47 protein-coding genes and 1 tRNA gene (1 of these 48 running past the window's edge) are annotated in these 57,671 nt (G+C 66.5%); 35 read left to right on the top strand and 13 right to left on the bottom strand.

Annotation, left to right across the window (positions count from 1 at the left end; all coding sequences use genetic code 11):
* From cysS to ychF, 6 genes are all read left to right on the top strand, one after another.
* On the top strand, nt 1–636 hold the 3' portion of the coding sequence (cysS, locus tag CK944_RS13250; RefSeq protein ID WP_103173542.1) for a cysteine--tRNA ligase. It extends 780 nt beyond the left edge of the window; 636 of the gene's 1,416 nt are visible here — the last part of the coding sequence; its start codon lies beyond the left edge, outside the window; the stop codon is at nt 634–636.
* A 24-nt stretch (nt 637–660) separates the two neighbouring features.
* The gene (locus CK944_RS13245; RefSeq protein ID WP_103173541.1) at nt 661–1,431 is read left to right on the top strand and encodes a squalene/phytoene synthase family protein; all 771 of its coding nucleotides are present in this window, start codon (nt 661–663) and stop codon (nt 1,429–1,431) included.
* An 88-nt stretch (nt 1,432–1,519) separates the two neighbouring features.
* Nucleotides 1,520–2,389 (top strand): ABC transporter permease, encoded by an 870-nt coding sequence (locus tag CK944_RS13240; RefSeq protein WP_103173540.1) that lies wholly within the window; start codon nt 1,520–1,522, stop codon nt 2,387–2,389.
* Nucleotides 2,386–3,198: an ABC transporter permease gene (locus CK944_RS13235; RefSeq protein ID WP_103173539.1), complete on the top strand. Its 813-nt coding sequence runs from the start codon at nt 2,386–2,388 to the stop codon at nt 3,196–3,198. Before CK944_RS13240 ends, CK944_RS13235 begins: the two co-directional genes overlap by 4 nt.
* Nucleotides 3,195–4,316 carry an ABC transporter ATP-binding protein gene (locus CK944_RS13230; protein WP_103173538.1) on the top strand — a complete coding sequence of 374 codons (1,122 nt, stop codon included), beginning with the start codon at nt 3,195–3,197 and terminating at the stop codon, nt 4,314–4,316. Before CK944_RS13235 ends, CK944_RS13230 begins: the two co-directional genes overlap by 4 nt.
* A 60-nt stretch (nt 4,317–4,376) precedes the next feature.
* The gene (gene ychF / locus CK944_RS13225) at nt 4,377–5,474 is read left to right on the top strand and encodes a redox-regulated ATPase YchF (protein WP_103173537.1); all 1,098 of its coding nucleotides are present in this window, start codon (nt 4,377–4,379) and stop codon (nt 5,472–5,474) included.
* Between the two features lie 5 nt (nt 5,475–5,479).
* Here the strand turns inward: ychF and CK944_RS13220 are convergent, their stop codons facing one another.
* A complete protein-coding gene (locus CK944_RS13220; RefSeq protein WP_239986066.1) occupies nt 5,480–6,232 on the bottom strand; it encodes a sigma factor in 753 nt (250 codons plus the stop codon).
* A 127-nt stretch (nt 6,233–6,359) separates the two neighbouring features.
* On the opposite strand from CK944_RS13220, the gene cobS reads away from it, so the two are divergent.
* Complete coding sequence (gene cobS / locus CK944_RS13215; protein ID WP_103173536.1) at nt 6,360–7,334, top strand: cobaltochelatase subunit CobS; 975 nt, start codon at nt 6,360–6,362, stop codon at nt 7,332–7,334.
* Between the two features lie 57 nt (nt 7,335–7,391).
* On the opposite strand, the gene CK944_RS13210 is transcribed toward cobS, so the two are convergent.
* Nucleotides 7,392–8,450, bottom strand: a complete 1,059-nt coding sequence (locus tag CK944_RS13210; RefSeq protein ID WP_103173535.1) for an alkene reductase — start codon at nt 8,448–8,450, stop codon at nt 7,392–7,394.
* A gap of 136 nt (nt 8,451–8,586) precedes the next feature.
* Here CK944_RS13210 and CK944_RS13205 point away from each other — a divergent pair, with 136 nt between their 5' ends.
* The 4 genes from CK944_RS13205 (at nt 8,587) to CK944_RS13190 (ending at nt 12,935) form a co-directional block, all read left to right on the top strand.
* A complete protein-coding gene (locus CK944_RS13205) occupies nt 8,587–10,869 on the top strand; it encodes a Tex family protein (RefSeq protein ID WP_103173534.1) in 2,283 nt (760 codons plus the stop codon).
* A gap of 70 nt (nt 10,870–10,939) precedes the next feature.
* Nucleotides 10,940–11,164 carry a hypothetical protein gene (locus tag CK944_RS13200; RefSeq protein WP_103173533.1) on the top strand — a complete coding sequence of 75 codons (225 nt, stop codon included), beginning with the start codon at nt 10,940–10,942 and terminating at the stop codon, nt 11,162–11,164.
* Nucleotides 11,165–11,313: 149 nt separating this feature from the next.
* Nucleotides 11,314–12,474: an isovaleryl-CoA dehydrogenase gene (locus CK944_RS13195; protein ID WP_103173532.1), complete on the top strand. Its 1,161-nt coding sequence runs from the start codon at nt 11,314–11,316 to the stop codon at nt 12,472–12,474.
* On the top strand, nt 12,474–12,935 hold the full coding sequence (locus CK944_RS13190; protein WP_103173531.1) for a lysozyme inhibitor LprI family protein: 462 nt from the start codon (nt 12,474–12,476) through the stop codon (nt 12,933–12,935). The genes CK944_RS13195 and CK944_RS13190 overlap by 1 nt, the downstream gene beginning before the upstream one ends.
* A 44-nt stretch (nt 12,936–12,979) precedes the next feature.
* Here CK944_RS13190 and CK944_RS13185 read toward each other — a convergent pair whose 3' ends face one another.
* Nucleotides 12,980–13,591, bottom strand: a complete 612-nt coding sequence (locus CK944_RS13185; RefSeq protein WP_103173554.1) for an OmpW family protein — start codon at nt 13,589–13,591, stop codon at nt 12,980–12,982.
* A gap of 134 nt (nt 13,592–13,725) precedes the next feature.
* Between CK944_RS13185 and CK944_RS13180 the strand changes: the two genes are divergently transcribed.
* From CK944_RS13180 to CK944_RS13145, 8 genes are all read left to right on the top strand, one after another.
* Nucleotides 13,726–15,330 (top strand): carboxyl transferase domain-containing protein, encoded by a 1,605-nt coding sequence (locus tag CK944_RS13180; RefSeq protein WP_103173530.1) that lies wholly within the window; start codon nt 13,726–13,728, stop codon nt 15,328–15,330.
* A 93-nt stretch (nt 15,331–15,423) separates the two neighbouring features.
* On the top strand, nt 15,424–17,352 hold the full coding sequence (locus CK944_RS13175; RefSeq protein ID WP_103173529.1) for an acetyl/propionyl/methylcrotonyl-CoA carboxylase subunit alpha: 1,929 nt from the start codon (nt 15,424–15,426) through the stop codon (nt 17,350–17,352).
* A complete protein-coding gene (locus CK944_RS13170) occupies nt 17,345–18,073 on the top strand; it encodes a glutathione S-transferase family protein (protein ID WP_103173528.1) in 729 nt (242 codons plus the stop codon). The genes CK944_RS13175 and CK944_RS13170 overlap by 8 nt, the downstream gene beginning before the upstream one ends.
* Nucleotides 18,066–18,929, top strand: coding sequence for a hydroxymethylglutaryl-CoA lyase (locus CK944_RS13165; protein ID WP_103173527.1), 864 nt, complete (start codon nt 18,066–18,068; stop codon nt 18,927–18,929). The genes CK944_RS13170 and CK944_RS13165 overlap by 8 nt, the downstream gene beginning before the upstream one ends.
* Nucleotides 18,922–19,704 carry a crotonase/enoyl-CoA hydratase family protein gene (locus tag CK944_RS13160; RefSeq protein WP_103173526.1) on the top strand — a complete coding sequence of 261 codons (783 nt, stop codon included), beginning with the start codon at nt 18,922–18,924 and terminating at the stop codon, nt 19,702–19,704. Before CK944_RS13165 ends, CK944_RS13160 begins: the two co-directional genes overlap by 8 nt.
* A 44-nt stretch (nt 19,705–19,748) precedes the next feature.
* A complete protein-coding gene (gene dut, locus CK944_RS13155; RefSeq protein WP_103173525.1) occupies nt 19,749–20,204 on the top strand; it encodes a dUTP diphosphatase in 456 nt (151 codons plus the stop codon).
* Nucleotides 20,205–20,275: 71 nt separating this feature from the next.
* On the top strand, nt 20,276–21,256 hold the full coding sequence (locus CK944_RS13150) for a HesA/MoeB/ThiF family protein (protein ID WP_103173553.1): 981 nt from the start codon (nt 20,276–20,278) through the stop codon (nt 21,254–21,256).
* A gap of 21 nt (nt 21,257–21,277) precedes the next feature.
* Nucleotides 21,278–23,302 (top strand): M3 family metallopeptidase, encoded by a 2,025-nt coding sequence (locus CK944_RS13145; protein ID WP_103173524.1) that lies wholly within the window; start codon nt 21,278–21,280, stop codon nt 23,300–23,302.
* A gap of 11 nt (nt 23,303–23,313) precedes the next feature.
* Here CK944_RS13145 and CK944_RS13140 read toward each other — a convergent pair whose 3' ends face one another.
* The gene (locus CK944_RS13140) at nt 23,314–23,874 is read right to left on the bottom strand and encodes an SH3 domain-containing protein (RefSeq protein WP_103173523.1); all 561 of its coding nucleotides are present in this window, start codon (nt 23,872–23,874) and stop codon (nt 23,314–23,316) included.
* Between the two features lie 173 nt (nt 23,875–24,047).
* Between CK944_RS13140 and CK944_RS13135 the strand changes: the two genes are divergently transcribed.
* Together CK944_RS13135 and CK944_RS13130 are read left to right on the top strand one after the other, a co-directional pair.
* Nucleotides 24,048–25,049 carry a D-glycerate dehydrogenase gene (locus CK944_RS13135; protein WP_103173522.1) on the top strand — a complete coding sequence of 334 codons (1,002 nt, stop codon included), beginning with the start codon at nt 24,048–24,050 and terminating at the stop codon, nt 25,047–25,049.
* A 67-nt stretch (nt 25,050–25,116) separates the two neighbouring features.
* Nucleotides 25,117–26,268 (top strand): MFS transporter, encoded by a 1,152-nt coding sequence (locus CK944_RS13130; protein ID WP_103173521.1) that lies wholly within the window; start codon nt 25,117–25,119, stop codon nt 26,266–26,268.
* 6 nt (nt 26,269–26,274) lie between these two features.
* Here the strand turns inward: CK944_RS13130 and CK944_RS13125 are convergent, their stop codons facing one another.
* The 3 genes from CK944_RS13125 to panC form a co-directional block, all read right to left on the bottom strand.
* On the bottom strand, nt 26,275–26,850 hold the full coding sequence (locus CK944_RS13125; protein WP_103173520.1) for a hypothetical protein: 576 nt from the start codon (nt 26,848–26,850) through the stop codon (nt 26,275–26,277).
* A 67-nt stretch (nt 26,851–26,917) separates the two neighbouring features.
* Nucleotides 26,918–27,727 (bottom strand): 3-methyl-2-oxobutanoate hydroxymethyltransferase, encoded by an 810-nt coding sequence (gene panB / locus CK944_RS13120; protein ID WP_103173519.1) that lies wholly within the window; start codon nt 27,725–27,727, stop codon nt 26,918–26,920.
* The gene (gene panC, locus CK944_RS13115) at nt 27,717–28,583 is read right to left on the bottom strand and encodes a pantoate--beta-alanine ligase (RefSeq protein WP_103173518.1); all 867 of its coding nucleotides are present in this window, start codon (nt 28,581–28,583) and stop codon (nt 27,717–27,719) included. Before panC ends, panB begins: the two co-directional genes overlap by 11 nt.
* A gap of 163 nt (nt 28,584–28,746) precedes the next feature.
* Here panC and CK944_RS13110 point away from each other — a divergent pair, with 163 nt between their 5' ends.
* Complete coding sequence (locus CK944_RS13110) at nt 28,747–31,239, top strand: FAD-dependent oxidoreductase (protein ID WP_103173517.1); 2,493 nt, start codon at nt 28,747–28,749, stop codon at nt 31,237–31,239.
* Nucleotides 31,240–31,260: 21 nt separating this feature from the next.
* Here CK944_RS13110 and CK944_RS13105 read toward each other — a convergent pair whose 3' ends face one another.
* Both CK944_RS13105 and CK944_RS13100 read right to left on the bottom strand, forming a co-directional pair.
* The gene (locus CK944_RS13105) at nt 31,261–31,818 is read right to left on the bottom strand and encodes a TetR/AcrR family transcriptional regulator (protein ID WP_158247997.1); all 558 of its coding nucleotides are present in this window, start codon (nt 31,816–31,818) and stop codon (nt 31,261–31,263) included.
* A gap of 299 nt (nt 31,819–32,117) precedes the next feature.
* A tRNA-Gly gene (locus CK944_RS13100) sits at nt 32,118–32,192 on the bottom strand.
* A gap of 169 nt (nt 32,193–32,361) precedes the next feature.
* On the opposite strand from CK944_RS13100, the gene CK944_RS13095 reads away from it, so the two are divergent.
* Entirely contained in the window at nt 32,362–32,979 is a 618-nt protein-coding gene (locus CK944_RS13095) for a DUF5671 domain-containing protein (protein ID WP_103173515.1), read from the top strand.
* On the top strand, nt 32,972–33,346 hold the full coding sequence (locus CK944_RS13090) for a hypothetical protein (RefSeq protein ID WP_103173514.1): 375 nt from the start codon (nt 32,972–32,974) through the stop codon (nt 33,344–33,346). The genes CK944_RS13095 and CK944_RS13090 overlap by 8 nt, the downstream gene beginning before the upstream one ends.
* A gap of 3 nt (nt 33,347–33,349) precedes the next feature.
* On the opposite strand, the gene uvrA is transcribed toward CK944_RS13090, so the two are convergent.
* The gene (gene uvrA, locus CK944_RS13085; RefSeq protein WP_103173513.1) at nt 33,350–36,205 is read right to left on the bottom strand and encodes an excinuclease ABC subunit UvrA; all 2,856 of its coding nucleotides are present in this window, start codon (nt 36,203–36,205) and stop codon (nt 33,350–33,352) included.
* A 180-nt stretch (nt 36,206–36,385) separates the two neighbouring features.
* On the opposite strand from uvrA, the gene CK944_RS13080 reads away from it, so the two are divergent.
* Complete coding sequence (locus CK944_RS13080) at nt 36,386–39,817, top strand: pyruvate carboxylase (RefSeq protein WP_103173512.1); 3,432 nt, start codon at nt 36,386–36,388, stop codon at nt 39,815–39,817.
* A 16-nt stretch (nt 39,818–39,833) separates the two neighbouring features.
* On the opposite strand, the gene CK944_RS13075 is transcribed toward CK944_RS13080, so the two are convergent.
* Nucleotides 39,834–41,231 (bottom strand): hypothetical protein, encoded by a 1,398-nt coding sequence (locus CK944_RS13075; RefSeq protein WP_103173511.1) that lies wholly within the window; start codon nt 41,229–41,231, stop codon nt 39,834–39,836.
* A 60-nt stretch (nt 41,232–41,291) separates the two neighbouring features.
* Nucleotides 41,292–42,806, bottom strand: coding sequence for a YifB family Mg chelatase-like AAA ATPase (locus CK944_RS13070; RefSeq protein WP_103173510.1), 1,515 nt, complete (start codon nt 42,804–42,806; stop codon nt 41,292–41,294).
* 129 nt (nt 42,807–42,935) lie between these two features.
* Here CK944_RS13070 and coaBC point away from each other — a divergent pair, with 129 nt between their 5' ends.
* The 10 genes from coaBC (at nt 42,936) to uvrB (ending at nt 54,865) form a co-directional block, all read left to right on the top strand.
* Nucleotides 42,936–44,168 (top strand): bifunctional phosphopantothenoylcysteine decarboxylase/phosphopantothenate--cysteine ligase CoaBC, encoded by a 1,233-nt coding sequence (gene coaBC, locus CK944_RS13065; protein ID WP_103173509.1) that lies wholly within the window; start codon nt 42,936–42,938, stop codon nt 44,166–44,168.
* A complete protein-coding gene (locus tag CK944_RS13060; RefSeq protein WP_103173508.1) occupies nt 44,165–45,202 on the top strand; it encodes a cysteine desulfurase family protein in 1,038 nt (345 codons plus the stop codon). Before coaBC ends, CK944_RS13060 begins: the two co-directional genes overlap by 4 nt.
* A 31-nt stretch (nt 45,203–45,233) precedes the next feature.
* The gene (sufB, locus tag CK944_RS13055) at nt 45,234–46,778 is read left to right on the top strand and encodes a Fe-S cluster assembly protein SufB (RefSeq protein WP_103173507.1); all 1,545 of its coding nucleotides are present in this window, start codon (nt 45,234–45,236) and stop codon (nt 46,776–46,778) included.
* Nucleotides 46,779–46,844: 66 nt separating this feature from the next.
* A complete protein-coding gene (gene sufC, locus CK944_RS13050; RefSeq protein ID WP_103173506.1) occupies nt 46,845–47,600 on the top strand; it encodes a Fe-S cluster assembly ATPase SufC in 756 nt (251 codons plus the stop codon).
* Nucleotides 47,600–48,928, top strand: a complete 1,329-nt coding sequence (locus CK944_RS13045; protein ID WP_103173505.1) for a SufD family Fe-S cluster assembly protein — start codon at nt 47,600–47,602, stop codon at nt 48,926–48,928. Before sufC ends, CK944_RS13045 begins: the two co-directional genes overlap by 1 nt.
* A gap of 5 nt (nt 48,929–48,933) precedes the next feature.
* On the top strand, nt 48,934–49,419 hold the full coding sequence (locus CK944_RS13040) for a hypothetical protein (RefSeq protein WP_103173504.1): 486 nt from the start codon (nt 48,934–48,936) through the stop codon (nt 49,417–49,419).
* Nucleotides 49,416–50,009, top strand: a complete 594-nt coding sequence (locus tag CK944_RS13035) for a Yip1 family protein (protein ID WP_103173503.1) — start codon at nt 49,416–49,418, stop codon at nt 50,007–50,009. Before CK944_RS13040 ends, CK944_RS13035 begins: the two co-directional genes overlap by 4 nt.
* Nucleotides 50,006–51,217 (top strand): cysteine desulfurase, encoded by a 1,212-nt coding sequence (locus tag CK944_RS13030; protein ID WP_103173502.1) that lies wholly within the window; start codon nt 50,006–50,008, stop codon nt 51,215–51,217. Before CK944_RS13035 ends, CK944_RS13030 begins: the two co-directional genes overlap by 4 nt.
* Nucleotides 51,218–51,308: 91 nt before the next feature.
* Complete coding sequence (locus tag CK944_RS13025) at nt 51,309–52,523, top strand: FAD-binding oxidoreductase (RefSeq protein WP_103173501.1); 1,215 nt, start codon at nt 51,309–51,311, stop codon at nt 52,521–52,523.
* A 155-nt stretch (nt 52,524–52,678) separates the two neighbouring features.
* On the top strand, nt 52,679–54,865 hold the full coding sequence (gene uvrB / locus CK944_RS13020; protein ID WP_103173500.1) for an excinuclease ABC subunit UvrB: 2,187 nt from the start codon (nt 52,679–52,681) through the stop codon (nt 54,863–54,865).
* A gap of 5 nt (nt 54,866–54,870) precedes the next feature.
* Here the strand turns inward: uvrB and CK944_RS13015 are convergent, their stop codons facing one another.
* Entirely contained in the window at nt 54,871–57,492 is a 2,622-nt protein-coding gene (locus tag CK944_RS13015; RefSeq protein ID WP_103173499.1) for an ATP-binding protein, read from the bottom strand.
* Nucleotides 57,493–57,671: the final 179 nt, after the last annotated feature.

Raw genomic sequence — 57,671 nt, 5'->3', positions numbered from 1 at the left:
AACGAGATGCTGCAGGTCGAGGGCAAGAAGATGTCCAAGTCGCTGGGCAACTTCTTCACGGTCCGCGATCTTCTGGACAAGGGCGTGCCGGGCGAGGTGATCCGGTTCGTGATGTTGAGGACGCACTATCGGAAGCCTATGGATTGGACGGAGGCAAAGGCAAACGAAGCTCAGACAATTTTGTCTAATTGGCATGAGATGGTGGTAGGTATCGAGCCAGCAACCAAACCTGCTAAAGAAGTGGTATCCGCACTAGCTGACGATCTAAATACCTCTGTTGCAATAGCGGCATTGCATGAACTGGCAAAAGCAGGCGATGCACCACGTTTGTTAACATCGGCCCGCCTTCTCGGGCTGTTGCTGCCGGGAGATTACGGGTGGGCAGCAAAACGTCCATCTGATGAGGAAATTCTAAGTCGTGTAAAGCGATTGGCTGAAGTGTGGTTTGGTTTACGTGCAGTGAAGGATTATCAGGCCGCTGATCGTTTGCGGGAGCAACTGCTGGACGCTTCGGTTCAGCTTTCGGCCGGAAGGGACGGTCCTGCTAGGTTTGACTTCCTCACCCCTACCTCTTCAGACTGGGCGAAGGAAATTGTTGTAAAGCTTGATGCTATTGAAAGCAGATGGCTGTTATAGTTTCTCTCAGTCAGGGAGAACCTGATGACCCTTGAAGCCTGCACCAACTTGGTCCGGTCCGAGGATCCCGACCGCTTCGGTGCGGTCTTGGTCGCCGATCCGCAGGATCGGCCTGGGCTTATAACGCTTTACGCGCTGAACCTGGAAATCGCGCGGGCACCTTTTCAGTCGGGCGAGCCGCTGTTGGCCGAGATGCGGCTGCAATGGTGGGTGGACCGGCTGGCCGAGATGGGCACGGGCAGACCGCCCCCCCTGCATGACGTGCTGACCCCTTTGTGGGAGGCCTGGGGCACCGAGGCCGGGCAGCTTGCCCCCCTGGCCGAGGCCCGCCGCCGCGACTGCTTTCGCGAACCTTTCGCAACCTCCGAGGAGGTGGCCGACTATGTCGCCCACACCAGCGGGCGGCTGATGACGCTGGCCGCTGGACGGCTGGGCGCGGATGCGCGAGGGCAGGCGGTCGCCGCCGATCAGGGGCTGGGCGCGGGGCTGGTGGCTTGGCTGCGCGCGCTGCCTCGACTGCAACCCATCGGCCTTGGACTGGCAAGCGCCGACACCGCCGATGCGGCCCGCCTGGCCCGACTGGCGCAAGAGGCGTTCGGCCGTGCCGCAGGGTCGCGCAGGCTGCTGCCGAAACGGGCGGCTGCGGCCCTGTATCCTGGCCCGGGGGTGGGGCCGCTGTTGACCGGCGTCCTCAGCGGCAAGGTGAACATCTTCAAGGAAGTGCCTGTTGTTGCACCGTTTCGACACCGGGCTTCGCTGGCGCGGCTGGCGCTGACCGGGCGATGGTGGCGCTAGCCCATGGTCTTGCCTCGGCCATAAACCCTCTTTTCATGCTTTGGCTGATATGAAAGGAATTGGGACACAGGGACGGCGGGACGGACGGATGGCCAAAGGACTGGATGCACAGGCGAGGCAGGGCTATGCCCTGATCGCGCCCCCGTTCCTTTATGCGCTGCTGATTCTGGCGGCGCCGCTGTTGACGATCCTGACCTACAGTTTCCTGACCGACGGCTATCTGACGGTCGTGCGCGACTTCACCTGGGCCAATTACGTCCAGGTCTGGACCGATCCCATCGTGCGCACGGTGATGCTGCGGTCGCTGACGGTATCGGCACTTGTCACGCTGGCGACGGTGCTGCTGGCCTTTCCGGTGGCCTATTACGTCAGCTTCATGGTGCGGCCGGAAAAGAAGGCGACCTGGCTGTTCCTGATCACCATTCCCTTCTGGACCAGCTATCTGATCCGGGTGTTCCTGTGGAAGGTGATCTTGGGCTATAATGGCGTCATCAATTCCAGCCTGACCGGGCTTGGCATCATCGACGAGCCCCTGACCTTCATCCTCTATAACGTGAACTCGATCGTGATCACGCTGGCCCATGCCTATGCGCCCTTCGCCATCCTGCCGATCTTCGTGGCGCTGGAAAAGATCGACCGGTCCCTGCTGGAAGCCGGGCGCGACCTGGGCGAAAGCCGGGCGATGACCTTCTGGCGCGTCACGCTGCCCCTGGCGATGCCCGGCGTGCTGGCGGCGGTGCTGATCGTCTTCATCCCGACCATCGGCGATTACGTCACCCCCGAACTGATCGGCGGCGGCAAGATCCCGATGATCGCGAACCTGATCCAGGTGCAGATGCTGGCGCTGGACAACCGCCCGCTGGGATCGGCCCTGGCCGTCACCGCAATGGCCATCGTCGCCCTTGTCAGCATCGTCTTCCTGCTGATCAACCGCCGCTTCCTGAAGGTGCGGTCGTGAAGGGGCAGGGGCGCGGCCTGCAGGCCTATGCGCTGCTGTATCTGCTGTTCCTTTACGCGCCGATCATCCTGCTGCCGCTGTTCGCCTTCAATTCCGGCACGATCATCGCCTTTCCGCTGCAGGGCTTCACGACCGACTGGTTTTCGCAGATGTGGGCCAATGCCACGCTGCGCACGGCCCTGACGAATTCGCTGATCATCGCCGTGTCCGCCGCGATCCTGGCGACCTGCCTGGGCATCTTTGCGGCCCGCGCATCCACGCGGTTCGAGTTTCCGGGCAAGGGCGGCATGATGGGCTTCATCCTGCTGCCGATGGTCCTGCCAGAAATCATCGTCGCCATGTCGCTGCTGGTCGTGCTGCTGGGCGCGGGGGTGCAACTGTCGATCCTGACCGTGATCGTCGGCCATGTGCTGATCTGCATGCCCTATGCCATCGCGATCCTGACCACCGCGTTCTCCAGCCTGGACAAGTCGCTGGAGGAAGCGGCCTATGACCTGGGCGAAACACGGTGGAGCGCGTTCCGACTGGTCACCCTGCCGCTGGTCATGCCGGGGATCATCAGTTCACTGCTGATTTCCTTCACCATCAGCCTGGACGAATTCATCATCGCCTTCTTCCTGGCGGGCAATCAGCCGACGCTGCCCACCTATATCTTCAGCCAGCTTCGCTTTCCCAAGCAGATCCCGATGATCATGGCGCTTGGCACCGTCCTTGTGGCGCTGTCCATCGTGCTGCTGGCGTTGGGCGAATACTTCCGCCGCCGCGGCAATGCCCGCATGGGCGGCAATCCGACCGGAGGGTTCCTGTGACCGACGACCGCAAGCCGATGATCGAATGTCGCGGCGTCCACAAGCATTACGGCGACTATCACGCGCTGCGGGGCATCGACCTGACCATCCGGGCGGGCGAGTTCTTTTCCCTGCTGGGGCCCTCGGGCTGCGGCAAGACCACGCTGCTGCGCACCATTGCCGGGTTCGAGGACATTTCCGAAGGCGCGATCCTGATCGACCAGAAGCATATGGAGGAGGTGCCCGCGAACAAGCGGCCCACCAACATGGTCTTCCAGTCCTATGCGATCTTTCCCCATCTGACGGTCGCGCAGAACGTGGCCTTCGGCCTGCGCCGCGATCCGCGCGGCAAGGCGGAAAAGGCGGCCCTGGTCGAGGAGGCCCTGGCTATGGTGGGCCTGCGCGGATATGGCAACCGCGCCGCGCACGCGCTGTCGGGCGGGCAGCGCCAGCGAGTCGCGCTTGCCCGCGCGCTGATCCTCAAGCCCAAGGTGCTGCTGCTGGACGAACCGCTGTCCGCGCTGGATCGCAAGATGCGCGAACAGATGCAGGTCGAACTGATCAAGCTGCAACGCCAGGTCGGCATCACCTTCGTCCTGGTGACCCATGACCAGGAGGAAGCCCTGGTCATGTCCGACCGCATCGCCGTCATGTTCGAGGGCGAGATCGCCCAGCTTGACGGACCCGAGGCGCTGTATGCCCGTCCGGCCAGCCGCCGGGTCGCGGATTTCATCGGCGTGATGAACTTCCTGCCTGCCCATATCCTGGGCGAAAGCGACGGCGTGGCCACGGTCGAGGCTCCGGGCCTGGGCGTGGTGGAACTGCCCGCCCGCCAGATCAGCCGCGCCAATCCCGACGATGAAGGGCCGACGATCGGCTTTCGCCCCGAAACCATGACTCTGGTCGGCCCGAACCAGGCCCACAGCCAGCCGCGCGAAACCAACGCCACCATCGACGAGGTCGTCTATTACGGCGACATGACCTATTACGACCTGCGGCTGGACGGCGCCGCCGCCATCGACGGCAAGGCGCACACGGTCCGCATTTCCATGCGCAACGTCTTCGGCCGCGACGTGCAGGAGGTGGGGACCCGCACCCGCCTTGCCTGGTCGCCGGGATCGCTGGTCCTGTTCCGCTGACGCTTGCAGAAGCCCGGCCGCTTGCCTAGAACGCGCCAGACTTAGCAAAAGGGGCGCGTCATGGGCTTTCGCATGGGAATTGTCGGCTTGCCGAACGTGGGCAAATCGACGCTGTTCAACGCGCTGACAAAGACCGCCGCCGCGCAGGCCGCGAATTTCCCCTTTTGCACCATCGAGCCCAATGTGGGCGACGTGGCCGTGCCCGACCCCCGGCTTGACACGCTGGCCCAGATCGCTGGCAGCAAGCAGATCATTCCGACGCGGATCACCTTTGTGGACATCGCGGGCCTTGTGAAGGGCGCCAGCAAGGGCGAGGGGCTGGGTAACCAGTTCCTGGCCAATATCCGCGAGGTGGACGCCATCGCCCATGTCCTGCGCTGCTTCGAGGATGGCGACGTCACCCATGTCGAAGGCCGCGTCGATCCCATCGCGGACGCGGAAACCATCGAGACCGAACTGATGATCGCCGACCTGGAATCGGTCGAGCGCCGCCTCGCGAATATCGCGCGCAAGCTGAAGGGCGGCGACAAGGAGGCCGTGGCCCAGGAAAAGCTGCTGAAGGCCGCGCAGGCCGCGCTGGAATCCGGCAAGCCCGCGCGCACCGTTCAGGTCGCTGACGAGGATCGGAAGGCCTGGAACATGCTGCAACTGCTGACCGCCAAGCCGGTCCTGTTCGTCTGCAATGTGGAGGAGGAGAAGGCCTCGACCGGCAATGCCCAGTCCGACCGCGTGGCGAAGATGGCGGCGGAACAGGGTGCGGGCCATGTGGTGATTTCCGCCCGGATCGAGGAGGAGATCAGCCAGCTTCCCACCGACGAAGCCGCCATGTTCTTGGAGGAGATGGGCCTGCACGAGGCGGGCCTGGATCGCCTGATCCGCGAAGGCTACAAGCTGCTGGGCCTGGACACCTATTTCACCGTCGGCCCCAAGGAGGCCCGCGCCTGGACCATCCACAAGGGCACCCTGGCCCCGCAGGCCGCCGGCGTGATCCACGGCGATTTCGAACGCGGCTTCATCCGCGCGGAAACCATCGCCTATGACGACTATGTCGCCTACAAGGGCGAGGCGGGCGCGCGAGAGGCGGGCAAGTTCCGGGTCGAGGGCAAGACCTATGCCGTCAAGGACGGCGACGTCCTGCACTTCCTGTTTAACGGCTGACGCGGTCAGCGCAGCCAGAGATACCAGGCAAGGGCCACCGCCACCAGGATCGCAATGATCCCGAACGGGCCGCGCCACCAGGGGGTCCGTTCCAGCGGATCGAAGGACAGCGGCGCCAAGCCATGCCCCAGGCTTTCGCGAATCCGCTGCCGCGCGCGGGCAGGGGCCATGACCGGTGTCAGGTCGCCCGCAAAGCGTGCAAGCCGTTCCTGCCAATCGGCAAACTGGGCCTTGTCCTGGGGTTCGCCCCCGCGCAGCGCAAGCGCCTGTTCGGCCGTGGCAAAGCTTTCGCCCTCATCGGCGGTATGTCCAGCCAGCCGTTCCAGCCCTTCGTGCAAGGCATGTCGGGCCTCGTCGGCGGACATTCCCAGGCGTTGCCCCAGTCCGGGATAATCCAACCCCTCCAGATAGGCGATGCGCACCAGTTCCAGCCCATCCCCGGCGAGCCTGTTTCCGGCACCGGCTTGCACCGGCGCGGGAAGTCCGCGCAGGCGATCCACCGCCCGGTCCCGTGCCTGCGTGACCAGCCAGGCCATCGGCGAAAGCCCGCTGTCCGCGAAGCGCGCGGCATCCTTCCAGATGCCGATATAGGCCTGTTCCAGCACCTCCTCGGCCTCTCTCCGGTCTTTCAGGATCGACAGGCACAATGCGTTCAGCCGCGCGGACGTGGCCTCGTAAAGCTCGTCAAAGGCGCGGCGGTCGGCCTTGGCGACACGTGCGATCAGATCGGCCAGCAGGGGCTGTCGGTCATGTTGCAAGGGGCAGGGATCCTCTTGTGGTTGCAGCCAACTTAGCAGCCGTCCCGCCTTCGTCAACGCAGCCCCGGCTTGCGCATGGCGGACTTATGCGCAATCAAGGCAGCCGATGCGATGAAAGGGCCTTGCGATGCTGGAGACGAACGCCAAACCGACTGAGGAGATCGACCTGCGCGAGGTGTTCGGTCTGGACAGCGACATGAAGGTCAAGGGCTTTTCGGAACGAACCGACCGCGTGCCCGAGATCGACAGCACCTACAAGTTCGACCCCGACACCACGATGGCGATTCTGGCAGGCTTTGCCTATAACCGCCGGGTGATGATCCAGGGCTATCACGGCACCGGGAAATCGACCCATATCGAACAGGTGGCGGCGCGGCTGAACTGGCCCTGCGTGCGGGTGAACCTGGACAGCCATGTCAGCCGGATCGACCTGATCGGCAAGGACGCGATCAAGCTGGTGGACGGCAAGCAGGTCACGGTCTTCCACGAGGGCATCCTACCCTGGGCCTTGCGCAACCCGACCGCCATCGTCTTCGACGAATACGACGCGGGCCGGGCCGACGTTATGTTCGTGATCCAGCGCGTGCTGGAAACCGACGGCAAGCTGACGCTGCTGGACCAGAACGAGGTGATCACCCCGCATCCCTGCTTCCGCCTGTTCGCGACCGCGAACACCGTGGGTCTGGGCGACACGACGGGGCTTTATCACGGCACCCAGCAGATCAACCAGGGCCAGATGGACCGCTGGTCGCTGGTCAGCACGCTGAACTATCTGTCCCACGACGCCGAAGCCGCGATCGTGCTGGCCAAGAACCCGACCTACAACACGGAAAAAGGCCGCAAGATCATCAGCCAGATGGTGACGTTGGCGGATCTGACGCGCACCGCCTTCATGCAGGGGGATCTGTCCACCGTCATGTCGCCGCGCACGGTGATCGCCTGGGCGCAGAACGCCCGCATCTTCGGCAACAACATCGGCTATGCCTTCCGGCTGACCTTCCTCAACAAGTGCGACGAGCTGGAACGCCAGACCGTTGCCGAATTCTATCAGCGCCTGTTCGACGAGGAACTGCCCGAAAGCGCGGCCGCGCGCGCCAAATAAGGGCGGCATCGGTGCAAAAAGGAAAGGCGGGCCCGCAAAGGCCCGCCTTTTTCGCGATCAGACTTCCTCGGCGACCGGGTAATCGACATAGCCTTTCGGCCCGCTGCCATAGAAGGTGGCGGGATCCTGCTGGTTCAGCGACAGATCCTCGGCAAAGCGGCGGGGCAGGTCGGGCGTGGCGATGAAGTCCTTGCCGAAGGCCGCAGCGTCGGCGCGGCCCGACCGCACCAGTTCGCTGGCGCTGTCGCGGGTCAGCTTTTCGTTGGCGATGAGCACGCCGCCGAAAGCCGCCTTGATGTCGTCCATCAGGCTGTCGGCCCCCAGGTATTCGCGCAGGCAGATGAAGGCCAGGCCGCGCTGCTTCATCTGGCGCGCCACATATGTGAACAGCGCCTTGGGATCGCTGTCGCCCATGTCGTGGTTGTCGCCGCGCGGGGCGAGGTGCAGGCCGACCCGGTCAGCGCCCCAGATGCCGATGGCGGCATCGACGATCTCGGTCAGGAAGCGGACGCGGTTCTCGATGGGGCCGCCATACTGGTCGGTGCGGCGGTTGGTGCTGTCCTGCAGGAACTGGTCGATCAAATAGCCGTTGGCCGCGTGGATCTCGACCCCGTCGAAACCCGCGCGCTTGGCGTTCTCGGCCCCCTTGCGATAGGCCTCGACGATGCCCGCGATTTCGGCGGTTTCCAGGGCGCGGGGGGTCTCGTATTCCTTTTTCGGCCGGACAAGGCTGACGGTGCCCGCGGGCTTGATCGCGCTTGGCGCGACGGGCAGTTCGCCATTCAGGAACATCGGGTCGGAAATGCGGCCCACATGCCACAATTGCAGAAAGATCAGCCCGCCCGCGTCATGGACGGCCTTGGTGACCTGCTTCCAGCCTTCGACCTGTTCGTCGTTCCAGATGCCCGGCGTGTCGGCATAGCCCACGCCCATCGGCGTCACGCTGGTGGCTTCCGACAGGATCAGCCCGGCCCCGGCGCGCTGCGCGTAATATTCGGCCATCATCGCGTTCGGCACCCGTTCGGCTCCGGCCCGCGCGCGGGTCAAGGGCGCCATGACGATGCGGTTGCGAAGGGTCAGGGGTCCAATCTGGAGAGGATCGAAAAGGGTCGGCATCTAAGGTCCTTTCAGTTCTTGCGTTCTGTGCAACTGTGTATCGCCAGGGTCCGTGTCAACATGATCCCGGCGCATGACAGCCTTGGCCTGGACGCCCTGGCCGGTTAGAACCACCTTCCGTTTCCCGGAGGATCCCATGGACACAGCCGCCCGCATCGCCCGCACCATCGCGACCGAGATCAATGCCACCCCCGCCCAGGTCACGGCTGCGGCCGATCTGCTGGATGGCGGCGCGACGGTGCCCTTTGTGGCGCGATACCGGAAAGAGGCGACGGGCGGCCTGGACGACACGCAGTTGCGCACGCTGTCGGACCGCCTGGCCTATCTGCGGGACATGGAGGCGAGGCGGGCGGCGATCCTCAATTCCATCAAGGACCAGGGCAAGCTGACCGACGACCTGGCCCGCGCCATCGCCGGGGCGGAAACGAAATCCGCGCTGGAGGACATTTACCTGCCCTTCAAGCCCAAGCGGCGCACCAAGGCGATGATCGCGCGGGAAAACGGGTTGGAGCCGCTGCTGCGCGCGATCCAGGACGACCGCGCGGCCGATCCGGCCGCGCTTGCCGCGGGCTATGTGATCGGGGCGGTGGCCGACGTGAAGGCCGCGTTGGACGGCGCGCGCGACATCCTGGTCGAGGAACTGTCGGAAAACGCCGCGCTGCTGGGCGCCTTGCGCGACTTCATGCGGGCCGAGGCCTTTATCGCCGCCAAGCTGATCGCGGGCAAGGAAACCGCAGGCGCGAAGTTCAGCGACTATTTCGACCATCGGGAAAAATGGTCGGCCATCCCCTCGCACCGGGCGCTGGCGATCCTGCGTGCGGCGAAGGAAGAAGTCGTCACCATCGACATCGCGCCCGACCCCGAAACCGGCGCTCAGCGGGCCGAGGGCATCGTGGCGCAGGCCATCGGCATCCGGGGCAGCGCGCCGGGCGATCAATGGCTGCGGCAGGTGGCGGGCTGGACCTGGCGCGTCCGGCTGTCCAACACGATGTATATCGACCTGATGACCGAATTGCGCAAACGCGCGCATGACGAGGCGATCCGCGTCTTCGGTCGCAACCTGCGCGACCTGCTGCTGGCCGCGCCTGCTGGCGCGCGGGTGACGCTGGGCATCGACCCCGGCATCCGCACCGGCTGCAAGATTGCGGTCGTGGACGCGACCGGCAAGCTGCTGGACACGGCGACCATCTATCCCTTCCAGCCGAAGAACGACCTGCGGGGGGCCGAGGCGACGCTTCTGGCGCTGATCGCGAAACATGGCGCGGATCTGGTCGCCATCGGCAACGGCACCGCCAGCCGAGAGACCGAGCGCCTTGTGGCCGAGGTGCTGAAGCGCCTGCCCAAGGGTGTGAAGGCGCCGACCAAGGTGATCGTGTCCGAGGCGGGCGCCTCGGTCTATTCCGCGTCGGAACTGGCCGCCAAGGAGTTCCCGCAGCTTGATGTGTCGCTGCGCGGCGCGGTGTCGATCGCCCGGCGACTGCAGGATCCGCTGGCCGAACTGGTCAAGGTGCCGCCCGAATCCATCGGCGTCGGCCAATACCAGCACGATGTGGACCAGCGGCAGCTTGCCAAGACGCTGGAAGCCGTGGTCGAGGATGCGGTGAACGCCGTCGGCGTGGACCTGAACACGGCATCCGCCCCGCTGCTGGCCCATGTCGCGGGACTGGGGCCGTCGCTGGCGCAGAACATCGTGGCCTGGCGCGACGAAAACGGCGCCTTCCCGTCGCGCGCGGCGCTGAAGAAGGTCGCGGGCCTTGGACCGCGCGCCTTCGAACAATGCGCAGGCTTTCTGCGCATCCGCGACGGCAAGGAGCCGCTGGACGCATCCGCCGTCCACCCCGAGGCTTACGGCGTCGCCCGCAGGATCGTGGCCGCCTGCGGGCGCGACATCCGCGCAATCATGGGCGACGGTGCCGCCCTGAAGGGCATCCGCGCCGAACAGTTCGTGGACGATCATTTCGGCCTGCCCACCATACGCGACATCCTGTCCGAACTGGAAAAGCCCGGCCGCGACCCGCGCCCCAGCTTCGTCACCGCCAGCTTCGCCGAGGGCGTGAACGAGATCACCGACCTGAAGCCCGGCATGACCCTGGAAGGAACGGTCACGAACGTCGCGGCCTTCGGGGCCTTCGTGGACATAGGCGTCCACCAGGACGGGCTGGTCCATGTCAGCCAGCTTGCCAACCGCTTCGTCAAGGATCCGAACGAGGTGGTGAAGGTCGGCGACGTGGTCCGCGTCCGCGTGACCGAGGTGGACGTGCCCCGCAAGCGCATCGGCCTGACGATGCGGACCGACGGCGAGGCCGCGAAACCCACGCAGAAGCCGCAAGGATCGGCAGGCCGCGCCACGGCTGCCCCCAAAACGGCCGGTCAGGGCGGATTCGGGGCTGCCCTGGCCGAAGCGATGCGGCGGAAATAGGGATCTTTTCGTCCCCACGGATCCAGCACGGCCCGGCCATCGTTCGGTGCCGTGGTGATCGGGGGGCGCGATGCAGATCAGGATCCAGGTCGAACTCGAATGCAGGTTCACGACCCCGGGACCGGCGTTCCTTGCGGTCGAGGCCGCCGGAGCCTTCAGGCAGGAGATCAGCAAGGCGTCGATCGACTTTGGCCGGGTCGAACATCTTGCCCGTGTCCCGGGCGAGGAAGGGATCGGCGAGAAGATCATCATCCGCACCGCCTCCCAGATCGTCAGCGTCACACCCGGAGGATGAGCGCGCAGGCAGGGCCATGGGGCCCATCCTGCCGCAAGCTCGGGCTGTTGACCGCAGGGTTGCCAGGGCGCAGGCTTCGCCTTGACGACGGCCATGTGAGCAGATTATAGAAATGAACGGTCGTTCAATAAAAGCGGAGGGGATGCGCGATGTTCACGCGGGGGATGGAATTCGACCTGGGCGAGGATGTGAACGCCTTGCGCGACATGGTGCATCGTTGGGCGCAGGACCGCGTCAAGCCCATCGCCGCCGAGGTTGACCGCACGAACGCTTTCCCCAACGAGTTGTGGACCGAGATGGGTGACCTGGGCCTTCTGGGCATCACCGTCCCCGAGGAATTCGGCGGCGCGGGCATGGGCTATCTGGCCCATGTGATCGCGACCGAGGAAATCGCCCGGGCATCCGCCAGCGTCAGCCTGTCCTATGGTGCGCATTCGAACCTTTGCGTGAACCAGATCAAGCTGAACGGCACCGACGAACAGCGCCGCAAGTATCTGCCCGACCTGTGCAGCGGCAAGGCTGTCGGCGCCCTTGCCATGTCCGAGGAGGACGCGGGCAGCGACGTGGTGTCGATGAAGCTGCGGGCGGAAAAGAAGAACGACCGCTATGTCCTGAACGGCAGCAAATACTGGATCACCAACGCCCCCGACGCCCATACCCTGGTCGTCTATGCCAAGACCGACCCGGATGCGGGCAGCAAGGGCATCACCGCCTTTATCGTCGAACGGGGGATGGCGGGGTTCAGCACCTCTCCGCATTTCGACAAGCTGGGGATGCGCGGGTCCAACACGGGCGAGCTGATCTTCGAGAATTGCGAGATCCCCTTCGAGAATGTCCTGGGCGAGGAAGGCCGCGGCGTGCGCGTGCTGATGTCGGGCCTGGATTACGAACGGCTGGTGTTGTCGGGCATCGGCACCGGCATCATGGCCGCCTGTCTGGACGAGGTGATGCCTTACGTCCGCGACCGCAAGCAGTTCGGCCAGCCGATCGGCTCGTTCCAGCTGATGCAGGGCAAGATCGCCGACATGTATGTCGCGCTGAACACCGCCCGCGCCTACGTCTATGAGGTCGCGCGCGCCTGCGACGCGGGCAAGGTGACCCGGCAGGACGCGGCGGGCGCCGTGCTTTACGCCAGCGAACAGGCGATGGTGCAGGCGCATCAGGCCGTGCAGGCGCTTGGCGGGGCCGGGTTCCTGAACGACAGCGTGGTCAGCCGCCTGTTCCGCGACGCCAAGCTGATGGAGATCGGCGCGGGCACCAGCGAAATCCGCCGGATGCTGATCGGCCGCGAATTGCTGGGCCTGGTCTGATGCGCGTCCTTCTGGCCTGGGCGCTGCTTGCTTCGCCGGTCTTGGCGCAGGATGCGGAAACGCTGGCGGTAGATGCCTCGATCGTCGAAGCTTGCGTGGCCGACACCCCGGCAGGAGAGTTGACGCCCGCCTGCATCGGCGCCGCCGCCAAGGAATGCCAGCAGGCACCGGGCGGCGATACCACCATCGGCATCGTGCAATGCGTCATGGCCGAACACGCCGCCTGGGACGAGGCGCTGAATCGCGAATACAGGGAAACCCGCGCGGCCTATGGCGAGGATGAAACCGCCGCCGCCAGCCTGCTTGCCGCGCAACGGGCCTGGATCGCCTGGCGCGATGCCGAATGTGCGTTCCAGTATGACCGCTATGGCGGCGGCTCGATGCGGTCCGTGGCCGCCGCCAACTGCAAGATGAGCATGACGGCCATGCGCACCCTGGAACTGAAGGCGCTGCGCGGATGATGGGAGGGCGCCGCAACCCGATCGGCAGGCGCCCCGCCGGGGCGTCAGAACTTCATCACATAGCTGACGCCCGCCACGACCGGGTTTACCTCGACCTGGCCGATGTCGCCGCCGTTCAGCGTCACGTCGGCGTCGATGTCGATCCAGCGCAGGTCGGCGCGCAGGGCCGAACGGTCGTTGATCCAGTAGTCAGTGCCCAGATGCGCGGCCAGGCCCCAGCTGTTCTTCACGCGCAGGTCGCTGCCCGCCAGCGGCCCCCTGGCTTCCGCGTCGAAGAAGCCGGTGAAGTTCACGCCGATGCCCACGAAGGGCTTCAACTGCGGCGTGGCGTCGAAATGATATTGCAGCGACACGACCGGCGGCAGGTGCTTGACGCTGCCGATCTCGGCCCCGTTCGAACGGATCGAATGCTTGAAGGGCAGGGCGGCCAGAAGCTCGACCCCGATATTGTCGCGGATGAAATATTCGACGGTGATCTGCGGACGGGTGTTGTCGCCGATGCTGACCGGAACCGTGCCGCCGACCAGGGCGCCATTGTCGGACTTGGGATTCACATTGGCCAGGCCCAGACCCAGGGTCAGGTCGCCCGCCTGCTGCGCAGCCGCCGGGGAAATGGCAGCCAGAACGGCCACGGCGGCAAGGCACGGAATTTTCATCATACGACTCCTTCAAAGGTTACCGATTGCTGCCTGGACGCGGCGTACGGCCGAAAACATGATCTGGATCAAACCGCTGTGAAGATAAGCTCGGCTGCGACACTGCGCCGCGCCTCCCTTGGGAAAGCCTGCCCATGAAGCTGACATCCTCTGCCCTGACGACATCGGACATTTTCCGCGCCAACCGCGAGGCGCATCTGGCGCTGATCGAGGTCGCCCGTCAGGCGGCCTTGGCCGCTGCCGCCGGAGGCGGCCCCAAGGCGATGGAACGCCATACAAGCCGCGGCAAGATGCCGCCGCGCGAACGGGTGGCGAACCTGCTGGACGCCGGCAGCCCGCTCCTGGAAATCGGCGCCACGGCGGCGCATGGCATGTATGACGGCGCGGCCCCCGGCGCGGGCGTGATCGCGGGCATAGGACGGGTGCATGGCCAGGATGTGATGGTCGTGGCCAATGACGCGACGGTGAAGGGCGGCACCTATTACCCCCTGTCGGTCAAGAAGCACCTGCGCGCCCAGGAAATCGCCGAACAATGCCATCTGCCCTGCGTTTATCTGGTCGATTCGGGCGGTGCCAACCTGCCCAACCAGGACGAGGTCTTTCCCGACCGCGACCATTTCGGCCGCATCTTCTTCAACCAGGCGCAGATGAGCGCGAAGGGCATCCCGCAGATCGCCGTGGTCATGGGCAGTTGCACGGCAGGCGGCGCCTATGTGCCAGCCATGTCGGACGTCACCATCATCGTGCGCAACCAGGGCACGATCTTCCTGGCCGGTCCGCCCCTTGTGCGCGCCGCCACCGGAGAGGTCGTCAGCGCCGAGGATCTGGGCGGCGGCGATGTCCATACCCGCCTGTCCGGCGTGGCCGACTATCTGGCCGAGGATGACGGCCATGCCCTCGCCATGGCCCGCCGCGCCATCGGCAGCCTGAACCGCCGGATGCCCGACAGCGTCGTCTGGCAGTCGCCCGAACCCCCGGCCTTCGATCCCGAGGAGATCCTGGGCGTCGTCCCCGCCGACCTGCGCACCCCCTACGACATCCGCGAGGTGATCGCCCGCGTGGTGGACGGCTCGCGTTTCGACGAATTCAAGGCCCGCTTCGGCGAGACGCTGGTCACGGGCTTTGCCCATGTCGAGGGCTGCCCGGTTGGCATCGTCGCCAACAATGGCGTGCTGTTCTCGGAAGCGGCGCAGAAGGGCGCGCATTTCATCGAACTGTGCAGCCAACGGTCCATTCCGCTGGTCTTCCTGCAGAACATCACCGGCTTCATGGTCGGGCGCAAATACGAGAACGAAGGCATCGCCCGCCACGGCGCCAAGATGGTCACGGCGGTCGCCACGACCAATGTCCCCAAGATCACCATGCTGGTCGGCGGCAGCTTCGGCGCGGGCAACTATGGCATGGCGGGCCGCGCCTATTCCCCGCGCTTCCTCTGGACCTGGCCTAATTCGCGCATCAGCGTGATGGGCGGCGAACAGGCCGCAGGCGTTCTGGCCACCGTCCGCCGCGAGGGGATCGAGCGCCAGGGCGGCACTTGGTCCCCCGAGGAGGAGGCCGAGTTCAAGCGCCCCACGATCGAGATGTTCGACCGCCAGTCCCACCCGCTCTACGCCTCGGCCCGGCTCTGGGACGACGGCATCATCGACCCGCGCAAGACCCGCGACGTTCTGGCCCTGTCGCTGCGCGCCAGCTTGAATGCCCCCATCGAACCGACGCGCTTCGGCGTCTTCAGGATGTAGGCCGATGCATCATCCATCTTCTGTGTCCAAATATCCCGCGGGGGTCCGGGGGCGCGAAGCCCCCGGCTTGGCCCGCCACACGCAGGTGCCGCCATGTTCCAGAAAATCCTGATCGCCAACCGGGGCGAGATCGCCTGCCGCGTCATCGACACCGCCCGCAGGCTGGGCATCCGCACGGTCGCGGTCTTTTCGGACGCCGACCGCGCCGCCCGCCATGTCGCGATGGCTGACGAGGCCGTCCATATCGGCGGTCCTGCGCCCAAGGACAGCTACCTGCGCGGCGATGCGATCATCCGGGCTGCGCTTGATACCGGGGCGCAGGCGATCCATCCGGGCTATGGCTTCCTGTCCGAGAACCCGGATTTCGTCGATGCGGTGACGGCCGCGGGCCTGGTCTTCATCGGCCCCTCGGCCGATGCGATCCGGGCGATGGGTCTGAAGGACGCGGCCAAGGCGCTGATGGCCCAGGCCGGCGTCCCGGTCGTGCCCGGCTATCACGGGGAAAACCAGGATCCCGCCTATCTTGAGGAACAGGCGGGCCAGGTCGGCTATCCGGTGCTGATCAAGGCCGTGGCGGGCGGCGGCGGCAAGGGGATGCGCCTTGTCGAGCGTCCGGCCGACTTCGCCGCCGCGCTGCAATCTGCACAGGGCGAGGCCGCGACGGCCTTCGGCAACCCTGCCGTCCTGATCGAGAAATACATCCAGCAGCCCCGCCATATCGAGGTGCAGGTCTTCGGCGACGGCACCAAGGCCGTCCACCTGTTCGAACGCGACTGCTCCCTGCAGCGCCGCCACCAGAAGGTGATCGAGGAAGCGCCCGCCCCCGGCATGACGCCGGAAATGCGTCAGGCCATGGGCGATGCGGCAGTGCGGGCCGCCGAGGCCATCGGCTATGCCGGTGCGGGCACCATCGAGTTCATCGTGGACGGCAGCCAGGGCCTGCGCCCCGATGGCTTCTGGTTCATGGAGATGAACACCCGCCTTCAGGTCGAACACCCGGTGACCGAGGCGATCACCGGCGTCGATCTGGTCGAATGGCAGCTGCGCGTCGCCAGCGGCGAACCCTTGCCCGCGCGGCAAGACGACCTGACCATCAACGGCCATGCCTTCGAGGCCCGCCTTTATGCCGAGGACGTGCCCGCGGGCTTCCTGCCCGCCACTGGCCGCCTGGCGCATCTGCGCTTTGCCGACGATGCCCGCAACGAAACCGGCGTGCGCCAGGGCGACACGATCAGCCCCTGGTATGATCCGATGATCGCCAAGGTCGTCACCTGGGGCAAGACCCGCGCCATCGCGCTGAGCAAGCTGGAAGCAGCCCTTGTCGATACCGAGGTCGCGGGCACCGTCACCAATATCGACTTCCTGATCGCCCTTGCGCGGCACGACGGCTTCCGCAAGGGCGAGGTCGATACCGGCCTGATCGCCCGCGACCTCGACGCGCTTGTCGCGGCGTCCGAACCCCAGCCCGCAGCCCGCGCCCTTGCCGTCATCGGGCTTGCGGGTCTTGCCGATCCCCAGGTCAAGGGCGGCATGACCCTGTGGCAGCCCCTGCGGCGCACGATCCACTGGCAGGGCGGGCAGGCCGTGCTGGAGGTCCTGGGCCCCGGCGCGGCCCGTGTGACGCTGGACGGCCAGCCGCATGAGGTCCGCTGGCAGGGCGACCGCTGGTGGGTGGACGGCAGCCTTTGCCGCCACCGCATCACCGCCCATGACAGCGGCGTCAGCGTCTTCGGCGCGGGCAGCCTGCATCTGGCGCCGCTGGACCCGCTGGATCGGCAGGCCGATGCCGGGGCAGGGGCGGCGCTGACGCTCTCGCCCATGCCGGGACTGGTGAAATCGGTCGAGGTCATCGCCGGGCAGGCTGTGAAGACAGGCGACCGGTTGTGCGTGCTGGAGGCGATGAAGATGGAACACAGCCTGACCGCCGCCCGCGACGGCGTGGTGGCCGAGGTGCTGGCGCAAGCGGGCGATCAGGTCGAAGCCGGCGCCCCCTTGATCCGGTTGGAGGAAGAGGATGCCTGACACGCCCCCCGAACCCACGCCGACCGACGCCCCGCCCCCTGCCCAAGGCGGGCCGGTGGGCGACAGCGGCGAGATCATCCTGTGGCATGTGCCCTTGTCGCGGTCCATGCGGATCCTGTGGCTGCTCAATGAACTGGAACTGCCCTTCGCGTTGCGGGTGATGGACCTGCGCAGCAAGGACATGCGCGGCGCGGAATACGAGGCGATCCACCCCGTCGGCCGCGCCCCCGCCCTGCAGATCGACGGCAGCGTGATCCACGAATCCGGCGCGATGGTCGAATACCTCTGCGAGACGCGCGGCCCGCATCTGTGGCGCGCGCCGGGGGCCGAGGGGCGGCTGGGCTGGCTCGACTGGCTGCATTTCGCGGAAACGCTGGGCCAGCATATCGCCAACCTGACGCAAAGCCACCTGATGCTGCGCGACCCCTCCACGCGTTCGCATACGGTGATGAAGCTGGAAACCGCGCGGCTGGGCCGGGCGCTGCGGATGGTGGAACAGACGGTCGATGGGCAGGACTGGCTGATGGCCGGCGGCTTTGCGGGCGTGGATTGCGCCGTCGGCTGGTCGGTCTGGACCGCCGGCCGCTTTGTGCGTCTAACGCCCGCGCTGCAGGCCTATGCCGACCGCTGCACCGCGCGCCCCGCCTTCCGCCGCGCGCTGCCGCAGGAAGGCGAGCCGCAGCTTTACACCCAGGATTTCTACGAGCTTCCCGATGCCTGACTTCGTCGAAATCTTCGAGATGGGCCCGCGCGACGGGCTGCAGAACGAAAAGCGGCTGATCCCCGCCGCCGACAAGATCGCGCTGGTGGACCTGCTGTCCCAGGCGGGTTTCCGGCGGATCGAGGTGACCAGCTTCGTCAGTCCGAAATGGGTTCCGCAGATGGGCGACGCGGCCGAGGTCATGGCGGGCATCGCCCGCGCGCCCGGGGTCAGCTACGCCGTCCTGACGCCCAACATGAAGGGCTACGAGGGTGCAAAGGCCGCCCGCGCCAGCGAGGTCGCGATCTTCGCCAGCGCGTCCGAAGGCTTCAGCCGCGCGAACCTGAACGCCACCATCGCCGAAAGCCTGGAACGGCTGGTCCCGGTCGCGCAGGCGGCGCAGGCCGACGGCATCCCGGTGCGCGGCTATGTCAGCGTGGTCACCGACTGCCCCTTCGACGGCCCCACACCCCCCGCCAATGTCGCCCGCGTCGCGGCGGCCCTGCGCGACATGGGCTGTTACGAGATCAGCTTGGGCGACACCATCGGCCAGGGACGCCCGGAAACCATCGACGCCATGCTGGCCGCCGTGCTGGAGGAGATGCCCGCCAACCGCCTGGCCGGCCATTACCACGACACGGCTGGCCGCGCTCTTGACAACATCGATGCCAGCCTTGCGCGCGGGCTGCGGGTCTTTGACGCCGCGGTCGGGGGGCTGGGCGGCTGCCCCTATGCCCCTGGTGCTGCGGGCAATGTCGCGACGGAAAAGGTCGCGGCGCATCTGGCCGCGCGGGGCCATGCCCATGGCCTCGACATGACCATCATCGAAAAGGCCGCGGCCTTCGCGCGCGGATTGCGGGGAATGACCCATGCCTGAGACGATCCGCATCGACACCGACGCCCGTGGCGTGGCGACCCTGTGGCTGGCGCGGCCCGACAAGCACAATGCCCTGTCCCAGCGGATGATGGAGGAACTGACCGAGGCCGCGGCCCTGCTTGGCGCCGATCCCGCCGTGCGGGTGGTGGTCTTGGCGGGCGAGGGCGCCAGTTTCTGCGCGGGCGGCGATCTGAGCTGGATGCGGGCGCAGATGGATGCAGATGCGGAAACGCGGCGGGCCGGCGCGCGGGTGCTGGCCGGGATGCTGTCGGCGCTGAACCTGCTACCGAAGCCTCTGATCGCCCGCGTCCATGGCAATGCCTTTGGCGGCGGCGTGGGCATGATGGCGGTGGCCGACATCGCCATTGCCGCCAGCACCGCGAAGTTCGGGCTGACTGAGGTGAAGCTGGGCCTGATCCCCGCCACCATCGGCCCCTATGTCCTGGCCCGGATGGGAGAGGACAAGGCCCGGCGCGTCTTCTTCTCGGCCCGCCTGTTCGGCGCGGACGAGGCGGTGACGCTGAACCTTGCCGCCCGCGTTGTCGCGCCGGACGATCTGGACGGCGCCGTCGAGGCCGAGGTCGCGCCCTTCCTGCTGGCCGCCCCTGCTGCGGTCGCTGCCGCCAAGGCGCAATGCCGCGCCCATGGTCCGCGCATCGACCATGCCGTGATCGAGGACAGCATCGACCGGCTGGTCGCCGTCTGGGAGGGCGACGAGGCCCCGGAGGGGATCGCCGCCTTCTTCGACAAGCGCAAGCCCCGCTGGCAGGTCTGATCCGCATCCGCTAAGGCTGGCGAAGGACAGCAAGAGCGGCAGGCATGGAAGTCAGGATACTGGATGCGCGGATCCACGAATGGGGTCTGCCGGATTACCAGACGGCGGGCTCGGCGGCGATCGACCTGTTCGCCTGCCTGGACGCGGCGACCGCCATTGCCCCGCAGGCGCCCGCTGTGCTGATCAGCGCGGGGATCGCGCTGTCCTTTGACGATTTCTCCTTCGCGGGGCTGGTCCTGCCCCGATCAGGACAAGGCCACAAGCGCGGGCTGGTCCTGGGCAATTCGACCGGGCTGATCGACCCCGACTACACGGGCGAAGTGATGATCAGCACCTGGAACCGCAATCCGCCGGGATCGGACCCCATCATCATCCAGCCGGGCGAACGTATCGCGCAGATGATCTTCGTGCCCGTGCTGCGGCCGCGCTTCACGGTCGTGGACGCCTTCAGCCGGACCACCGCGCGGGCCGCGGGCGGCTTCGGCTCGACCGGGGCCTGAGGCGCGTGACCGGGTTCTGGCTGCTGCTGGGCGTCGCGGTGGCGGGCTGGGTCTTCGGCCTGCCGCGCCGGATGCTGCTGGCGGCTGTCGCGGCGGTCTGGGCGCTTGTCGTGCTGGCGCATCTGCTGGCCCCGGCCCTGGGCGCGTTCTTCGGCGGATCGGCGCGCGGCTGGCTGGTCGCGGGAGGTCTGGCGGGCCTTGTTCTGGCCTATCGCGCCGTGCTTGCCTGGTTGCGCGCCCGCGCCGTGCCCGTAGAACAGCCCGCACCCGCCGCCGCCCCGGTCGGGGATGCCGAACTTGACCGCTATGCCCGCCACCTTGTGCTGCGAGAGATCGGCGGCCCCGGCCAGATGCGCCTGCGCGAGGCGGAGGTGCTGGTGGTCGGCGCGGGCGGGCTTGGCGCGCCGGTCTGCCTTTACCTGGCGGCGGCGGGGGTGGGGCGGATCACGCTTGCCGACGACGACACGGTCGGCCTGTCGAACCTGCAACGCCAGGTGATCTTTCGCAGCGACCAGCAGGGGCAGCCCAAGGCCCAGGCCGCCGCAGTCGCGATGCGCGCGCTGAACCCGCTGGTCCAGGTGACGCCCCTGCTGCGCCGCATCACCGAGGCCGATGCGGACCTGATCGCCCAACACGACCTGGTGCTGGATGGCACCGACAGCTTTGACGTGCGCGATGCCGTGAACCGCGCCTGTGTCGCGGCCAGCGTGCCGCTGATCGCGGGGTCGATCGCGCAATGGGAAGGGCAGGTCACGCTCTATGATCCCGCGCGCGGCGGGCCCTGCCTGTCCTGCCTGTTCCCCACGGCCCCCGCGCCTGGTCTTGCCCCGCCCTGCGCCGAGGCTGGGGTGGTCGGCCCCTTGCCGGGCGTGGTCGGCAGCATGATGGCGCTCGAGGCGATAAAGCATCTGACCGGCGCGGGGCAGGGCCTGCGCGGGCGGATGATGATCTTCGACGGGCTTTACGGCGAAAGCCGCATGATCGGCACAACGCGGCGGGCGGATTGTCCGGTCTGCGGATCGGGTCTGGAAGGTGGCGCGACCGCCCCTTAGGTTCATGGCAAAGGAGACGCCATGAACGCCGAACTGACCCGCTGGACCGGACCCGAGGGGCTTCCCCGCTTCGACCTGATCGCCGACACCGACATTGCCCCCGCCTTCGACCGCGAACTGGCCGCAGCCGAAGCCGCGATGGAGGCGATCGCCGCCAATCCCGAAGCCCCGACCTTCGCCAACACCGTCGCCGCCATGGAGGTCGCCGAGGAAGGGCTGAACCGCGTGTTGTCGATCTTCTACACGCTGGCCAATGTCGATTCGAACCCCGCGCGAGAGGCGCTGCAGCGCGATTTCGCCCCCCGGCTTGCGGCCTATAACAGCAAGACCGGCATGGACCCGCGCCTTTATGCCCGCGTCAAGGCGGTGGCCGAGACCGCCGACACCCTGCCGCCCGAGGATCGGCGCATCACCGAACTGGCGCTGCGCGGCCTGACCCGGTCCGGCGCGGGGCTGGAGGGCGGGGCGCGTGACCGCATGGCCGCGATCCGCGCCCGCATGGCGGTCCTGACCACGCAATTCTCGCAGAACGTGCTGGCCGACGAACGCGATTATGTCCTGCCAGTGCCGGATGACCGGCTGTCGGGGTTGCCCGACTGGTTGCTGCGGTCCATGCGCGCGGCGGCGAAGGCGCGGGGGATGGACGGGCAGGTCGTCACCCTGACGCGGTCGCTGATCGTGCCCTTCCTGGAACATGCCGGCGACCGCGCGCTGCGCGAGATGGCCTTCAAGGCCTGGGCCGCGCGCGGGTCGGGCCAGGGCGCGGGCGGCAAGGCCACCGACAACCTGCCCCTGGTGGCCGAAATCCTGGCCCTGCGCCACGAACGCGCCCGGCTGCTGGGCTATGCCGATTTCGCCGCCTACAAGCTGGAACCCGAGATGGCGGGCAGTGCCGACCGGGTGGCCGACCTGCTGGGCCGTGTCTGGGAACCCGCCCGCAAGCGTGCGGCCGAGGACGAGGCCAGGCTGACCGCCATGGCGCATCAGGACGGCGTGAACGGCGCGCTGGAAGCCTGGGACTGGCGGCTTTACGCGGAGCGGCTGCGGCGGCAGGACCATGATTTCGACGCCGATCAGGTCAAGCCTTACCTGACGCTGGACGCGATGCTGGGGGCGATGATGGATGTCGCGCATCGCCTGTTCCGGCTGGAGTTCCAGCCCTTCGACGCGCCGCTGTGGTCGCCCGATGCCCGCGCCTGGCGGATCACCCGCGACGGGCGGCTGATGGCGATCTTCGTGGGCGATTATTTCGCGCGGCCCTCGAAACGGTCGGGCGCCTGGTGTTCTTCGCTTCAGGTCCAGCATAAGATCGGCAAGGGCCAGCGGCCCATCGTGGTCAATGTCTGCAACTTCACCCCGCCCGAGGAACCGGGCGCGCCCGCATTCCTGTCCTGGGACGACGCCCGCACGCTGTTCCACGAATTCGGCCATGCGACGCATCACATCCTGTCGGACGTGACCTGGCCCTCGATCTCCGGGACATCGGTGGCGCAGGATTTCGTGGAACTGCCAAGCCAGCTTTACGAACATTGGCTGGAACAACCCACTGTTCTGGACGCCCATGCGCGCCATTACCGGACGGGCGAGCCTTTGCCCGCCGATCTGCGCGACCGCCTGCTGGCGGCGGGCAAGGCCGATGCGGGCTTTGCCACGACCGAATATCTGGAAAGCGCGCTGGTGGATCTGGCCTTTCACCGGGGCGAGCCGCCCGCCGATCCGATGGCCGCACAGGCGCGCGTTCTGGCCGACCTGGATGCGCCCGGCGCGATCCCCATGCGCCATGCCACGCCGCATTTCAGCCATGTCTTCAGCGGCGACAGCTATGCCAGCGGCTATTACAGCTATATGTGGTCCGAGGTGATGGACGCCGACGCCTTTGCGGCCTTCCAGGAAACGGGCGACATCTTCGACCCGGCGACGGCAAGGCGGCTGGAGGAGACGATCCTGTCCAAGGGCGGATCTGCCCCGGCGGACCAGTTGTGGCTGGCCTTCCGCCAGCGCATGCCGGGGGTGGATGCGCTGCTGCGGGGACGCGGACTGGCCTGAAGGCTTCCGGCCTAGTCCCGCACCTCGTCCGGGTCCACGCCCCAGATGGCGGTCTTGGGCACCCAGCCGCGCTGTCCGCCGCCGGAAATGCGGCACCAGCCGGGGTCGCATTCGCCCAGCCGGACGATGGCGCCCATTTCCGCGCGTGCCACGATGTCGGCGTCGGGATTGGGGCGGCTGCGCAATTCGACCATGTCCTGCGTGACAAGGGCGGTGCGCACGCCCGACAGCAGCGCGTAATGGACCCAGCCGCCCGCGCCGTCCTTGTCCTCGACCCGGCGCCAATGGCCGAATTCCGCGACCACGCGCAAGGGCATCCCGGCATGGCGGAACACCCAGTCGATGCGGTGCGACAGGCTGGGGCCGCGCCGGGCATTGCCCTCGGACCCTTTCAGGCTGACATAGCGGGGGACGGGCAGGTTGGTGACGGGTCCGCGGGTTTCCCCGCCATCCTGGACGCGCATGATCCGCGCATCGGCCGATTGCGGCACGCCCTGGGGCTGGGCCAGTGCCAAACCCGCTGTCGCGATCAGGATCGCCGCGCCGCCACTTATAAGCGTCCGTATTCTCATGTCCCGTCCGTTCCTGCCGACCGCCGTTCAGGCGGCCCTTTCTGCCCCTTGTCCGGGGCGCGCGCAGGCACCCCCATGGGGTCTTGTGCCTGCCCCATAACGCGGGCAGTTTGCCAAAGACGGCCTGTCTTTGGAAGGCCGCCACGACATGACATCGAGAAAGTGAGGCCATCATGCACAGCCCGCAACCCTCGCGCCAGAAACTGCGCGTCGTCGTGACGCGCCGCCTGCCCGAGGCGGTCGAGACGCGCATGAAGGAACTGTTCGACGTGGTGCTGCGCGACGACGACACGAAGATGTCGCGCGACGATCTGGCGGCGGCGATGCGCGGCGCGGATGTGCTGGTGCCGACGGTGACCGACCAGATAGACGCCAACATGCTGGCCCAGGCGGGCGAACGGCTGAAGCTGATCGCCAATTATGGCGCGGGGGTGGATCACATCGACGTCCATTCCGCCCGGCAGCGGGGCGTCCTGGTGACCAACACCCCCGGCGTCGTGACCGAGGATACCGCCGACATGGTCATGGCCCTGATCCTGGGCGTCACCCGGCGCATCCCCGAGGGCATGGCCGAAATGCAGGCGGGCCGCTGGTCCGGCTGGGCGCCGACATCGCATCTGGGCGGGCGCGTGGGCGGGCGAAGGCTGGGGATCCTGGGCATGGGCCGGATCGGCCAGGCGGTCGCGCGGCGTGCCAATGCCTTCGGGATGCAGGTCCATTACCACAACCGCCGCCGCCTGCGCCCCGAGATCGAGGAGGAATTGCAGGCGACCTATTGGGAAAGCCTGGACCAGATGCTGGCGCGCATGGACATCATCAGCGTGAACGCGCCGCATACGCCATCCACCTTCCACCTGCTGAACGCGCGGCGGCTGAAGCTGCTGAAGCCGACCGCCGTGGTCGTCAACACCTCGCGCGGCGAGGTGATCGACGAAAACGCCCTGACCCGGATGCTGCGCGCGGGGGAAATCGCAGGGGCGGGCCTCGACGTGTTCGAACACGGACACGAGATCAACCCCCGCCTTCGCGAATTGCCGAACGTGGTGCTGCTGCCGCATATGGGATCGGCCACGATCGAGGGGCGCGCCGAGATGGGCGAAAAGGTCATCATCAACATCAAGACCTTCGCCGACGGGCATCGTCCGCCGGATCTGGTCGTGCCGTCGATGCTGTAAGGGGGCGCTGCCCCCGTTCCCGTGCCGGGCCTTCCCCGGGATATTTCATGAAGAAGACAGGATCGGGATGACCGACAGAATCGGACTGGGGGCTCGCTGGGCCGTGTCGGCGCTGTTCTTCGCGAACGGCCTTGTGGTCGGAAGCTGGGCGCCGAAGCTGCCCGCGATGATGGCGCGGCTGGGGATCAGCGAAGCCGTGGCCGGCTTGCTGGTGCTGGCGCTTGGCATCGGATCGGTCTGCCTGATGCCGGTGTTCGGCGGTCTTGTCGCGCGGCGCGGATCGGCCCATGCGGCGAAACTGGCGGCCGTCCTGTTCACGCCCAGCCTGATCTGGATGTCCCTGGCGCCGAATGTCTGGACAGTCGCCCTGACCGTGCTGGTCTTCGGCGGGCTGATCGGGGGGATGGACGTCGCCATGAACGCCAATGCGGTGGCGGTGGAACGCGCAAGGCGCCGGGCCATCATGTCGTCCTGCCACGGGTTCTGGTCCCTCGGGGGGCTTGCCGGGGCAGGGGCAGGGGGCGCCGTCATCCAGGCGGTCGGGGAAACGGCGCACGCCGTCATCGTGTCGATGATCGTGGCAGTGATCCTGGCCCTCGCCTTTCCGCGCCTGTTGCGCGACAGCCCGGCGGGCGAACACAAGCACCAGCCGCTGCGTCTGCCGCGCACGCCGCTGCCTTATCTGATCGGCGTGATGGCGCTTGCCTGCATGATCCCGGAAGGGGCGATCCTCGACTGGGCAGCAGTGTATCTGCAACGGGAAATGGGCGCCTCTTTGGCCGTGGCGGGCTGGGGTTTTGGCGCCTGTGCCGGAACGATGGCCGTGATGCGCTTTCTGGGCGACGGGATACGGCGCCGTTATGGTGCGGTCAGGACGCTGCGCGTCAGCGCGGTGATCGCCATGGCAGGGCTGGCCTTCGCGGCACTGGCGCCGACGCCCCCGGTTGCGCTTGTGGGCTTCGGGCTGGCCGGGATCGGTATCGCGAACCTTGTGCCGATCGCCTTTTCGGCGGCGGGCAATGTGCCGGGACTAACGCAGGGCATCGGGCTGTCGGTCGTCACCACCATGGGCTATTCCGGGATCCTGCTGGCACCCGGCAGCATCGGATTTCTGGCGGAACAGACAAGCTTTGCCGTCATCTATGGAGGCTTGTCGCTGCTGTTGCTGGTGCCGCTTCTGATGTCGCGCCTGGCGCGGACGGCCGATTTCGGCGGCTGATCCGTTTCAGGGACGCAGCGCGCCCGCCACCAGCATCACCGACACCAGCCCCAACCAGACCGAGGCCGCGCGCTGGATCACCTGCATCCGACCCGCGCCGCCGTGCCCCATCCGGGCCACGCTGCCCGCGCCGCCCCAGATCAGCGCCACGGCAGCGGCCGTCACGCAGAACAGCGCCAGCCGGGATGCAAAGGCCGGGGCGGCGGGGGCGGGCAGCAGGACCAGGGCGATGATCAATGCCTTGGGATTCAGGACTGTGGTGACATAGACGCGGCGGGCCGTGATGTCGCCGCCTGCCTGCGCCAGCGACCCGCGCCCCCACAACTTGACCGCCAGAACCATCACCCAGGCTGCGGCCGCAAGCTTGATCCCCTGCGCCGCAAGGGGGAAGTTCCCCAGAAGGCTGTGCCCGACCAGGGCCAGGGGCATGATCGTCGTCAGATATCCCAGGATTTCGGCCGGGATCAGCCGGGCCGTGCGGCCCATCCCATCCGAGGCGCCGGCAAGGCCCATCAGGGTATTGGTCGGGCCGGGGGTCAGCAGCAGGCCCAGAACGGCGGTCAGAAAGGCGGCAAGGGTCATGGTCGTCCGTCGCGTTGTTTCCGCCTGCCTATCGTCAGGCGGTCGTGGCGACCTTGACCTGGATCAGTCACCGATAGACGTTTTCCTCGGCCGGAAATTTCCTGTCCCGCACCGCTGCGGCATATGCGGCGATGGCCTCGTCGGCGTTGCGGCCCAGGTCGGCGAACTTATGGACGAAGCGCGGCACCCGCGCCGAGAGGCCCAGCATGTCGTCCAGAACCAGGATCTGCCCGTCGCAGCGGGCGGAGGCACCGATGCCGATGGTGGGCACTGTGACCGCTTCGGTCATGCGCACGGCCAGCGGCTCCACCACCCCCTCGACCACGATCGAGAAGGCCCCGGCCTCGGCCACGTCCACCGCGTCCTGGATGTGGCGCGCCCAGCTGTCGGTGTCGCGCCCCTGGGTCTTGAAGCCGCCAAGGGTATGGGTCGCCTGCGGCAGCAGGCCCACATGGCCCATGACCGGGATGCCCCGTTCGGTCAAGAACCGGACGGTGGGCGCCATCCGGCTGCCGCCTTCCAGCTTGACCGCGCCGCAGCCGGTCTCGGCCATGATCCGCGCGGCGTTGCGGAAGGCCTGCCCGGGGCTTTCCTCATAGCTGCCGAAGGGCATGTCCACGACCACCATCGCACGCTGGCTGCCGCGCATCACCGCCTGGCCGTGCAGGATCATCATCTCGGTCGTGACGCCCACGGTCGAGGGCAGGCCGTGGATCACCATGCCCAGGCTGTCGCCGACCAGGATCAGGTCGGCATGGGCGTCCACCATCGCCGCCATCGGCGCGGTATAGGCGGTCAGCGCGACGATGGGCGTCGCGCCCTTGCGTTCGGCGATCTGCGGCGCGGTGACGCGCTTGATGCGGGTTTCAACGGACATCGGGAACGCCTTTCGGATGGGCGACCCGCTGATCGATCAGCAGCACCTCGCCCAGGCGAACGGCCAGCAGGATCACCACGGGGGCTTGGATGATTGCGATGCGCGACAGGTCGTCCGCATCGCGAATGTCGATGGAGCGGACCTGCGCCAGGGGTTCCGTGGCGATGACGCGGCGCAGTTCGGCGCGTATGGCGGACAGGCCCGCGCCTTCCGCCACCATCTGCGCCGCGCGGTCCAGGGCGCGGTTCAGCACCGGGGCGGCGGCCCGTTCGGCCGGCGACAGGCGGCGGTTGCGCGAGGACATGGCCAGCCCGTCCGCTTCGCGCATCGTGGGCACCGCCAGGATCTCGACCGATACGTCCAGGTCGGCCACCATCTGCCGGATCACGGCGAGCTGCTGATAATCCTTTTCGCCAAAGGCCGCCGCATCGGGCCGGACGATGTTGAACAGCTTGGTCACGACGGTCGCCACGCCGCGGAAATGGCCGGGCCGCAGCCGGCCCATCAGCATCCGCGACAGTCCCGTCACCTCGACCACGGTCTGCGCGCCGGGGCGATAGATGTCGGCCACGGCCGGCAGGAACACCGCGTCGCAGCCCGCCCGCCGCAGCAGGGCGATGTCGTTTTCCTCGTCGCGCGGATAGGTTGCCAGATCCTCGCTGGGGCCGAACTGCGTGGGGTTCACGAAGATCGAAGTGACGATCCGACCGCCGCCTTGCGCGTCCAGCCAGCGCCGAGCATGGGCCACCAGCGACAGGTGGCCGTCATGCAGCGCACCCATCGTCGGAACAAGGGCCACGCGGCCTTGGCCCCCTCGCCAGTCGCGCATCGCCTGCTTGTCGCGGCAAATCTGCATTCCGCCCCCCTTTGGTGGCGCAGACCCTAATGGAACGACACGGATTCGCACAAGTGCTGCGTTGCAGCATGTCGTTTTTGGCCATTATAGGTCGGGCCCATCTGACGGGCAGGATGCAGCCGTGGCAGTAACGGGCAACAACACCACCCAAGGAGTCGCGCGAATGAAGTCGCATGTGAAGGTTCTTGTCGTCGGAGGCGGCGCAGTCGGCTGCGGCATCGCGCTCCATCTGGCCCGCGCCGGGTGGGAGGTGATGCTGGTCGAGCGTGACGAGCTGACGGCAGGATCCACCTGGCACGCGGCCGGGCTGCTGCCGCTGTTCAACATGAACTATGCGACGACCCATATCCACGACTACTCGGTCAAGCTATACGCCGAGTTGGAGGCGCAGACCGGCCTGAACGCGGGCTTCACCCGCTGCGGCAACCTGCGCATGGCGCAGACGCAGGACCGGATGGACGAATACATGCTGTATTCCGCCACCGCCGAGACGGTCGGGATCGAGCATCACTTCCTGACCCCCCAGCAGATCAAGGACCGCTGGCCCCTGGTCCGCACCGAAGACCTGAAGGGCGCGCTGTTCCACCCGACCGACGGATACATCAACCCCGCCGACGTGACCCAGGCCATGGCCAAGGGCGCGCGCATGGCCGGCGCCACCATCGAGCGCAAGATCCAGGTGAACGGCTACAAGTGGACCGGATCGGAATGGATCGTCACCTGCGAAAAGCTGGTGGAGAAGGGCGGCAACCTGGTCGGCTCGGGCGAGGTCTTCGAGATCCGGGCCGAGCATGTCGTGACCGCCACCGGCAACCACGCGCAGCGCACCGCGCGGCTTCTGGGCATCAAGATCCCGGCGATCCCGGTCGAGCATCAGTATATCGTCACCGAGCCCGACCCGGCCCTTGCGAAATGGCGGGCCGAGGGCAACCCGGAACACCCGGTCCTGCGCGACGCCGACGCCAAGTGGTATGTGCGCGAGGAACGCGGCGGCTGGATCCTTGGCCCCTATGAGCGCAACGCCCCGGCGCGGTTCCTCTATGACGTGCCCGAATCCTTCCGCGCCGACCTGTTCCCGCTGGACCTGGAACGGATCGAGGAGGAATACATGTCGATGATCCACCGGATCCCGACATCCGAAACGGTGGGGCTGAAGGACGACTATAACGGCCCGATCTGCTATACGCCCGACGGCAACCCCCTTGTCGGCCCGGCGCCCGGCCTGCGCAACATGTGGCTGGCCGAGGGCTTCAGCTTCGGCATCACCGCGGCAGGCGGCGTCGGCCATTACCTGACGCAGATGATGGTCGAGGGCGAGGCCGAGATCGACATGGCATCGCTGGACCCGCGCCGCTATGGCGGCTGGATGACCACCGAATACGCCGCCCGCAAGAACGAGGAAGCGTATGAGCATGTCTTCATCCTGCACCACCCCGACGAGGAACGAGAAGCCTGCCGACCGCTGCGGACCTCGCCCGCCTATGACCGGCAGAAGGCGCGAGGGGCGCAGTTCGGGCAGGTGAACGGCTGGGAACGGCCGAACTACTATGGTCCCGAAGGCTTCGACGACCATGCCTCCCGCAGCTTCCGGCGCGGCGGATGGTGGCAATATGCGAAGGAGGAAGCCGAGGCGATCCGCAGCGCGGCGGGCCTGATCGACGCCATGGCCTTCGCCAAGCACATCGTCAAGGGGCCGGGCGCGACGGCTTTCCTGGACTGGCTGACCACCAACAGGTTGCCCAAGGTCGGCCGCATCAACCTGACCTATGCGCTGACCGACGCGGGCACCACGCGGACCGAATACACCATCGTCCGGCTGGCCGAGGACAGCTATTACCTGGTGTCCGCCGGGGCATGGGCCGCCTATGACGGCGATCATCTGGTGAAATCGGCCGAGGATTTCATGGCGGCGGGCGGCCATCATGTCGGCATCCAGGACGTGACGACCCAATGGGGCGTCTTTGCCCTGGCCGGTCCGGCGTCCCGCGACATCTTGGCGAAACTGATCCGCGACGCGCAGCCGGAAACCGCCCTGTCGAACAAGCGATTTCCCTGGCTGTCGGCCAAGCGGATCGAACTGGGCATGGTGCCGGTGAACGCCATACGCGTGGCCTATACCGGAGAGCTTGGCTGGGAGCTGCACCACCCGATCGAGATGCAGAACCATCTGTTCGACCGGCTGATGGAAGCGGGCGAGCCGCTGGGCATGAAGCTGGTCGGCGCACGGGCGCAGAACTGGCTGCGGCAGGAGAAATCCTATCGCGCCTTCGGCACCGAACTGGGCCGGGACGCGACTCCGCTGGAAGCCGGGCTGGACCGTTTCGTGGACCTGTCCAAGGACTTTCGCGGCAAGGCGGCGATGCAGGACAAGGGTATCCGGTCCCTGTGCGTCACGCTGCTGATCGATGGGCCGCAGGACGCCGATCCCTGGGGGCGCGAAGGGATCTTCCTCGACGGGACCAAGGTCGGGCGCCTGACCTCGGGCGGCTATTCGGTCGCTTTCGGCAAGCAGATCGGCATGGGCTATGTCCGCCCCGACCTGGCCGCGCCCGGAACGAAGCTGAAGGTCCGCATGTTCCGCGAATTGTGGGACGCCGAGGTGGCCGAGGACAGCCCCTATGACCCGCAGAACGCCCGCATCCGCGTGGACGGCTAGGCGGCCGCCCTGCGCCTCTGGTCAGCCGACCAGCAGGCGCAGGGCCTCTTCGTAAGACGGCATCTGCACCGGCGATCCGGGCGGATATGGCTGATCCAGGTTCAGCATCGCAAAGCCATGGGTCATGGCCCAGATCGCGGTCTCGAACGGCGCGCGCTTCCGATCCTGAACAAGAGGGGTGCAGCACTGGTGAAGCACGACATAGGTCGCCTGGGCGGTCATGCGCAGGTCGTCGTCCTGGGTCGGCCATTGTTCGAACATCAGCCTGAAAAGCGCAGGATGGCGGCGAGCAAAACGAATATAGGCCAGATTGACCGTCAACAGGCGCTGGAACGGATCGGCGTCACCGGGAAGCGAGTCCTGGGCAGCGACAAGATCCCCGTAGAATGCCTGGAAACCCTGCGTCGCAATGGCGTTCTTCAAGCCGGTCAGGCCACCGAAGTGATGCGCAGGCGCCGCATGGGACACACCCGCCCGCGCCGCGATTCGGCGCAGGGTCAGACCCTCGGCGCCTTCCTCCTCGAGGATGGTCAAACCGGCCTTTACCAGCAGCTGGGGCAGGTCGCTACGCATATTCATCGCCAATCCCATTACTCAACTTGACAGTGTAAAGGAAATCACCGATGTTGGCTTATCCCGGATGGTTAACGGCACGCTGAACAGCGAGACGGCCGTGTCTTTTTGTGTTGAGTACAGGGTTTCTGGGCCGCCTGATTAAAGCTCTGGCCTGTTATTATCTGTGTTTTGTTTATCAGTTGTAAGGTCAGAGCCTTTTTCATGGCATCATAGTCGCCATTGCAGATTATGCAACCATAAGGTGACCAGTTTTTGCACGAACAAAACAAAAAAGCCGAACCCGAAGGTCCGGCTTTTTTGTTTGGAGCGGGCGATGAGATTCGAACTCACGACCCTAACCTTGGCAAGGTTATGCTCTACCCCTGAGCTACGCCCGCATCCGTTCCGTCAGCGCTTCGTTTCCGTCTCGCCTTCGGTGAGGCGTGATTTATGGGACTGCGCCGGGGGGTGCAAGAGGGAAAATCGCCCGGCGGCGCAAAATTATTCAGGTCGTTGACATCCAAAGGCAAAGAGCGTGAATTTTCCCGGAAACCAGGGGCGGGCGGGATGGGATCGGCCGATCAGTTGTCAGACTTTGTCCGTGATGCCTTGGCGGCGGGACATGACGGTGCGCGCATTCGCGCGGCCCTGGCGCAGGCCGGGTGGACCGCGCCGGAAATCGAAGGCGCGGTGACGGCATGGTCCGCAGGTGGCGACCTGCCGCCCGTTCCGCGTCCGCGACCCTATGTCTCGGCGCGAGAGGCGATGCTTTACGCGCTGCTGATGATCGCGCTGGTGCTGGTCTGCTTTCACGTCCTGCGCCTTGGATTCCAGGTCATCGACCAGGCGATCCCCGACCTTTCGGAAAGCGGCGCATCGGACCGCTGGTCCATGCGTTTCTCCATCGCCGCGATCCTGGCCTTCCTGCCGCTGTTCGTGTTGCTGGACCTTCGCATGGCCCGGCACATGGGCGCAGGCGACCAGAGGCGGCGGTCGCAGGCGCGCCGGATCTTCGCCTCGGTCACGGTCTTTGCCGCCGCGCTGGTGCTGTTGGGCGATCTGGTGTCGGTCGTCTATGCCTTCCTGTCGGGCGACCTGACGCCGCGCCTGGCGGCGAAATGCGCCCTGGTTGCCGTCATGGGCTTGTTGGTGGCCGGTTGCTATCGCGAGGATCTGGATGGCTAGGCCCTGGCCCGTCTGGGCGCTTACAGCGCTGTCGCTGGCGGTTTTGGTGGCGGGCATCGTCGCCATCGGCGGACCCGCGCAGGGCAGGGCGGAAAAGCGCGACCGGTTGCGGGAAAGCGACCTGTCCCAGATCCAGTCGCTGCTGTTCTGCAAGGCGCAGCAGGCGGGACGGGTCGTGACCGATCCCACCCCGACCGAGGCCTGCCCGATGACCCCGCGCCTGGCCGATCCCTTCACCGCCGCGCCCTATCGCATCGAGCTGGTGTCGCCGGACAGCATCCGCCTCTGCGCCGGGTTCGAGCTGCCCGCCCCGTTTCCGACCCGGGACGAGGCTGGCTGCACCGTTCAGCGGATCGCGCTGGACTGACGGCTATTCCGCCGCCGTCCGCACCCGTGCGGGCTTCAGCATCGGGGCAAGATAGCGTCCGGTGTGGCTTTCATCGACCTTCGCCACATCCTCGGGCGTGCCGACCGCGACGATGCGCCCGCCGCCGTCGCCGCCTTCGGGACCGATGTCGATGATCCAGTCGGCGGTCTTGATGACATCCAGGTTGTGTTCGATCACGACGACCGTGTTGCCCTGGTCTACCAGCCGGTGCAGCACCTCCAGCAGCTTGCGCACATCCTCGAAATGCAGGCCGGTCGTGGGTTCGTCCAGGATATACAGCGTCTTGCCGGTGGATTGGCGCGACAGTTCCTTGGCAAGCTTGACCCGCTGCGCCTCGCCGCCCGACAGGGTGGTGGCCTGCTGGCCGACCTTGACATAGCCCAGGCCCACCTCCATCAGCGCGTCCATCTTGTTGCGGATCGCGGGCACGGCGGAAAAGAAGCCCTGCGCATCCTCGACCGTCATGTCCAGAACGTCGGCGATGGACTTGCCCTTGAACAGCACCTCCAGCGTTTCGCGGTTGTAGCGCTTGCCCTTGCAGGTTTCGCAGGTGACATAGACGTCGGGCAGGAAGTGCATCTCGATCTTGATGACGCCATCGCCCTGGCAGGCCTCGCAGCGGCCGCCCTTGACGTTGAAGCTGAAGCGGCCGGGCTTGTAGCCGCGCGCCTTGGATTCGGGCAGGCCCGCATACCAGTCGCGGATGGGCGTATAGGCGCCGGTATAGGTGGCCGGGTTCGACCGGGGCGTGCGACCGATGGGCCGCTGGTCGATGTCGATAACCTTGTCCAGATGTTCCAGCCCGGTGATCGTCTCGCAGGGGGCGGGGGTCTGGCGGGCGCCGTTCAGGCGCAGGCTGGCGGTCTTGAACAGGGTTTCAATCGTCAGGGTGGACTTGCCGCCGCCCGACACGCCGGTGACGCAGACGAACTTGCCCAGCGGGAATTCGGCGGTGACGTTCTTGAGGTTGTTGCCGGTGGCCTTGACCACCTTGACGGCCTTGCCGTTGCCCTTGCGCCGTTCGTCGGACACCGCAATCTCTCGCGCGCCCGACAGGTATTGCCCCGTCAGGCTGGCCGGGTCGGCGGCGATTTCCTCGGGCGTGCCCTGGCTGACGACCGTGCCGCCATGGACGCCCGCGCCGGGACCCATGTCGAAGACGTAATCCGCGTGGCGGATCGCATCCTCGTCATGTTCCACCACGATGACCGAATTGCCCTGGTCCCGCAGCCCCTTGAGAGTGTCCAGAAGGCGATCATTGTCGCGCTGATGCAACCCGATTGAGGGTTCATCCAGCACATAGAGCACGCCCGTCAGACCGGACCCGATCTGGCTGGCAAGGCGAATCCGCTGGCTTTCGCCGCCCGACAGCGTGCCCGCCGCGCGGGACAGCGTCAGGTAATCCAGTCCCACGTTGACCAGGAAACCCAGCCGTTCGCGGATTTCCTTGAGGATCGCGTGCGCGATCTCGTTCTTCTGTTTGCTCAGGTGCCGGGGCGCGGCCTCGGTCCAGACCAGGGCCTCCTTGATCGACAGTTCGACCACCTGGCCGATGTGATTGCCCGCGATCTTGACCGCCAGGGCCTCGTCCTTGAGGCGATAGCCGTGGCAGGCGCCGCAGGGGCGGTTGTTCTGGTAACGCTCGAATTCCTCTCGCACCCAGGCGCTGTCGGATTCGCGCATCCGGCGTTCCATGTTGGGGATCACGCCCTCGAACACGCGGGTGACGTTATAGACGCGGCCCGCGTCATCGAAGCGGAAGGCGATCTCCTCGGACCCGGATCCGTGCAGGAACATGCGCCGCACGTCTTCGGGCAGATCCTTCCACTTGGTCTTCTTGTCAAAGCCGTAATGCTTGGCAAGCGCGTTGATCGTCTGCGTCAGATAGGCCGACTTCGACTTGGCCCAGGGGGCGATGGCGCCCTTTTCCACCGACAGCGCGGCATCGGGCACGATCAGCCGTTCGTCGAAGAACAGTTCCGCCCCCAGGCCATCACAGACCGGGCAGGCGCCCATGGGCGCGTTGAAGGAAAACAGCCGCGGCTCGATATCCGGGATGGTGAAGCCGCTGACGGGGCAGGCGAAGTTTTCGCTGAAGGTGGTGCGTTCCGGTTCGTCCCCGGCCGTTTCCACGATGGCGATGCCGCCCGCCAGATCCAGCGCGGTGCGCAGCGAATCGGCCAGGCGGGTTTCCAGCCCCGCGCGCACGACGATGCGGTCCACCACCACGTCGATGTCATGGCGGAACTTCTTGTCCAGGGTGGGCGGCTCGTCCAGTTCGTGGAACTGGCCGTTCACCTTGACCCGCTGGAAGCCCTGCTTGCGAAGCTCCAGGAATTCCTTTTTGTATTCGCCCTTGCGGTCGCGCACGATGGGCGCCAGCAGATAGGCGCGCGTGCCCTCGGGCATCTCCATGATGCGGTCCACCATGTCCTGGACCTGCTGCGCCTCGATCGGCAGGCCGGTGGCGGGGCTGTAGGGCGTGCCCGCGCGGGCGAACAGCAGCCGCAGATAGTCATAGATTTCCGTGACCGTGCCCACGGTCGAACGCGGGTTCTTGCTGGTCGTCTTTTGTTCGATGCTGATGGCGGGCGACAGGCCGCTGATGTGGTCCACATCGGGCTTGCCCATCATGTCCAGGAACTGGCGCGCATAGGCCGAGAGGCTTTCCACATAACGGCGCTGCCCTTCGGCATAGATCGTGTCGAAGGCGAGGGAGGACTTGCCCGAACCCGACAGCCCGGTGATGACCACCAGCTTGTCGCGCGGGATGTCCATATCCACGCCCTTCAGGTTATGCTCGCGCGCACCGCGAACCTCGATGAACTTCTGTTCCATACTTTGTCCCTGGACGGCCAAGCGCATCACATAGGCGCGCGGTTCCAAAAAGCAACCGCAAACTGGGAACATAGGGCGAACACGACCCAGCGTAAACCTTTTGTTGCAGGCGCTTCATTGTGCTTCTTGCGCTGCGCTGCGGCATTGCTACTGTCCCACCCAACGTCGAGGGGGACCCGTATGTTTCAGAAAATCCTGATCGCCAACCGGGGCGAGATTGCGATCCGCGTGATGCGGGCGGCCAACGAACTGGGCAAGAAGACGGTGGCCGTCTATGCCGAGGAGGACAAGCTGGGCCTGCACCGCTTCAAGGCGGACGAGGCCTACCGGATCGGCGAGGGGCTGGGGCCGGTCGCGGCCTATCTGTCGATCCCCGAGATCATCCGGGTGGCCAAGGAAAGCGGCGCGGACGCGATCCATCCGGGCTATGGCCTTCTGTCGGAAAACCCCGACTTCGTGGACGCCTGCAAGGCTGCCGGGATCACCTTCATCGGCCCGCGCGCCGACACCATGCGCGCGCTTGGCGACAAGGCATCGGCGCGGCGCGTGGCGATCCAGGCGGGCGTGCCCGTCATCCCTGCGACCGAGGTTCTGGGCGACGATTTCGAGGCGATCAAGGCCGAGGCGGCCGCCATCGGCTATCCCCTGATGCTCAAGGCCTCCTGGGGCGGCGGCGGGCGCGGGATGCGCCCGATCAACGGCCCCGAGGAATTGGTGGACAAGGTCCGCGAGGGCCGGCGCGAGGCCGAGGCCGCCTTCGGCAATGGCGAGGGCTATCTGGAAAAGATGATCCTGCGCGCCCGCCACGTCGAGGTGCAGTTGCTGGGCGACACCCATGGCGGCTTGTATCACCTGTATGAACGCGACTGCACCGTGCAGCGCCGCAACCAGAAGGTCGTGGAACGCGCCCCCGCGCCCTATTTGACCCCCGAACAGCGGGCCGAGGTCTGCGAACTGGCGCTGAAGATCGGCCGGGCCGTCGGATACCAGAACGCCGGCACGGTCGAGTTCCTGATGGATATGGACACGAGCCGGTTCTACTTCATCGAGGTGAACCCGCGCGTCCAGGTCGAGCATACCGTGACCGAGGAAGTCACCGGCATCGACATCGTGCAGTCCCAGATCCGCATCGCTGAGGGCGCGACCCTGGCCGAGGCGACAGGCGTGCCGTCCCAGGATCAGGTCACGCTGTCGGGTCACGCGCTGCAATGCCGCGTGACGACCGAGGATCCGCTGAACAACTTCATCCCCGATTATGGCCGGATCACCGCCTATCGCAGCGCCACCGGCAACGGCATCCGGCTGGACGGCGGAACGGCCTATTCTGGCGGGGTCATCACGCGCTATTACGATTCGCTGCTGGTCAAGGTCACGGCCTGGGCGCAGACGCCCGAGGGGGCGATCCGCCGCATGGACCGCGCCCTGCGCGAGTTCCGGGTGCGCGGCGTCAGCACGAACATCGACTTCGTCATCAACCTGCTGAAGCACCCCACCTTCCTCGATGACACCTATACGACCAAATTCATCGACACGACGGCGGAACTGTTCCAGTTCGACAAGCGCCGGGACCGCGCCACGCGGATCCTGACCTATCTGGCCGATATCAGCGTGAACGGGCATCCCGAAACGGCGGGCCGTCCCACGCCGCCCGCGCAGGCCCGCCCGCCGGTCCCGCCCGCGCCCAAGGCTGAACCGGCGCCCGGCACCCGGCAGATGCTGGAACAGAAGGGCGCCCAGGCCGTGGCCGACTGGATGGCCGCGCAAACGCGCCTGCTGATGACCGACACCACCATGCGCGACGGGCACCAGTCGCTGCTGGCGACCCGGATGCGGTCGATCGACATGATCCGCGTGGCGCCGTCCTATGCCGCTAACCTGCCGGGGCTGTTCAGCGTCGAATGCTGGGGCGGGGCGACCTTCGACGTGGCCTATCGCTTCCTGCAGGAATGCCCCTGGCAGCGGCTGCGCGACATCCGCGAACGGATGCCCAACCTGATGACGCAGATGCTGCTTCGGGCCTCGAACGGGGTGGGCTATACCAACTATCCCGACAACGTGGTCCAGTCCTTCGTGCGCCAGGCGGCGGAAAGCGGCGTGGACGTGTTCCGCGTCTTCGACAGCCTGAACTGGGTCGAGAACATGCGCGTCGCCATGGACGCGGTGATCGAGACCGGCAAGATCTGCGAAGGCACGGTCTGCTATACCGGCGACATGCTGGACCCCGACCGGTCCAAGTATGATCTGGCCTATTACGTCAAGACCGCGCAGGATCTGAAGGCCGCCGGGGCCCATGTTCTGGGGCTGAAGGACATGGCGGGCCTGCTGAAGCCCGCCGCCGCGCGCATCCTCATCAAGGCGCTGAAGGAGGAGGTGGGCCTGCCCGTCCATTTCCACACCCACGACACTTCGGGGCTGGCCGGGGCCACCATCCTGGCCGCTGCGGACGCTGGCGTGGACGCGGTGGACGCGGCGATGGACGCCTTCTCGGGCGGCACCTCGCAGCCTTGCCTTGGCTCCATCGTCGAGGCGCTGGAAGGCACCGAACGCGACACCGGCCTGGACATCGCGGCGATCCGGCAGATCAGCAACTACTGGGAACGCGTGCGCGAGAACTATGCGGCCTTCGAATCCGGCCTGCAGTCGCCCGCGTCCGAGGTCTATCTGCACGAGATGCCGGGCGGGCAGTTCACCAACCTCAAGGCGCAGGCGCGGTCGATGGGGCTGGAAGATCGCTGGCACGAGGTGGCGCAGGCCTATGCCGATGTGAACCGCATGTTCGGCGACATCGTGAAGGTCACGCCGTCGTCCAAGGTGGTGGGCGACATGGCGCTGATGATGGTGGCACAGGGGCTGACGCCGCAGCAGGTCATGGATCCGAATGTCGAGGTCAGCTTCCCCGACAGCGTGGTGGACATGATGAAGGGCAACCTGGGCCAACCGCCCGGCGGCTGGCCCGAGGCGCTGCAGCGCAAGGTCCTGAAGGGCGAGGCGCCGATCACCGACCGCCCCGGCGCCCATCTGCCCCCCGTGGACATCGAGGCCACGCGGGCAAAGCTGTCCGAGGATCTGGGCATCGAGATCGACGACGAGGATCTGAACGGCTACCTGATGTATCCCAAGGTCTTCACCGACTATCGCGCGCGGCACGAGACCTATGGCCCGGTCCGCACGCTGCCCACGCGCAACTTCTTCTATGGCATGGAGCCCGGCGACGAGATCAGCGTCGAGATCGACCCCGGCAAGACGCTGGAGGTGCGCCTGCTGACCCTGGGCGAGACGGACGAGAAGGGCGAGGTCAAGGTCTTCTTCGAACTGAACGGCCAGCCGCGCCAGGTCCGCGTGCCGAACCGCAAGGCCACCGGCACCAAGGCCGCGCGTCCCAAGGCCGACCCGTCGAACGCGGGCCATGTCGGCGCGCCGATGCCGGGCGTCGTGGCCTCGGTCGCGGCGGCGGCAGGGGCCAAGGTCCGCCAGGGCGACCTGCTGCTGACCATCGAGGCGATGAAGATGGAAACCGGCCTTCACGCCGACCGCGACGGCACCATCAAGGCCGTCCATGTCCGCCCCGGCGAACAGATCGACGCCAAGGACCTGCTGGTCGAGGTCGAATGACCCCCGGCCGCGGCCCCTAGAGCAGGGTCGCGGCCAGCAGCACCCACAGGGTCAGCGCCGCGCCGGTGGACAGGGCATAAAGCCCGTTCCACTGCGTTCCCGCATGACGCGCCTCGACACCGCCCAGCTTGCCCACAAGCAGGACCGAGGCCGTGAAGGGCGAGGTGTTGCCGCTGATCGCCCAGCCGCCGGTGATGGCGACGACCATTGCCGTCGGATGCACGCCCAGATCGGCGGGCGAGGGCAGCAGCGGCACCAGCAGCGACACGGCCAGGATCGGGTTCATGCCGATCTGGCCGGTCAGCGGGATGGCCCAGACAAGCGCCGCCAGGATCAGCAGCGGCGGCAGCGCCGCCAGGTCCGGCCCATGCGCCTGCATGATCGGCACCAGAAGCCAGGCACCCAGGCTGCCGATGAAGCCCGCCATGAACAGCAGGATGATCTCTCCGCCATAGCCGGCAAGGTCGCGGGTCGCGAACTGCCCGATCCGCGCGGCCAGCGTCGCCGCCCGCCCGCCGGGCATGGGCGGCAGGATCAGCGTCCAGGCCGTCGCCACCAGCGGCACCACGGTCATCACCGCGCCGGTCACGGCGACCCCGGTCGTCAGGTGCAACAGGAAGACGCCGCCCACCACGATTGCCAGCAGGACCAGCAGCGGGCGCAGGCGGCGCAGCCAGCTTTCGGTCTCGGCCGCACGGGTGGGCGCGGGCGCGGAAAGCTGCGGCTTGAACAGCGCGTCCAGCCCCCAGCCGATGCCGATCATCAGCACCGAGCTGACTAGGCACAGCCCGACGGCCGCAGGCCAGGACGCGCCTTGCACGACCGACATCGTGACGGCCATCGACAGCGCCATGGGCGACCAGCACAGGGTCGAGGCGAAGCCCCGCTGGATCGCCACCAGCATCCGCCGCAGCCGGTGGCGGCGCAACTCCTGGTTCGCCTCGCGCGCCGTGCTTTCGGCCGCCAACCCGCCCAGCAGCGAGATCGAGCCGTAAAGCAGGATCAACCCGAACAGGTGCCCGCCGACCGTCAGCGCAAGGTAGCGCCGACCCGGCGGCTGGCGGGCCAGGAAGCGCCCGCAATCCAGGATGTCCTGCGACCCCACCGCCGCGCTGCGCAAGGCGGACAGCGCCGTGAACAGCGCGATGATGAAGCCCCCGCGCGTCAGGGCGGTCAGCACCGCCTGCGCCCAGTCGGGCCGGGTGGCCGCCGCCCAGGCGACCAGGGCCAGGCCCACGGCCACGAATGCCAGCCGCGACGCCCGCGCGGTCAGCGAGAACATGGCAAGCGCCCCCACCAGCAGAAGGTCGGCGGCCATCGCGAAGCCCGGCCCGGACCCGAACTGGTGCGGGATCGTCGCCAGCAGGGCGCAAGCGGTCAGGATGCCGCCGATCCGGGCGCTTCTTGGGGGCATGGCATGGTCCGTCGTTAGGGTCGGTCCGCCATAGCCCTGCCTTGCACGATGCGCAATTCTTCAGCCGCCTGCCACGAAGGGCAGGCGATAGCTGATCGCCTCGGCCAGGTGGGGCGCGCGCACAGTGGCGGAACCGGCCAGGTCCGCGATGGTGCGCGCGGTGCGCAGGATGCGGTGATAGCCCCGCGCGGTCAGGCCCAGCCGTTCCGATGCCTTCAGGATCAGCGCCCGGCCTTCCTGATCGGGCGCGGCGATCTGGTCCAGCAGCCCGCCCGAGGCCTCGGCATTCACGCGGACCTGCGGATGGTCGCGAAACCGCGCGGTCTGCACGTCGCGCGCGACTGCCACCCGCGCCGCCACTTGGGCCGAGGTCTCGCCGCCCGAGGGCAGTTCCAGGTCCATGAAGCTGACCGCCGGAACCTCCAGCCTCAAGTCGAAGCGGTCCATCAGCGGACCCGAGATCTTGCCCATGTAATCCGACCCGCAGACGGGCGCGCGGGAACAGGACCGCGCCGCATCGGCCAGATAGCCGCAGCGACAGGGATTGGCGGCGGCGATCAGCAGGAAGCGGCAGGGATAGCGGATATGGGCATTGGCGCGGGCCACCACGACCTCGCCGGTTTCGATCGGCTGGCGCAGGGTTTCCAGAACCTGCCGGGGAAATTCGGGAAATTCGTCCATGAACAGGACGCCGTTATGGGCCAGGCTGATCTCGCCCGGCTTGGCGCCGCGCCCGCCGCCGACGATGGCGGCCATCGATGCGGTGTGGTGCGGTTCGCGGAACGGCGCGCGGCGCGAGATGCCGCCGTCGTCGAGCGTGCCGGCCAGCGAATGGATCATGGATGTCTCAAGCGCCTCGACAGGTCCCAGCGGCGGCATCAGGCCGGGCAGGCGGGCGGCCAGCATCGACTTGCCCGCGCCGGGCGGCCCGACCATCAGCAGATGATGCCGGCCAGCCGCCGCGATTTCCAGGGCGCGCTTGGCGCGTTCCTGGCCCTTCACCTCGGACAGGCAGCCGCCCAGGGGGGCATCGCCGATCATGCCGGGGGCCGCGCGGGCGATGGGCGCGCGGTCGGTCAGGTGGTCGATCACCTCGCGCAGCGTAGCGGGGGCAAGCACGGGGACGGCCTCGACCCAGGCGGCCTCGGGGCCGCAGGCGCGGGGGCAGATCAGCGCGCGCTCATCCTCGGCCGCGGCCATGGCGGCGGGCAGGGCGCCGGTGACGGAAACCAGCCGTCCATCCAGCGCCAGTTCGCCCAGGGCCACACAACGCGACAGTTCCTCGGCCGGGACGATCTCCAGCGCGGCCAGGATCGCAAGCGCGATGGGCAGGTCGAAATGCGATCCTTCCTTGGGGATGTCGGCGGGCGACAGGTTCACGGTCAGCCGCCGGTTCGGCATGGCGATGGACAGGGCGCCGAAGGCCGCCTTCACCCGTTCACGCGCCTCGCTGACGGCTTTGTCGGGCAGGCCCACGATGGCAAAGCCCGGCAGGCCCGCCGCGACGGAACACTGAACCTCGACCAGCCGCGCCTCGATCCCTTCGAAGGCGACGGAATAGGCGATCGCGACCATGGCTTCCCCTTGTCCTCTACGCGATGGTTAACGGGCTGGGGCTTAAGGAAAGGTTAACAGGCCCCCGATTGCTTGCGGCACCGGGGCGGGGGGGCTATGTGACGAGGGGCGCAAGGTCATGGGGGCAAGATGAACGGCAAGCGTATCCTGCTGATCGTGGGCGGCGGCATCGCGGCCATGAAGGTGCCGCAGCTGATCCGCCTGCTGCGCGCCGAAGGTGCGGCCGTGACCCCCGTCCTGACCCAGGCGGGGGCGCAGTTCACCACCGCCATGACCCTGTCCGTGCTGGCCGGAGAGGCCGCGCATGACAGCCTGTGGAACATCGCGGCCGAGGCCGAGATCGGCCATATCCAGTTGTCGCGCAATGCCGATCTGGTAGTCGTGGCGCCCGCGACGGCGGACCTGCTGGCCAAGATGGCGCAGGGGCTGGCGGACGACCTGGCATCCACCCTGCTGCTGGCGACGGACAAGCGAGTGCTGGTCGCGCCCGCGATGAACGTGCGGATGTGGCACCACCCCGCCACTCAGCGGAACCTGCGCACGCTGCGCGAGGACGGCATCCTGTTCGTCGGCCCCGAAGACGGCGACATGGCTTGCGGCGAATACGGCACCGGCCGCATGTCCGAACCCGAGGCGATCCTGAAGGCCATCCGCGACGCACTGGCCCCGCAACCCCTGAAGCTGCTGCCCGAGGCGCAGGTCCGGTCCGGCGCGCTGTCGGGGCGGCATGTGATCGTGACCTCGGGCCCGACGCATGAACCCATCGACCCGGTGCGCTATATCGCCAACCGATCCTCGGGGGCGCAGGGGGCGGCGATCGCGGCGGCCCTGCGCGACCTTGGCGCGCGCGTCAGCTTTGTCACCGGCCCGGCCGAGGTCGCCCCGCCCGAAGGGGTCGAGGTGATCCGCGTCCAGACCGCCCGGCAGATGCGCGATGCGGTCGAAACCGCGCTGCCCGCGGATGCTGCCGTGATGGCGGCGGCGGTAGCCGACTGGCGGATCATGAATTCGTCGGCGAACAAGATGAAGAAGGACGGCAGCGGCAAGGCGCCGGTCCTGGAAATGGCCGAGAATCCCGACATCCTGGCCTGGATCAGCCAGGCGGGCGACAGCCGCCCCCGGCTGGTCGTGGGCTTTGCGGCCGAAACGAACGATGTCGTGGCCCATGCCACCGACAAGCGGCTGCGCAAGGGCTGCGACTGGATCGTCGCCAACGATGTCAGCGAAGGTACCGGCATCATGGGCGGCACGGAGAACGCCGTGACGGTCATCACCGACGAAGGCGCCGAGGAATGGCCGCGCATGGGCAAGGATGCCGTAGCCCGCAGGCTGGCGCAGAAGATCGCCGGGGTGATCGGATGAGAACCTATCTGGACTGGAACGCCACCACCCCCCTGCGCGAGGAAGCCAAGGCCGCGATGCGCGAGGGGATGGAGATCGTGGGCAACCCGTCCTCGGTCCATACCGAGGGGCGCGCGGCCAAGATGGCGATGGAACGCGCGCGCGAACAGGTTGCGGCGGCGCTTGGGGCCGAAGGCGCGGACGTGATCTTCACATCCGGCACGACCGAGGCTGCGGCCATGGTTCTGGCGGGCAGGGGCATCCATTGCGCCCCGGTCGAACACAGCGCGATCAAGGTCTGGTGCGACCAGGATCTGGCGGTGGACGCGGACGGCACTGTCACGGTGCCCGATCCCGCGAATGCCAGCCTGCAACTGGCCAACAACGAAACCGGAGTGATCCAGTCCCTGCCGGAAGGGTTGGGATCCAGCGACCTGACGCAGGCCTTCGGCAAGGTGCCCTTCGCCTTCAACTGGCTGGGCGTCACGGCGGGCTTTGTCAGCGCGCACAAGCTGGGCGGGCCCAAGGGGATCGGCGCGCTGGTGGTCAGGCGCGGCACCGACGTGCCCGCGCTGATCCGGGGCGGGGGCCAGGAACAGGGCCGCCGCGGCGGGACCGAGAACCTGATCGGCATCCTGGGCTTTGCCGCCGCCGCCACCGCCGCGCAGAAGGAACTGGAGGTTGGCCTGTGGGACGAGGTCGCCGCCCGCCGCGATGCGCTGGAGGAACGGCTGCTGTCGCTGCCGGGAACAATAGTGGCCGGAAAGGGCGCCAGACGCTTGCCGAACACGACCTGTCTTCTTACATCGGGCTGGAAGGGTGAAACCCAGGTCATGCAGATGGATCTGGCGGGCTTTGCGATTTCGGCAGGGTCGGCCTGTTCGTCGGGCAAGGTCCGGGCCAGCGGGGTTTTGCAGGCCATGGGTTTCGATGACAAGGCCGCGCAATCGGCAATTCGGATCTCGATAAGTCCGGCTACGGACGACGATCAGGTGAACCGATTTGCGGATGCGTGGGAAAGCGCGTATTCACGCTGGCGCGAACGGAACGGCTAGGCGGCAGGCCCGGCCCGAGGAAGGACAAAGGATGACTGCAACCATCGATCTTGAAGTGCGCGAGGGCGTTGACCGGGAAACGGTCGAAACCGTGCAAAGCATGGGCAGCTATAAATACGGCTGGGATACCGAGATCGAGATGGACTATGCCCCCAAGGGGCTGAACGAAGATATCGTCCGCCTGATCTCGCAAAAGAACGAAGAACCCGAATGGATGCTGGAATGGCGGCTGGAAGCCTATCGCCGCTGGATCACCATGACGGAACCGAAATGGGCGATGCTGAACTATCCTGAGATCGACTATCAGGACCAGTATTACTATGCCCGCCCGAAAAGCATGGAAGTGAAGCCGAAGTCCCTGGACGAGGTCGATCCCAAGCTGCTGGCGACCTATGAAAAGCTGGGCATCCCGCTGAAGGAACAGATGATCCTTGCAGGGGTCGAGGGCGCCTTGCCGTCGCCCGGCGTGGACATGGCGATCGCCGCCAGCGAAGGGCGCCGGGTCGCCGTCGATGCCGTCTTCGATTCGGTGTCCGTCGGGACCACCTTCAAGGACGAACTCGCCAAGGCAGGGGTCATCTTCTGTTCGATCAGCGAAGCGATCCGCGAACATCCCGAACTGGTGAAGAAATATCTGGGCAGCGTCGTGCCGCAGTCCGACAACTATTTCGCCACGCTGAACAGCGCGGTGTTTTCGGACGGGTCGTTCGTCTATGTCCCCAAGGGCGTGAAATGCCCGATGGAGTTGTCCACCTATTTCCGCATCAACGCGGAAAACACCGGCCAGTTCGAGCGCACGCTGATCATCGCCGACAAGGGCAGCCATGTCAGCTATCTTGAAGGCTGCACCGCGCCCAAGCGCGACACGCATCAGCTTCACGCGGCGGTCGTGGAAATCGTCGTGCTGGAGGATGCCGAGGTGAAATACTCGACCGTCCAGAACTGGTATCCGGGCGACGAGGAAGGCAAGGGCGGCATCTACAACTTCGTCACCAAGCGCGCCGACTGCCGCGAGGCCCGTGCCAAGGTGATGTGGACGCAGGTGGAAACCGGGTCCGCGATCACCTGGAAATACCCGTCCTGCATCCTGCGCGGCGACGAATCCCAGGGCGAGTTCTATTCCATCGCCATCGCCAACAACATGCAGCAGGCCGATACCGGCACCAAGATGATCCATCTGGGCCGCAACACCCGGTCGCGCATCGTGTCCAAGGGGATCTCGGCGGGCAAGGCGCAGAACACTTATCGGGGTCTGGTGACGATGCATCCGCGCGCCACCAACAGCCGCAACTATACCCAGTGCGACAGCCTTCTGATCGGTGATCAGTGCGGCGCCCATACGGTGCCCTATATCGAGGTCAAGAATACCAGCAGCCGCGTGGAACACGAGGCGACGACCAGCAAGGTGGACGACGACCAGCTGTTCTATTGCCGCCAGCGCGGGATGGACGAGGAAGAGGCCGTGGCCCTGGTCGTCAACGGCTTCTGCCGCGAGGTGCTGCAGGCGCTGCCGATGGAGTTTGCGATGGAGGCCCAGTCGCTGGTCGCCATTTCGCTGGAAGGTTCGGTCGGCTAAGGCCGCGAAGGATTTGATGATGGTGCCGTTGCTTCGGCACCGCCACCACCATCTGATGAGGAAAAGATGCTGAAAATCGACAACTTGCACGTCAAGCTTGAGGAAGAAGACAAGCAGATCCTGAAGGGTCTGTCGCTGGAGATCCCGGCCGGTCAGGTCCATGCGATCATGGGTCCGAACGGGTCGGGCAAATCGACGCTGTCCTATGTCCTGTCGGGCCGCGACGGCTATGAGGTGACGGAAGGGTCCGCCACGCTCGACGGCCAAAGCCTGCTGGACATGGAGCCCGAACAGCGCGCCAGCGCCGGCCTGTTCCTGGCCTTCCAGTATCCGGTGGAGATTCCGGGCGTGGGCAACATGACCTTCCTGCGCACCGCCGTGAACGCGCAGCGCAAGGCGCGCGGCGAGGCCGAACTGTCCTCGGGCGATTTCCTGAAGCTGGTTCGCGCCAAGGCGGCCGAACTGCAGATCAGCCCCGAGATGCTGAAGCGTCCCGTGAACGTCGGCTTCTCGGGCGGCGAGAAGAAGCGCAACGAGATCCTGCAGATGGCCATGCTGGAACCGCGCATGTGCATCATGGACGAAACCGACTCGGGCCTTGACGTGGACGCGATGCGGCTGGTCAGCGACGGCGTGAACGCGCTGCGTTCGCCCGACCGCAGCTTCCTGGTCATCACCCATTACCAGCGGCTGTTGAACCACATCCAGCCTGACGTGGTGCATATCATGGCGAACGGCCGGATCGTGAAATCGGGCGGGCCGGAACTGGCCTTGCAGGTCGAGGAAGAAGGCTATGGCGATCTTCTGGCGGAGGCTGGCTGATGGCTGACATCGCAGTTCAGACCAAGGGCCAGACCCCTTCGGTCGAGGGCGCGACCAAGCCCGCCAACGCGCTTGACGCGCGCCTGTCCGCGCTGAGCCTGCCGCAGGGCGGCTTTGCATTGGCACGCCGGGACGCGCTGTCGCGTCTGCAGGACATGGGTCTTCCCGGTTCGCGCGACGAATACTGGCGTTATACCGATCCGCGCCCGTTCAACGCGCCGGAAGCCACGGCCCTTCCCGTTCCGCAGGAACAGGCCACGCCCTTGTTCGAGACGCTGGACCGGCTGACGCTGGTCTTCGTGGATGGCGTCTTCGACGAGGCCGCATCCGATGACCTGGCGCTCGAGGGGGTCGAGATCACGACCCTTGCCAAGGCCGACGAGGCGAACTGGGCTGCCGATCTTTATGGCAGGCTGGAAGCTGCGGGCCAGAACCCGGTCCGCCGTCCCTTCGCCACGCTGAACACGGCTGCGGCCCAGGACGGGTTGCTGATCCGCGTGACCGGCAAGCCGTCCAAGCCGATCCATGTCGTGCATCGCCGCGCCTCGGACAATGCGGATGCGATCTGGCACCACGTCATCCGGGTCGAGGCCGGCGCAGAACTGACGCTGCTGGAAACCGGCATGTCCGGCGCCCGGTCGAACAGCGTGATCGAGGTCGATCTGGCCGAGGGCGCGGCCTTCCACCATGTCGCCTCCAAGCGCGCGGTCGATTCCCGGGTGGGCATCGGCCATATCTTCGCGCGTGTTGCCGCCAAGGCGCAGTTCAAGTCCTTCACTCTGTCGGTGAACGGCACCGTCATGCGCAACGAGGCCGTGATCGACATCGCGGGCGACGATGCCGTGGCCCATATCGCCGCGGCCGTGCTGGGCGACGGGGGCAAGGCGCCCTTCCACCAGGACGACACGGTTTTCATCACCCATGGGGCCGAACGCTGCGAAAGCCGCCAGGTCTTCAAGAAGGTGCTGAAGAACGGGGCCCAGGGCGTCTTCCAGGGCAAGATCCTGGTCAAGCCCGGCGCGCAGAAGACCGACGGATACCAGATCAGCCAGGCGCTGCTGCTGGACGAACGCAGCCAGTTCCTGGCCAAGCCGGAACTGGAGATCTATGCCGACGACGTGAAATGCTCTCACGGTTCGACCACGGGGGCCATCGACGACGAGGCGCTGTTCTATCTGCGGTCCCGCGGCGTGCCGCGCGAACGGGCCATCGTGTTCCTGGTCCTGTCCTTCCTGGCCGATGCTTTGGCCGAGATCGAGGACGAGGCGATCCGCGACTGCATCTATGAACGGCTTGACGTGTGGCTGACCCTGAACGCGGTTCAGTAAGGGCGGTGCCCGCGGGCATCGTCCCCCGGGTGCTGCAAAGCTGGGTGGCCCCGCGCCGGGTGGTGCGGGGCCTTTCCGCCATGTCGGAAGGGTCCAAGCTGGCCGTGCTGATGGTCGCGATGCTGATCTTCCTGATCGCGCAAGCCCCTGCCAATGCACGGCTGGCGCAGCTTGACCCTTCGGTTCCGTTCCAGGCCCGCATGGGCGGTGCGCTTCTGGGCGTGATGTTCATGATGCCGATCCTGGCCTATGCCCTTGCTGCCCTGGTTACCGGCCTGTCGCGCCTGACCCCATGGTATCTTGCGCCCGAGGATTCGCGCCTGGCGCTGTTCTGGGCTTTGCTGGCGGTGGCGCCTGCGATGCTGCTGGCGGGGCTGGTCGCGGGCCTGGTCGGGCAGGGGCCGGGCCTGACCCTGGCCCAGGCGGCCTGTGGCATCGGCTTTCTGGTGATCTGGGGCGCCGGAATATCAACTCTGTCGAGGCGAAGATGACTTTCGACGACTTCAAGGCCCTGATCGGCCTGTCCTTCCGCGATCCGAATGCGGCGGCGCATGCGCTGATGGGGCAGGGATGGCCGATCCAGGCCCGCTGGATGGCGCTGCTGGCGGCTGTGTCGCTGTCGGCGCTGCTTGCCTCGCTGGCGGCGATGCTGTTCAGCACGCCGGCGCCCGATGGAACCCAGGTGGTGATCCTCAGCCATCAGCCCATGGTTCTTGCCCTGATGCAGTTCGGGGCGATCGTCATGGCGGCGGGGCTGATGTCCAGCGTCGGCCGGATGTTCGGCGGTCACGGCCGGTTCGAGGACGCGCTGTTGCTGACCGTCTGGATCGAGGTTCTGCTGCTTGTGGTGCAGGCCGCCCAGTTGGTCGTGTCGCTGGTCCTGCCGGGCGTGGCGGGCATGCTGGGGCTGGCCGCGCTTGTCCTGTTCCTGTGGCTGACCGTCCAGTTCACCAAGGCGCTGCACGGTTTCCGCAGCAGCGCCAAGGTCGCCCTTGGCCTGATCGGAACCGCCTTCGTGGCGGGTTTCGTTCTGTCCCTGATCGCTGCCGCCCTTGGAATCCTGCCGGAGATGCCGCAATGAGCTTTGACGTCGATGCCGTCCGCGCCGATTTCCCGATCCTGTCGCGGCAGGTTAACAACCGCTCGCTGGTTTATCTGGACAGCGGCGCCAGCGCGCAGAAGCCGCGCCAGGTGATCGAGGCCATCACCCGCGCCTATGAAGGCGAATATGCGAATGTCCACCGGGGCCTGCACTTCCTGTCGAACCTGGCGACCGACAACTATGAACGCGTCCGCGCGATCATCGCCCGCTTCCTGAACGCCCCGCACGAGGATGAGTTGATCTTCACCAGCGGATCGACCGAGGGGATCAACCTCGTCAGCTATGGCTGGGCCGCGCCCCGCCTGCAGGCGGGGGACGAGATCGTGCTGTCGGTGCTGGAACACCACGCCAATATCGTTCCCTGGCATTTCCTGCGCGAACGGCAGGGGGTGGTGCTGAAATGGGTCGAACCCGAACCCGACGGCAGCCTGCCGCCTGAAAAGGTGCTGGCGGCGGTGGGGCCAAGGACGAAGCTGATCGCCGTCACGCATATGTCGAACGTGACCGGCACCGTTATCGATATCGGCGCCATCGCGCGGGGCACGGATGTGCCGGTGCTGGCGGACGGCAGCCAGGCGGCGGTCCATATGCCGGTCGATCTGGCGGCGCTTGGGGTCGATTTCTATTGTGTCACGGGTCACAAGCTTTACGGGCCTTCAGGCTCCGGCGCGATGTGGATCCGCCGCGAACGCCAGGCCGAGATGCGGCCCTTCCTGGGCGGCGGCGACATGATCCGCACCGTGACGCGGGACGCGGTCGAATACGCCGACCCGCCCCTGCGGTTCGAGGCGGGAACGCCCGGCATCGTCAACCAGATCGGTCTGGGCGCTGCGCTGGAATACCTGATGGACCTGGGAATGGACAACATCGCCGCCCATGAACGCAGCTTGCGCGACTATGCCCGCGACCGGCTGGGCAGCCTCAACTGGCTGCAGATCCAGGGCGACGCCCCGGACAAGGGCGCGATCTTTTCCATGACCATGCAGGGCGCCCATGCCCATGACCTGTCCACCATCCTGGACAAGCGCGGCATCGCCGTGCGCGCGGGCAGCCATTGCGCCATGCCGCTGATGGAGTTCTTCGGAATCACTGCAAGCGCGCGGGCATCCTTCGCCATGTACAACACCCGGCGGGATGTGGACGCTTTGGTCGAAGGTTTGACCTTTTGCCACGAGCTTTTCGCATGAATCTTGCAAAGTTTTCATAGGTTACCGAAGATCGTCTTGCCCAGCCGCCGAATGTCTGCATCCCTGATCAAAACACGAACAGGGTGCGGATATGGCAGAGATTTTGGTCCTGGGTGCGGGCATGGTCGGCGTCACGACCGGGCTGGCCCTTCAGGCGCGCGGGCATCAGGTCACGATCGTTGAACGCGGCGTGCCGGGGCGGGAAACCAGCTATGGCAATGCGGGCCTGATCCAGACCGAGGCGGTGGAACCCTATGCCATGCCGCTTGCCCCTGCCGCGCTGATCCAGATCGCCCTGGGGATGGGATATGATGTCAGGTGGAACATCCCCGGTCTTTTGTCCCAACTGGGCGCGGTCTGGACCTATGCCATCAACTCGCTGCCCGCAGGCCACCGCCGGGCGACCCTGACCTGGGGCAAGCTGATCCGCCAATCGACCGAACGCCACGCCCCATTGGTCGAGGCTGCGGGCGCCGACAACATCATCCGCCGCAACGGCTATATCGAGGTGCATCGCACCCCTGCGCGGATGGAAAAGGCCCGCGCCACCGCCAAGCGGTTCATGGACGAATTCGGGGTCGAGGCCAAGCTGATGGACGGCAAGGCGCTGCGCGCGCTGGAACCCGCCATCAAGATCGAGGTCGAGGGCGCGACCCATTGGGCCGACGCCTGGACCTGTTCGGATCCCGGCGGACTGGTGGCCGCTTACGCCGCGCTGTTCGAAAGGCGCGGCGGGCGGATCGTGAACGCCGATGCGGGCGATCTGCACCGCGCGGGCAGTGGCTGGCGCGCGGGCGATGAGACGGGCGAACATGCCGTGGTCGCCCTTGGCCCCTGGTCGCCCATGCTGCTGCAACGCTTTGGCCTGACGGTCCCCATGGTCTTCAAGCGCGGCTATCACCGCCACTATCGCATGGAGACGCCGCCGAACCACCCCATCGCGGATTTCGGCAACTCGGTCGTGCTGTCGCCGATGCGCCGGGGCCTGCGGATCGCGACCGCCGCCGAACTGACCAGCCATCCCCGCCTGACGCCGCCGCAACTGAAGCACGGCGAAAAGGCTGCGCGCGAACTGTTCGACATAGGCTCTCCGGTCGAGGCCGAGCCATGGACCGGCCGCCGCCCCTGTATCCCCGACATGCTGCCCGTGATCGGCCGCGTGCCCGACCAGCCGAACCTTTGGGCGCATTTCGGCCATGGCCACCAGGGCTTCACCCTTGGTCCCGTCACGTCCGAAATCCTGGCCGAGGAAATGGATGGCGGGCAGGGATGGGCGGAAATGCAGCCTGCGCGGTTCAAGCGATAGGCGCTTCTTCTGTGCGAAAATATCCTCGGGGGGTGAATTGGCCGCAGGCCAAGAGGGGGCGAGAGCGCCCCCTGCTGACGCAATCCGTCAGCAGTGCCGGTTGACTTTCGGGCGCGCCACCACACCTTACAGGCTCTGCCGCATGAAGGTTGCCGATGGGTCACAACAATACCAATGCGCCGGTCGCGCGTCCGATCGAAGTCACGCGTCCCAAGCTGGAAGGCGGGCGGCGCTTTGTCCTGAAAACCGAGTTTGAACCCGCAGGGGACCAGCCCACGGCCATTGTCGAACTGACCCAGGGCGTGCAGGCGGGCGAACGCGACCAGGTGCTGCTGGGCGCGACCGGCACCGGCAAGACCTTCACCATGGCCAAGGTGATCGAGGCGACGCAGCGCCCCGCCATCATCTTGGCGCCCAACAAGACGCTGGCGGCCCAGCTTTACGGCGAATTCAAGGGCTTTTTCCCCGACAACGCGGTGGAATACTTCGTCAGCTACTACGACTACTATCAGCCCGAAGCCTATGTCCCCCGGTCGGATACATACATCGAGAAGGAATCCCAGATCAACGAGGCCATCGACCGGATGCGCCATTCGGCCACCCGCGCGCTGCTGGAACGCGACGACGTGATCATCGTGGCCTCGGTCAGCTGCATCTACGGCATCGGCTCGGTCGAGACCTATTCGGCCATGACCCAGGACATGGTCGTGGGCGACAGCTATGACCAGCGGGAATTCATCGCCCAGCTTGTGGCGCAGCAGTATCGGCGGCTGGATGCGGCCTTCCAGCGGGGCGGTTTCCGCGTCAAGGGCGACGTGGTCGAAGTCTGGCCCGCCCACCTGGAAGATCGTGCCTGGCGCTTCGACTTCTTCGGAAACGAGCTTGAGGCGATCACCGAATTCGATCCCCTCACCGGGCAGAAGACCGACAACTTCCGCCAGATCCGCATCTATGCGAACAGCCATTACGTCACGCCGCGCCCGACGCTGCAGCAGGCGATCAAGGGGATCAAGGCGGAACTTCAGGGTCGGTTGAAGCAGCTTGTCGATGAAGGCAAGCTGCTGGAAGCGCAGCGGCTGGAACAGCGCACCAACTTCGACATCGAGATGCTGGAGGCCACCGGCGTCTGCAACGGCATCGAGAACTATTCCCGCTACCTGACCGGCCGCGCGCCGGGCGAGCCGCCCCCCACGCTGTTCGAGTTCATCCCCGACAATGCCATCGTCTTCGCCGACGAATCCCACGTATCGGTGCCGCAGATCGGCGGCATGTATCGCGGCGACTTCCGACGCAAGTTCACGCTGGCCGAACACGGCTTCCGCCTGCCAAGCTGCATGGACAACCGCCCGCTGAAGTTCGAGGAATGGGACGCGATGCGCCCGCAGTCGGTCTTCGTCTCGGCGACCCCCGCGCAGTGGGAGATGGACCAGACCGGCGGCGTCTTCACCGAACAGATCATCCGCCCCACCGGCCTTCTGGACCCGCAGATCGAGATCCGCCCGGTCGAGATGCAGGTGGACGACCTGCTGGACGAGATCCGCAAGGTCAGCGCGGCGGGCCTGCGCACGCTGGTCACGACCCTGACCAAGCGCATGGCCGAGGATCTGACCGAATATTTCCACGAACAGGGCATCCGCATCCGCTACATGCACAGCGACATCGACACGATCGAGCGGATCGAGATCCTGCGCGACCTGCGGCTGGGCGCCTTCGACGTGCTGGTGGGCATCAACCTGCTGCGCGAGGGCCTGGACATTCCCGAATGCGGGCTGGTGGCGATCCTGGACGCGGACAAGGAAGGCTTCCTGCGGTCCGAAACCTCTCTGATCCAGACCATCGGCCGCGCCGCGCGCAACGCCGAAGGGCGCGTCATCATGTATGCCGACCACATCACCGGCAGCATGGAACGCGCCATGGCCGAAACCGAACGCCGCCGACAGAAGCAGATCGCCTATAACGAGGCGCATGGCATCACCCCCCAGACCGTCCGCAAGAACGTCGAGGACGTGCTGGCGGGCCTGTGGCAGGGCGACACCGACCAGTCGCGCATCACGGCCAGGGTGGACCGCCCCATGGTCGGAGCGAACCTGCAGGCCCATCTGGACGCGCTGCGTTCGCAGATGCGCAAGGCTGCCGAGAACCTGGAATTCGAGGAGGCCGCCCGCATCCGCGACGAGGTCAAGCGCCTGGAAGCGGTCGAGCTTGCCGTGGCCGACGATCCCCTGGCCCGCCAATCCGTGATCGAGGAAGCGGCCGAGGAAGCCGTGAAGGCCTCGGGCCGGTCCACGGCGGGCAGGGCAGGGCAGCGCGGCGGCAACAAGCGGTCCAAGCGGCGGCGCTGACGCCCTCAGCCCATGGTCGCCGCGATCTTGCGCGCCAGTTGGCCGAAGCTGAACGGCTTGGGCAGGAAATTGCCCTCGGCCTTGACCTTCGCGTCGATCTCGGACGAATTGCCGGTATATCCGCTGGCATAGACGACCTTCAGATCGTCCCGAAGCCTGCTGGCCTGTTCGACCAGTTGCGGCCCGGTCATCTGCGGCATCACCACGTCGGTGAACAGCAGGCTGATATCCGGGCGTTGCGCCAGGATATCCAGGGCGGACGGCCCCGACGCGGCTTCCAGCACCGTATAGCCCAGTTCGCGCAGGGACGCGACCGTGAAGGCGCGGACCCGGTCTTCGTCCTCGACCACAAGGATCACCTGATCGGGCCGACCCTGCGGCACGTCATTGGCAAGATCGTCCGCCGTTTGGGCCGCGTGATCCAGGCTTCGGGGCAGATACAGGTCCACGGCGGTTCCCTGGCCCACCCGGGACGTCATCGTGACATGGCCGCCCGACTGGCGGATGAAGCCATAGACCTGGCTCAGGCCCAGGCCGGTGCCGCGTCCCGTGGGCTTGGTGGTGAAGAACGGATCGAAGGCCTTGGCCAGGACCTCGGGCGTCATGCCCATTCCCGTGTCCTGAACCCGGATGCGCACATAGGCCCCGGGCTCGATCCCGACATCGCGGGCCATGCCGGGCGTCAGATCGGCGTTTGCGGTTTCCAGTGTGACGCGACCGCCATCCGGCATGGCGTCCCGGGCGTTCACCGCCAGATTGATGATGGCGTTTTCAAGCTGGTTAGGATCGACCTTGGTTGCCCAAAGATCGGGTTTCAGCTTCGTGTCCAAGACAATGGTTTCGCCCAGTGACCGCGACAGCATTTCGGACAGCCCCATCAGCAGGGCGTTGCCGTCAATCACCGCAGGCTCCAGCGGCTGTTGTCGCGAAAAGGCCAGCAGCCGCTGCGTCAGCGCGGCGGCGCGACCCGCCCCGTCCAAGGCCCCCTCGATATAGGGGCCGACATCGGTATTGCCGCGCGAAAGCTGCCTTTGCGTCAGGTTCAGGCCGCTGATGACCACCGCCAGCATGTTGTTGAAGTCGTGGGCAATGCCGCCCGTCAACTGGCCCACCGCTTCCATCTTCTGCAATTGGCGCAACTGGCGTTCCGCGGCCTCGCGGCGCTCGAACTCCTCGCGCAGGACGATCTCGCGCTGCTGAAGCGCGGCTTCCTGCTCCTCGACGCGGCGGCTGAGGCTGATCAGCGCCTCGGCCCGCTCGATGGCCAGCCATGTCTGCTGCACGATTTCCTTGGCCAGGATGATTTCGGGTTCGGTCCACTGTCGGACATTGGCCTGATGAAGATAGATCCCCGCCGCCCATTTTCCATCCGTCAACAGCGGCACGCATATTCCGGCCAGAACACCTTCCTCGGCATAGGGCGTCAGCTTGCCGCCGCTGTCTTGGCGGCTGTCGCCGAAAACCAGGGCACGGCCCGCGCGGCGTTCGGCATCCGCATGCTGTCCAAAGTAATCCGTCGGCTGCGACCCCGTCAGGGGTTCCAGGGTGCCATCGGACCAGGAAGCCTCGTGACAGACAAGCCGCGGTTCGGTCAGCCGATAGAAGCCGACACGGTTGACCCCCAGCCGCTTGCCCAAGGCCTCCGAGGACGCTCGCAGGATTTCCTGCGGATCGCTTTGCATCCGCTGTCGCGCGAACTGTTCAAGAACGAATTCCCGTTCCTCTTTCGCGGCGCGCAACTGAAGTTCGGCCTCTTTCAGCCGGGTGATGTCATAGCTGACGCCCGGCATCCGCACGCAACGGCCGTCGGGCCCTGCCATGCACTGCCCCTGCGCCGATACCCAGGACACCGTGCCGTCGCGGCCCAGCAGCCGGTATTCCGACGAAAACTTTCCCATGGACGCAATGGTCCGGGCCACCTCCGCCTCGACCCTAGCGCGGTCTTCGGGATGGATGCCCTTGAAGAATTCCCCGACCTTGGTCCCTGCAGCAGCGCGGTCGGGATCGACGCCATAAAGGTTCGCGAAATTGCTGTCGGCGGTAAGGCGGTCTGCGATCACATCCCAGTCCCAGATGCCGACGCTGTTGCTGGAGGACATCGCCAGTTCCAGCCGTTCGGCCGCCTTGGCGCGGGCACGTTCGGCAAGGATTCGGTCCGTGGTTTCGCCGGTGACGCAGATCAGCCCGACGATGTCGCCCTTGGTGTCGATGACGGGGGAATAGGTAAAGGTCCAATAGCTTTCCTCGGGGAACCCGTTTCGGCTGAGATCCAGCCGCATGTCCACCATCTTCTGACTTTCGCCCGCCAGGCATCGGTCCACCAGCGGCGAGATATCGTCCCAGATGCTGGCCCACAGATCGCGGAAGGGTTTGCCAAGCGCGTCCTTGGCCCGATATCCCAGAATCGGCTCATAGGCGTCGTTATAGAACGAGATCAGTTCCGGTCCCCAGGCCAGATACATCGGCGTGGGGCAGGCCAGCACCGTGCCCAGGATGGCGCGCAGATCCGCGGACCAGGACTCTACCGGTCCCATGCGCGTATTCGACCAGTCCCGCCTGGCGATGGCGCGGGCCACCCCGCTGTCGCACCTTGCCAGCCAGCCGCCCAAGGAGCGTTCGATATCCATCTGTCATTCCTGATCGCGCATCGCCGCAAAGTCGCATTGGCCTTGCGAGGTTCCTGCCATTGTTCCGCGCCGATATTCGCGTCTGCGTGCCGCGACCGCAAGGCCCTGAAGGCTGGCCGTTGACAGAACGCAACTGCATGTCGGTGGCCGGCGCTTGCCGCGGGCGATGCCGCGCCTGC

Origin of the sequence: Paracoccus sp. SY, from assembly GCF_002901215.1 — a bacterium.
GTDB lineage: Bacteria > Pseudomonadota > Alphaproteobacteria > Rhodobacterales > Rhodobacteraceae > Paracoccus > Paracoccus acridae.
This window is presented reverse-complemented; position numbering and strand designations above follow the sequence as displayed.

Coding starts and splice junctions, on each gene's coding strand:
- CK944_RS13245 (WP_103173541.1), top strand. CDS start 661: ATGACCCTTGAAGCCTGCACCAACTTGGTCCGGTCCGAGGATCCCGAC.
- CK944_RS13240 (WP_103173540.1), top strand. CDS start 1,520: ATGGCCAAAGGACTGGATGCACAGGCGAGGCAGGGCTATGCCCTGATC.
- ychF (WP_103173537.1), top strand. CDS start 4,377: ATGGGCTTTCGCATGGGAATTGTCGGCTTGCCGAACGTGGGCAAATCG.
- cobS (WP_103173536.1), top strand. CDS start 6,360: ATGCTGGAGACGAACGCCAAACCGACTGAGGAGATCGACCTGCGCGAG.
- CK944_RS13210 (WP_103173535.1), bottom strand. CDS start 8,450: ATGCCGACCCTTTTCGATCCTCTCCAGATTGGACCCCTGACCCTTCGC.
- CK944_RS13205 (WP_103173534.1), top strand. CDS start 8,587: ATGGACACAGCCGCCCGCATCGCCCGCACCATCGCGACCGAGATCAAT.
- CK944_RS13200 (WP_103173533.1), top strand. CDS start 10,940: ATGCAGATCAGGATCCAGGTCGAACTCGAATGCAGGTTCACGACCCCG.
- CK944_RS13195 (WP_103173532.1), top strand. CDS start 11,314: ATGTTCACGCGGGGGATGGAATTCGACCTGGGCGAGGATGTGAACGCC.
- CK944_RS13190 (WP_103173531.1), top strand. CDS start 12,474: ATGCGCGTCCTTCTGGCCTGGGCGCTGCTTGCTTCGCCGGTCTTGGCG.
- CK944_RS13185 (WP_103173554.1), bottom strand. CDS start 13,591: ATGAAAATTCCGTGCCTTGCCGCCGTGGCCGTTCTGGCTGCCATTTCC.
- CK944_RS13180 (WP_103173530.1), top strand. CDS start 13,726: ATGAAGCTGACATCCTCTGCCCTGACGACATCGGACATTTTCCGCGCC.
- CK944_RS13175 (WP_103173529.1), top strand. CDS start 15,424: ATGTTCCAGAAAATCCTGATCGCCAACCGGGGCGAGATCGCCTGCCGC.
- CK944_RS13170 (WP_103173528.1), top strand. CDS start 17,345: ATGCCTGACACGCCCCCCGAACCCACGCCGACCGACGCCCCGCCCCCT.
- CK944_RS13165 (WP_103173527.1), top strand. CDS start 18,066: ATGCCTGACTTCGTCGAAATCTTCGAGATGGGCCCGCGCGACGGGCTG.
- CK944_RS13160 (WP_103173526.1), top strand. CDS start 18,922: ATGCCTGAGACGATCCGCATCGACACCGACGCCCGTGGCGTGGCGACC.
- dut (WP_103173525.1), top strand. CDS start 19,749: ATGGAAGTCAGGATACTGGATGCGCGGATCCACGAATGGGGTCTGCCG.
- CK944_RS13150 (WP_103173553.1), top strand. CDS start 20,276: ATGCTGCTGGCGGCTGTCGCGGCGGTCTGGGCGCTTGTCGTGCTGGCG.
- CK944_RS13145 (WP_103173524.1), top strand. CDS start 21,278: ATGAACGCCGAACTGACCCGCTGGACCGGACCCGAGGGGCTTCCCCGC.
- CK944_RS13140 (WP_103173523.1), bottom strand. CDS start 23,874: ATGAGAATACGGACGCTTATAAGTGGCGGCGCGGCGATCCTGATCGCG.
- CK944_RS13135 (WP_103173522.1), top strand. CDS start 24,048: ATGCACAGCCCGCAACCCTCGCGCCAGAAACTGCGCGTCGTCGTGACG.
- CK944_RS13130 (WP_103173521.1), top strand. CDS start 25,117: ATGACCGACAGAATCGGACTGGGGGCTCGCTGGGCCGTGTCGGCGCTG.
- CK944_RS13125 (WP_103173520.1), bottom strand. CDS start 26,850: ATGACCCTTGCCGCCTTTCTGACCGCCGTTCTGGGCCTGCTGCTGACC.
- panB (WP_103173519.1), bottom strand. CDS start 27,727: ATGTCCGTTGAAACCCGCATCAAGCGCGTCACCGCGCCGCAGATCGCC.
- panC (WP_103173518.1), bottom strand. CDS start 28,583: ATGCAGATTTGCCGCGACAAGCAGGCGATGCGCGACTGGCGAGGGGGC.
- CK944_RS13110 (WP_103173517.1), top strand. CDS start 28,747: ATGAAGTCGCATGTGAAGGTTCTTGTCGTCGGAGGCGGCGCAGTCGGC.
- CK944_RS13105 (WP_158247997.1), bottom strand. CDS start 31,818: ATGAATATGCGTAGCGACCTGCCCCAGCTGCTGGTAAAGGCCGGTTTG.
- CK944_RS13095 (WP_103173515.1), top strand. CDS start 32,362: ATGGGATCGGCCGATCAGTTGTCAGACTTTGTCCGTGATGCCTTGGCG.
- CK944_RS13090 (WP_103173514.1), top strand. CDS start 32,972: ATGGCTAGGCCCTGGCCCGTCTGGGCGCTTACAGCGCTGTCGCTGGCG.
- uvrA (WP_103173513.1), bottom strand. CDS start 36,205: ATGGAACAGAAGTTCATCGAGGTTCGCGGTGCGCGCGAGCATAACCTG.
- CK944_RS13080 (WP_103173512.1), top strand. CDS start 36,386: ATGTTTCAGAAAATCCTGATCGCCAACCGGGGCGAGATTGCGATCCGC.
- CK944_RS13075 (WP_103173511.1), bottom strand. CDS start 41,231: ATGCCCCCAAGAAGCGCCCGGATCGGCGGCATCCTGACCGCTTGCGCC.
- CK944_RS13070 (WP_103173510.1), bottom strand. CDS start 42,806: ATGGTCGCGATCGCCTATTCCGTCGCCTTCGAAGGGATCGAGGCGCGG.
- coaBC (WP_103173509.1), top strand. CDS start 42,936: ATGAACGGCAAGCGTATCCTGCTGATCGTGGGCGGCGGCATCGCGGCC.
- CK944_RS13060 (WP_103173508.1), top strand. CDS start 44,165: ATGAGAACCTATCTGGACTGGAACGCCACCACCCCCCTGCGCGAGGAA.
- sufB (WP_103173507.1), top strand. CDS start 45,234: ATGACTGCAACCATCGATCTTGAAGTGCGCGAGGGCGTTGACCGGGAA.
- sufC (WP_103173506.1), top strand. CDS start 46,845: ATGCTGAAAATCGACAACTTGCACGTCAAGCTTGAGGAAGAAGACAAG.
- CK944_RS13045 (WP_103173505.1), top strand. CDS start 47,600: ATGGCTGACATCGCAGTTCAGACCAAGGGCCAGACCCCTTCGGTCGAG.
- CK944_RS13035 (WP_103173503.1), top strand. CDS start 49,416: ATGACTTTCGACGACTTCAAGGCCCTGATCGGCCTGTCCTTCCGCGAT.
- CK944_RS13030 (WP_103173502.1), top strand. CDS start 50,006: ATGAGCTTTGACGTCGATGCCGTCCGCGCCGATTTCCCGATCCTGTCG.
- CK944_RS13025 (WP_103173501.1), top strand. CDS start 51,309: ATGGCAGAGATTTTGGTCCTGGGTGCGGGCATGGTCGGCGTCACGACC.
- uvrB (WP_103173500.1), top strand. CDS start 52,679: ATGGGTCACAACAATACCAATGCGCCGGTCGCGCGTCCGATCGAAGTC.
- CK944_RS13015 (WP_103173499.1), bottom strand. CDS start 57,492: ATGGATATCGAACGCTCCTTGGGCGGCTGGCTGGCAAGGTGCGACAGC.